Annotated in this window: 46 protein-coding genes; 24 read left to right on the forward strand and 22 right to left on the reverse strand. The window is 65.1% G+C overall.

The window, feature by feature from the left end; translation table 11 throughout:
* Positions 1–190: 190 nt before the first annotated feature.
* Entirely contained in the window at positions 191–1,279 is a 1,089-nt protein-coding gene (locus tag VGL01_RS16815; protein ID WP_331571272.1) for an NAD(P)H-dependent flavin oxidoreductase, read from the reverse strand.
* 324 nt (positions 1,280–1,603) lie between these two features.
* Here VGL01_RS16815 and VGL01_RS16820 point away from each other — a divergent pair, with 324 nt between their 5' ends.
* Entirely contained in the window at positions 1,604–2,299 is a 696-nt protein-coding gene (locus tag VGL01_RS16820) for a dienelactone hydrolase family protein (RefSeq protein WP_331571339.1), read from the forward strand.
* Between the two features lie 118 nt (positions 2,300–2,417).
* Here VGL01_RS16820 and VGL01_RS16825 read toward each other — a convergent pair whose 3' ends face one another.
* The 3 genes from VGL01_RS16825 to VGL01_RS16835 all read right to left on the reverse strand — a co-directional run bounded on the left by VGL01_RS16825 (position 2,418) and on the right by VGL01_RS16835 (position 5,120).
* Positions 2,418–2,729 carry a high-potential iron-sulfur protein gene (locus VGL01_RS16825; protein WP_331571274.1) on the reverse strand — a complete coding sequence of 104 codons (312 nt, stop codon included), beginning with the start codon at positions 2,727–2,729 and terminating at the stop codon, positions 2,418–2,420.
* Positions 2,730–2,865: 136 nt separating this feature from the next.
* Positions 2,866–3,972 carry an NAD(P)/FAD-dependent oxidoreductase gene (locus tag VGL01_RS16830; RefSeq protein ID WP_331571276.1) on the reverse strand — a complete coding sequence of 369 codons (1,107 nt, stop codon included), beginning with the start codon at positions 3,970–3,972 and terminating at the stop codon, positions 2,866–2,868.
* Positions 3,973–4,142: 170 nt separating this feature from the next.
* Positions 4,143–5,120, reverse strand: coding sequence for an AAA family ATPase (locus tag VGL01_RS16835; protein WP_331571278.1), 978 nt, complete (start codon positions 5,118–5,120; stop codon positions 4,143–4,145).
* Between the two features lie 254 nt (positions 5,121–5,374).
* On the opposite strand from VGL01_RS16835, the gene VGL01_RS16840 reads away from it, so the two are divergent.
* From VGL01_RS16840 to VGL01_RS16870, 7 genes are all read left to right on the forward strand, one after another.
* Positions 5,375–5,995: a hypothetical protein gene (locus tag VGL01_RS16840; protein ID WP_331571280.1), complete on the forward strand. Its 621-nt coding sequence runs from the start codon at positions 5,375–5,377 to the stop codon at positions 5,993–5,995.
* Positions 5,996–6,024: 29 nt separating this feature from the next.
* Positions 6,025–6,831: an endonuclease/exonuclease/phosphatase family protein gene (locus VGL01_RS16845; protein ID WP_331571282.1), complete on the forward strand. Its 807-nt coding sequence runs from the start codon at positions 6,025–6,027 to the stop codon at positions 6,829–6,831.
* A gap of 120 nt (positions 6,832–6,951) precedes the next feature.
* The gene (locus VGL01_RS16850; protein WP_331571284.1) at positions 6,952–7,722 is read left to right on the forward strand and encodes a ferredoxin--NADP reductase; all 771 of its coding nucleotides are present in this window, start codon (positions 6,952–6,954) and stop codon (positions 7,720–7,722) included.
* 469 nt (positions 7,723–8,191) lie between these two features.
* On the forward strand, positions 8,192–9,070 hold the full coding sequence (locus VGL01_RS16855) for a sensor histidine kinase (protein WP_414720285.1): 879 nt from the start codon (positions 8,192–8,194) through the stop codon (positions 9,068–9,070).
* Positions 9,067–9,726 (forward strand): response regulator transcription factor RqpR, encoded by a 660-nt coding sequence (gene rqpR / locus VGL01_RS16860; RefSeq protein ID WP_331571288.1) that lies wholly within the window; start codon positions 9,067–9,069, stop codon positions 9,724–9,726. Before VGL01_RS16855 ends, rqpR begins: the two co-directional genes overlap by 4 nt.
* Before the next feature lie 178 nt (positions 9,727–9,904).
* Positions 9,905–11,302 (forward strand): amino acid permease, encoded by a 1,398-nt coding sequence (locus VGL01_RS16865; protein ID WP_331571289.1) that lies wholly within the window; start codon positions 9,905–9,907, stop codon positions 11,300–11,302.
* 153 nt (positions 11,303–11,455) lie between these two features.
* Positions 11,456–11,992 carry a CoxG family protein gene (locus VGL01_RS16870; RefSeq protein WP_331571290.1) on the forward strand — a complete coding sequence of 179 codons (537 nt, stop codon included), beginning with the start codon at positions 11,456–11,458 and terminating at the stop codon, positions 11,990–11,992.
* A gap of 26 nt (positions 11,993–12,018) precedes the next feature.
* Here the strand turns inward: VGL01_RS16870 and VGL01_RS16875 are convergent, their stop codons facing one another.
* From VGL01_RS16875 to fliE, 5 genes are all read right to left on the reverse strand, one after another.
* Positions 12,019–12,393, reverse strand: a complete 375-nt coding sequence (locus VGL01_RS16875; RefSeq protein ID WP_331571292.1) for an EscU/YscU/HrcU family type III secretion system export apparatus switch protein — start codon at positions 12,391–12,393, stop codon at positions 12,019–12,021.
* The gene (locus VGL01_RS16880; protein WP_331571294.1) at positions 12,390–13,952 is read right to left on the reverse strand and encodes a flagellar hook-length control protein FliK; all 1,563 of its coding nucleotides are present in this window, start codon (positions 13,950–13,952) and stop codon (positions 12,390–12,392) included. The genes VGL01_RS16875 and VGL01_RS16880 overlap by 4 nt, the downstream gene beginning before the upstream one ends.
* A gap of 72 nt (positions 13,953–14,024) precedes the next feature.
* Positions 14,025–14,354, reverse strand: a complete 330-nt coding sequence (locus tag VGL01_RS16885) for a flagellar protein FliT (protein WP_331571296.1) — start codon at positions 14,352–14,354, stop codon at positions 14,025–14,027.
* Positions 14,351–14,785: a flagellar export chaperone FliS gene (gene fliS, locus VGL01_RS16890; protein ID WP_331571297.1), complete on the reverse strand. Its 435-nt coding sequence runs from the start codon at positions 14,783–14,785 to the stop codon at positions 14,351–14,353. Before fliS ends, VGL01_RS16885 begins: the two co-directional genes overlap by 4 nt.
* Before the next feature lie 201 nt (positions 14,786–14,986).
* Positions 14,987–15,328 (reverse strand): flagellar hook-basal body complex protein FliE, encoded by a 342-nt coding sequence (gene fliE / locus VGL01_RS16895; RefSeq protein WP_331571298.1) that lies wholly within the window; start codon positions 15,326–15,328, stop codon positions 14,987–14,989.
* A 258-nt stretch (positions 15,329–15,586) separates the two neighbouring features.
* Here fliE and fliF point away from each other — a divergent pair, with 258 nt between their 5' ends.
* From fliF to fliR, 13 genes are all read left to right on the forward strand, one after another.
* Complete coding sequence (fliF, locus tag VGL01_RS16900) at positions 15,587–17,410, forward strand: flagellar basal-body MS-ring/collar protein FliF (RefSeq protein ID WP_331571299.1); 1,824 nt, start codon at positions 15,587–15,589, stop codon at positions 17,408–17,410.
* Complete coding sequence (gene fliG / locus VGL01_RS16905; RefSeq protein ID WP_331571301.1) at positions 17,400–18,395, forward strand: flagellar motor switch protein FliG; 996 nt, start codon at positions 17,400–17,402, stop codon at positions 18,393–18,395. Before fliF ends, fliG begins: the two co-directional genes overlap by 11 nt.
* On the forward strand, positions 18,382–19,056 hold the full coding sequence (fliH, locus tag VGL01_RS16910) for a flagellar assembly protein FliH (protein ID WP_331571303.1): 675 nt from the start codon (positions 18,382–18,384) through the stop codon (positions 19,054–19,056). Before fliG ends, fliH begins: the two co-directional genes overlap by 14 nt.
* Positions 19,050–20,621, forward strand: a complete 1,572-nt coding sequence (fliI, locus tag VGL01_RS16915) for a flagellar protein export ATPase FliI (RefSeq protein WP_331571305.1) — start codon at positions 19,050–19,052, stop codon at positions 20,619–20,621. Before fliH ends, fliI begins: the two co-directional genes overlap by 7 nt.
* A 26-nt stretch (positions 20,622–20,647) precedes the next feature.
* Entirely contained in the window at positions 20,648–21,100 is a 453-nt protein-coding gene (fliJ, locus tag VGL01_RS16920; RefSeq protein WP_331571307.1) for a flagellar export protein FliJ, read from the forward strand.
* 103 nt (positions 21,101–21,203) lie between these two features.
* A complete protein-coding gene (locus VGL01_RS16925; RefSeq protein ID WP_331571309.1) occupies positions 21,204–22,778 on the forward strand; it encodes a flagellar hook-length control protein FliK in 1,575 nt (524 codons plus the stop codon).
* A gap of 412 nt (positions 22,779–23,190) precedes the next feature.
* Positions 23,191–23,685: a flagellar basal body-associated protein FliL gene (fliL, locus tag VGL01_RS16930; protein ID WP_331571311.1), complete on the forward strand. Its 495-nt coding sequence runs from the start codon at positions 23,191–23,193 to the stop codon at positions 23,683–23,685.
* Between the two features lie 63 nt (positions 23,686–23,748).
* Positions 23,749–24,747, forward strand: a complete 999-nt coding sequence (gene fliM / locus VGL01_RS16935; protein WP_331571313.1) for a flagellar motor switch protein FliM — start codon at positions 23,749–23,751, stop codon at positions 24,745–24,747.
* Positions 24,740–25,222 (forward strand): flagellar motor switch protein FliN, encoded by a 483-nt coding sequence (gene fliN, locus VGL01_RS16940; protein ID WP_331571315.1) that lies wholly within the window; start codon positions 24,740–24,742, stop codon positions 25,220–25,222. Before fliM ends, fliN begins: the two co-directional genes overlap by 8 nt.
* On the forward strand, positions 25,219–25,812 hold the full coding sequence (gene fliO, locus VGL01_RS16945) for a flagellar biosynthetic protein FliO (RefSeq protein WP_414720282.1): 594 nt from the start codon (positions 25,219–25,221) through the stop codon (positions 25,810–25,812). The genes fliN and fliO overlap by 4 nt, the downstream gene beginning before the upstream one ends.
* Complete coding sequence (gene fliP / locus VGL01_RS16950; protein WP_331571317.1) at positions 25,813–26,592, forward strand: flagellar type III secretion system pore protein FliP; 780 nt, start codon at positions 25,813–25,815, stop codon at positions 26,590–26,592. It abuts the gene before it with no gap.
* Between the two features lie 26 nt (positions 26,593–26,618).
* Complete coding sequence (fliQ, locus tag VGL01_RS16955) at positions 26,619–26,888, forward strand: flagellar biosynthesis protein FliQ (protein WP_331571319.1); 270 nt, start codon at positions 26,619–26,621, stop codon at positions 26,886–26,888.
* Positions 26,889–26,928: 40 nt separating this feature from the next.
* Positions 26,929–27,720 carry a flagellar biosynthetic protein FliR gene (gene fliR / locus VGL01_RS16960; RefSeq protein WP_331571321.1) on the forward strand — a complete coding sequence of 264 codons (792 nt, stop codon included), beginning with the start codon at positions 26,929–26,931 and terminating at the stop codon, positions 27,718–27,720.
* A gap of 63 nt (positions 27,721–27,783) precedes the next feature.
* Here fliR and flgL read toward each other — a convergent pair whose 3' ends face one another.
* The 12 genes from flgL to VGL01_RS17020 all read right to left on the reverse strand — a co-directional run bounded on the left by flgL (position 27,784) and on the right by VGL01_RS17020 (position 39,918).
* Positions 27,784–29,010 (reverse strand): flagellar hook-associated protein FlgL, encoded by a 1,227-nt coding sequence (flgL, locus tag VGL01_RS16965; protein ID WP_331571322.1) that lies wholly within the window; start codon positions 29,008–29,010, stop codon positions 27,784–27,786.
* Positions 29,011–29,021: 11 nt separating this feature from the next.
* A complete protein-coding gene (flgK, locus tag VGL01_RS16970) occupies positions 29,022–30,959 on the reverse strand; it encodes a flagellar hook-associated protein FlgK (protein WP_331571323.1) in 1,938 nt (645 codons plus the stop codon).
* A gap of 188 nt (positions 30,960–31,147) precedes the next feature.
* Positions 31,148–31,903: a flagellar brake protein gene (locus tag VGL01_RS16975; RefSeq protein WP_331571324.1), complete on the reverse strand. Its 756-nt coding sequence runs from the start codon at positions 31,901–31,903 to the stop codon at positions 31,148–31,150.
* A 357-nt stretch (positions 31,904–32,260) separates the two neighbouring features.
* Complete coding sequence (gene flgJ / locus VGL01_RS16980) at positions 32,261–33,262, reverse strand: flagellar assembly peptidoglycan hydrolase FlgJ (RefSeq protein WP_331571325.1); 1,002 nt, start codon at positions 33,260–33,262, stop codon at positions 32,261–32,263.
* A 42-nt stretch (positions 33,263–33,304) separates the two neighbouring features.
* A complete protein-coding gene (locus VGL01_RS16985) occupies positions 33,305–34,468 on the reverse strand; it encodes a flagellar basal body P-ring protein FlgI (RefSeq protein WP_414720283.1) in 1,164 nt (387 codons plus the stop codon).
* Positions 34,469–34,470: 2 nt separating this feature from the next.
* On the reverse strand, positions 34,471–35,166 hold the full coding sequence (locus VGL01_RS16990) for a flagellar basal body L-ring protein FlgH (RefSeq protein WP_331571341.1): 696 nt from the start codon (positions 35,164–35,166) through the stop codon (positions 34,471–34,473).
* Between the two features lie 72 nt (positions 35,167–35,238).
* Complete coding sequence (gene flgG / locus VGL01_RS16995) at positions 35,239–36,027, reverse strand: flagellar basal-body rod protein FlgG (protein WP_173255969.1); 789 nt, start codon at positions 36,025–36,027, stop codon at positions 35,239–35,241.
* Positions 36,028–36,076: 49 nt separating this feature from the next.
* Positions 36,077–36,835, reverse strand: coding sequence for a flagellar basal-body rod protein FlgF (gene flgF / locus VGL01_RS17000; RefSeq protein ID WP_331571328.1), 759 nt, complete (start codon positions 36,833–36,835; stop codon positions 36,077–36,079).
* A gap of 56 nt (positions 36,836–36,891) precedes the next feature.
* Positions 36,892–38,130: a flagellar hook protein FlgE gene (gene flgE / locus VGL01_RS17005; RefSeq protein WP_331571330.1), complete on the reverse strand. Its 1,239-nt coding sequence runs from the start codon at positions 38,128–38,130 to the stop codon at positions 36,892–36,894.
* 36 nt (positions 38,131–38,166) lie between these two features.
* The gene (locus VGL01_RS17010) at positions 38,167–38,889 is read right to left on the reverse strand and encodes a flagellar hook assembly protein FlgD (RefSeq protein WP_331571331.1); all 723 of its coding nucleotides are present in this window, start codon (positions 38,887–38,889) and stop codon (positions 38,167–38,169) included.
* Between the two features lie 11 nt (positions 38,890–38,900).
* Positions 38,901–39,323: a flagellar basal body rod protein FlgC gene (flgC, locus tag VGL01_RS17015; RefSeq protein ID WP_414720284.1), complete on the reverse strand. Its 423-nt coding sequence runs from the start codon at positions 39,321–39,323 to the stop codon at positions 38,901–38,903.
* Between the two features lie 82 nt (positions 39,324–39,405).
* Positions 39,406–39,918 carry a flagellar basal body rod protein FlgB gene (locus VGL01_RS17020; protein ID WP_331571332.1) on the reverse strand — a complete coding sequence of 171 codons (513 nt, stop codon included), beginning with the start codon at positions 39,916–39,918 and terminating at the stop codon, positions 39,406–39,408.
* A gap of 248 nt (positions 39,919–40,166) precedes the next feature.
* Between VGL01_RS17020 and flgA the strand changes: the two genes are divergently transcribed.
* The 3 genes from flgA to VGL01_RS17035 all read left to right on the forward strand — a co-directional run bounded on the left by flgA (position 40,167) and on the right by VGL01_RS17035 (position 42,490).
* Positions 40,167–41,483 (forward strand): flagellar basal body P-ring formation chaperone FlgA, encoded by a 1,317-nt coding sequence (flgA, locus tag VGL01_RS17025; protein WP_331571333.1) that lies wholly within the window; start codon positions 40,167–40,169, stop codon positions 41,481–41,483.
* Between the two features lie 144 nt (positions 41,484–41,627).
* The gene (flgM, locus tag VGL01_RS17030; protein WP_331571335.1) at positions 41,628–41,975 is read left to right on the forward strand and encodes a flagellar biosynthesis anti-sigma factor FlgM; all 348 of its coding nucleotides are present in this window, start codon (positions 41,628–41,630) and stop codon (positions 41,973–41,975) included.
* 74 nt (positions 41,976–42,049) lie between these two features.
* Positions 42,050–42,490, forward strand: coding sequence for a flagellar protein FlgN (locus tag VGL01_RS17035; protein WP_331571337.1), 441 nt, complete (start codon positions 42,050–42,052; stop codon positions 42,488–42,490).
* 6 nt (positions 42,491–42,496) lie between these two features.
* On the opposite strand, the gene VGL01_RS17040 is transcribed toward VGL01_RS17035, so the two are convergent.
* On the reverse strand, positions 42,497–42,877 hold the full coding sequence (locus VGL01_RS17040) for a VOC family protein (RefSeq protein ID WP_331571345.1): 381 nt from the start codon (positions 42,875–42,877) through the stop codon (positions 42,497–42,499).
* Between the last annotated feature and the right edge of the window lie 7 nt (positions 42,878–42,884).

Here is a 42,884-nt window from a genome sequence, read left to right on the forward strand (position 1 = left end):
GCGGGTTTTACGCGTATAGACTCTCGATGGCAATCGTTTTCTTTCAAAGCCAATATGCCGTATGTGCGATGCGGATAACCCGAATGCGGCAATCCGATGACATCCGCCGATGCGATGCTCAACGCATCCTTTCACTATCGGTTTGCCATCGGTAAGCCGCTTTTACGCGGGCGTTGCCCCGTTGCGCCGCTCAATGCCGGCGGCTGGCGGCAAGCCATTCGGCTTCGAGCGCATCGATGAGCTCGCCCACCGTAAGTCCGGCGCGGCGTCTGCGCGCAAGCGCCGCACCCTGGCCGGACCACAGGGACAAATAATCGCTTTGCCCGGCGCGGCCGGCTGTCTGACGCAGCTCTTGCGTCAACGCGTTCTGCACGGGATACGGAGCGATGCGTTCCGCCACCGCGCCGAGCCGGCTCATCAAACCGTTCCGTATACCGCGCGCATGGCGGCCGGAGATGGCGCGCGTCACCGTGCTCGAGGTGTCTTCGCTTTCGAGGATGCGTGCCTTCCATGCCTGCGGAATCGGACATTCGGCGCAGGTCAGAAAGGCGGTTCCGATCTGCGCGGCCTGGGCGCCGAGCGCAAGCGCGGCCTCGATGCCGCGCCCGTCCATGATGCCGCCGGCCGCCAATACGGGCACGTCGCCGAGCGCATCGACGAGCTGCGGCACGAGCGCCATCGTGCCGACGAGCGCATCCTCGAAGGCACCGATGAACGTGCCGCGATGGCCGCCGGCTTCGCCGCCTTGCGCGGCCACCGCGTCGGCCCCGGCATCGCGCCAGGCAACGCCTTCCGCGACGTGCGTCGCGGTGCCGATCACATAGCTGCCCGCTGCCCTCAGCCGCGCGACGTCGGCCGCGCTCAGCACATCGAACGTGAAGCTCGCGACGGGCACGCGCAATTCGATCAATGTCTCTAATTGCGCGCGAAAATCGGGCGCATAACGATCGAGCGCATGCCCGGGTGGCAGTCCGAGCTCCGCACGCAACGGATCGATGGCTTCGAGCGCGCGCCGCACCGTGGCTTCGTCGGGCGAGGCGGGCTGCAGCACGAACAGGTTCACGGCGAAGGGCCGCGAAGTCGCCGCGCGAATCTCGGCGACGGCCGCCGCGAGTTTGTCGGGCGACATGCCCGATGCGCCGAGACTGCCGAGCGCCCCCGCATTGCAGGCCGCCGCGACGAACGCGGGATTCGAGGCACCCGCCATCGGCGCCTGGACCACAGGCAAGCGCAAATCGAAACGCTCGGCAAGCGCGGACGGATAACGCGGCGTACTCATGGTCGATTCCCCTTTCGTTTCATGGCCGTCATGACCTCTGGCGGACGCTACGCGCTTACTCTACGCGCGCACGGCCCTCCCGAAAAATGAATAATCGAGATCGATTCGATCCAAAGGCAAGAACGATCGGCGGCCTATGATGAACACTGCGGTGAACACTGCGGCGAACAGTGACTGCGGCGACCGGTGGCTGCGCGGCACGGCTTTCGGCAAGCCGCCGCGAATAGTGACAAACTCTGGCGGCGCAGCGTCTCCGGTTGGGTGAAGCCGGACGAGCAACGAAACGATGAACGATGAATGACGAATGAGGAAACGACGATGACAGTGACTTCTCAATGGATCGAAATCGAGAGCGACGACGGCCAGCGCTTCGACGGCTACCTGGCTTTGCCGAGAGCGGGCCGCGGGCCCGGCGTGCTCATCGTGCAAGAGATTTTCGGCGTGAACGGACATATCCGCTCGGTCGCCGAGCAATATGCGCTCGCGGGTTATGTCGCGCTCGTACCCGACATGTTCTGGCGCACCCAGCGACGCATCGAACTAGGCTATGACGGGCCCGATCGGGACAAGGCGCTGTCGCTGCTGAAGTCGCTCGATATCGATCGCACGGTGGCCGATCTCGGCGCCGGCGTACGCGCCTTGAAAGCGCGCCCTGAACTGGCCGGCCCGGTCGCTGCGGTCGGCTACTGCATCGGTGGCCAGCTTGCGTATCGCATGGCAGCCCAAAGCATGACCGACGCGGCCGTCGCTTACTACGGCGGTGGAATCCAGAATCTGCTCGATCAGGCCGACAGCATCGACGTGCCGATTCTCTTTCATTTCGGCGATCGGGACACTTCGATTCCGATCGATGCCGTCAGAACGATCGAAGCGCGCTTCGCCGGCAAGGCGAATGCGGAGCTTCACGTCTATCCGGGCGCGGGCCACGGCTTCAATTGCACCGATCGCGCCTCGTACGATCAGCGCGCCTCCGCACTCGCGCTGGGACGCACGATGACGTTCCTGGCTACGCGTATCTGATCGACCGCACGTTGCCGGCGCGGCCCGCGAGAAAGGCTGCGCCGGCAACGGCGATAAGCCGGATGGAGCGCGCGCCGCCCGGCCGCAGGCCGCCCGCCCGGCTGCTGACGCCTGCTTCTCAGGCCTTCTTGTTATAAGCGCTGCACCACCCCTTGGCGTTGACCTGCTTGCCGCCGAACATCGGACAGGGCCCGTAGGCATCCGTCGCCTTGCCCTGGTAGAACGAGCAGTTGTTGCACTGCTCGCCGGCCTTGTATTTGGCGTACTTGGCCTTGTCCACCTTCGTTGCATCTTCCTTGTAGCCAAGCGCCTGAGCGGTGGGATCGCTCTCGGTGACTTTCGGCGCATCCGCCAATGCCTGACGCGACAGCGCGAGCGCCGAAGCGGCGCCGAGACTCGTGATCAAAAACGTACGACGAGATGATTTCATCAGGGGACTCTCCATAGTTGTAATGAACCACTTCGGGCGGCTGCTCTTGTGACAGCAGTGGCAGCATACAACGAAGCGAGCCATCTCCCGCGCAGTGCGGGCCATACTGGAGATCAGGGTTTGTGCCGAGCGGCGCTCAGGTGCGCGCGACGATCTCGCACACGCGCGCGGCGATGGCCAGACAAGCGGTGAGGCCCGGCGACTCGATGCCGAACAGATTGACGAGTCCGCGCACGCCATGCGCCGAGGGCCCCTGAATGACGAAATCCGCAGCCGGTTCGCCCGGACCGGACAGCTTCGGCCGGATACCGGCGTAAGCGGGCTGCAGCGCGTCATCGGGCAGCGCGGGCCAGTACTCGCGAATCGCCGAATAAAAGCTCTCGGCGCGGCGCGGATCGACGTCGTAGTTGATCGATTGAACCCACTCCACGTCGGGACCGAAGCGCGCTTGTCCGCCCAGATCGAGCGTCAAATGCACACCGAGCCCGGCTTCGTTGGGCATCGGATAAATGAGCCGCGAGAACGGCGCGCGCCCCGAGATGCTGAAGTAACAGCCGCGCGCAAAGTAAAGCGGCGGTACGTGGCGCGCATCGAGGCCGCGAATCTTTCGCGCGAGCGCATTGGCGTGGAGCCCCGCGCTATTGACGAGCGTTGCGGCAGACAGCACGCTCGGCGACGAACCGCCGACTTGCACGACGAAGCGCCCGCCGCTTGCGTCGATGGATTCCACCGGCGCATGAAACGCGCAGACGGCCCCGTTGCGCTCCGCGTCGCCCTGCAGCGCGAGCAGCAGTTGATGGCTATCGACGATACCCGTTTGCGGCGAAAACACCGCTTCGACGCATTCGAGCGCCGGCTCGAGCGCTTGTGCCTCTTCGCCCGTGAGCCGCATGAGATCGAGCACCCCGTTTTCCTTGCCGCGTGCGGCAAGCGCCGTGAGCTGGGGCAACTGATTGCGCGCGGTCGCCACGAGCAATTTGCCGCAACGCCGATGCGGCACGCCGCGCTCCGCGCAGTATTCGTACAGCATTTCGCGCCCGCGCACGCACAGCGTTGCTTTCAGGGAGCCGCGCGGATAGTAGAGCCCCGCATGGATGACCTCGCTGTTACGCGAGCTCGTGCCGGTACCGATGGCTTGCGTCGCCTCGAGCACGAGCACCTCGCGCCCGCGCTCGGCAAGCGCACGCGCCACCGCCAAACCAACGACGCCGGCGCCGATCACTACACATTCGATCTGGTCCATGTCTTCCGCCGCAGCCTGCCCCGATGCCCGTTCGCGTCAACTACCCGCTCGCGTATGTGCCCCGATAGGCAGGCGCTTTCGTGTGACCGCACATCGCCGCCGATGCGCCTCGTCCCGGCGATTGTACGACGCGCGCCCTGCGCGCGAGCGCATGCGGCGCATCGTCGGCCTCAAAAGCCGATCGGACGGCGGCGCGTGCTGCGATCGAGCCGGATGTCGTCGGCGCGGATCGCATCGCGCCCATCGACGCGCGCCGCGCCGAACCCTTGCAGAATCGCGCGGCGCATGTCGCGCGGCGAGCTCCGCTCCAACGCATCGAGCGCATCGTCGCCGAGCTCGGCCGGAAAACGCTGTCCCCAGGCATGCGTGCAGCGGATCTCGTCGTAGATGGCCTGCGCGATGCGCCGCGCGCCCGCCGAATCGGGCGGCGTGATCTCGTAGACACTCATGCGGCTCAGGATCGGCTCGGGAATACTGCGATCGTCGTTGGCCGTGGCGACCCAGATCACCTGCGCGGCGTTGATCGGAATTTCGGCGAATTCGTCGATGAACGACTGCGCCGTTTCGTGTTCGAGCAGCGCATACAGCGCGCCGAGCGGGTCGTATTGCGAGTCGCCGTTGGCCTTGTCGAGTTCGTCGACGACGATGACGGGATTCGCATAACTGCCGTTCACGAGTGTCTCGAAGACCTTGCCGGGCTTGGCGTTCTTCCATTGCGAAGAAGCCCCGGACAGAATCCAGCCCGCGGTGAGGGAGCTCATCGCCACGTATTGATAAGCGGTGCCGAAAAGACGCGCGAGCGCCTTGGCGAAATGCGTCTTGCCGATGCCTGGATCGCCGAGCAGCAGGATCGGCATCAGTTCGAGCCGGTCCTCGGTCTCGATGCAAAGCGCGATTTGCCGCCGCACGTCTTCGAGCGGTTCGGCGAAATTCGGCAAGATGTCGAGCAGCGCATCGATCGATGGCATCCGGTTCGGCTTCACACAAAAGCGCATATTGCCGACCTTCAGCATCTTTTCGTATGTCGTGCGCAATGCCTCGTTCGCGCTCTCTCCCAATTCGTTCAGCGCCGTCTCGACCTGATCCAGATCGTAGACTTTGCTGAACGAGGCGACCGCAAGTTCGTGCTTGACCATGGCTGTCGTCATCGCTCACCTCACTGTTGCGAATCTGCCCGCCGTCGGTCTTGGGTCGTCCCCCGGAACATCGGCGCCCTGAAGGCGGCGCGCATTTCGCTTGCTAGTTTCACAACGAGTCCAGTGTAGCGACGCAAGTTCCGTGCGCAAAGCAAGCAGCGGGCGCCCGTTGCTGCTAATAGCGCTGAAATGCCGTCCGATGCCTTAGGCGTAAGATGAGCGCTTGCGCCCGCGGCGACAAAAGGGGCGCGAAGGAGAGCTTTCGAATGGGATGCAAAATCGGTATCGCGGCTGGGTCGAGGCGGGCTTTGCGGTTCATCGTGTCGTGCGCCGTATGCTGTACCGCGCTCGCGGCGGCGGCGCAAACTGCCCCTGCCCCTCCGACGCAAACAGTACCGCCCGCACCCACGGTAGCCCCGGCACCGCTGCCCGCACCGGCGCCAGCCGTACAAGCACCGGCGCCGGCCGAGCCCACCCTCGTACAGTGGCGACTCGAGGTGTTGCGCGACGGCCGCGACGTGGACACGTTCGAAGGCACGACAGCCGTCGGCCAGGCCGTCACGGCCACGCATCATCACGAGGTCGTGCATGCCGTCGGTTGCAAAAATCAGCCCGATGCTCGCATCGATCTCGCGCGGACACTGACGGTTTCGCCTATCTCCGCCGAACCGTCCGGCATCACGCTTGCAATCGACGCTCAAGAGACGATCGAGGACGAGACGGCGCAACGCACGCCCGAAGGCTGCACGCTGCCGCCGCAGCCGCGGCGCCTGGCGGCCAATCATCCCGGCCTCGTCGTGGTGCCCGGCCAACCGGCAAGCTGGACCATCGTCGAGGCGCATCCGACGCTCGTCTATCGCGTGAGCGCGAGCGTGGCCTCCCATTGAGGACAATCGAGAAGCAGGAACAGCGTGCAATGCGAAATCCCGAAGAACTGCTACGCGAGGCGGCGGCGAGCGCCAACAAGGACTTCGTCGCGGTCAGCTGGAACCTGCACAAAGGGCGCTCGCCGCTCGGGTTCACGGCTTGGAAGGCCATGCAGCGCTGGGTCGAATCGACGCACGCCGACGCCTATTTTCTGCAAGAAGCGATGGCGCGCCGCATGCCGGGGCCGGTCCTCGCGACGAGCTTCGGCGCGCCCGTGCACGAACCGCTTTCCGACGTCTGGGAATGCCAGGCCACGGAACTCGCTCACGCGCTCGAGCTCGACATCGCGCTCGGCCCGAACGTGTTCAAGCCGTCCTGGCGCCACGGCAATGCGATTCTTTCACCGCATCCGCTCGATCTCGGCGGACGCTGGGACATTTCGGCGCATCGCTTCGAAAAACGCGGCCTGCTCGTCGCGCGCGCGGCGTTCGCGGGCCGCTCGGTGACGCTGCTGTGCGCGCATCTGGCGCTCACGCGCTCGGCGCGGTTGCGCCAGATGCACTGGATTGCGCATTGGATCGCGCGCGAGGCGCCGGACGGTCCGCTCGTGCTGGCCGGCGATTTCAACGATTGGCGCAGCGATTCGATTCCGCTGTTCCGCGAGCACGGACTGACCGAAGTCGCAACGGAACTCGGCGAGCCCGCGCGGACCTTCCCGGCATTTTCGCCCGCGCTCGCGCTCGACAAGATGTTCGTGCGCGGGCTGACACCGGTCGAATGGCTCGCTCCGACGCAGGAAACGGCGTGGCTCTCGGATCACCTCCCCTACGTTGCGCGGCTGCGGCTCGCCGAGTGAACCGGACGGCAACGGCACGCCAGTCGCCATGCGTCGCAACGACGCATTGAGCGCCGGCGCGCCAAGCGCGGTAAAATAGCGGATTCTGCGTCCGGCGACGCCGTTCTTGTCCAAGTAGCCATGAGCAATCTCAACTCGCAAACCGTCCTTTCCGTCCACCACTGGACCGACACGCTTTTCAGCTTCACCTGCACGCGCGACACCGCGTTTCGCTTCGAGAACGGCCAGTTCACGATGGTGGGGCTCGAAGTCGAAGGCAAGCCGTTGATCCGCGCCTACAGCATGGCCAGCGCGAACTACGAGGAAAACCTCGAGTTCCTGAGCATCAAGGTGCAGGACGGCCCGCTGACATCGCGCCTCCAACATCTGAAGGTGGGCGACCAGGTGCTGATCGGCAAGAAGCCCACGGGCACGCTCGTGACGGACAACCTGCTGCCCGGCAAGACGCTCTGGCTGCTTTCGACGGGTACGGGCCTCGCGCCGTTCATGTCGCTGATCAAGGATCCGGACGTCTACGAACGCTACGAGAAGGTCGTGCTGACGCATACCTGCCGCTTCGTGGACGAACTCGCGTACAAGGAATACATCACCGATCACCTGCCCGCGCACGAGCACATCGGCGATCTGGTCCGCGACAAGCTCATCTATTACCCGACGGTCACGCGCGAATCGTTCCATAACCGCGGCCGCATCACCGAGCTCATCGATACGCAAAAGCTCTTCGCCGATCTGAACATGCCGCCGTTCTCGGTCGAAAACGACCGCGTCATGCTCTGCGGCAGCCCGCATATGCTGCGCGACACGCGCGAACTGCTCGACAGTTTGGGGTTCAAGGAGGGCAGCAACAACGAGCCCGGCCACTACGTCGTGGAAAAGGCGTTCGTCGGCTGACGCCGGAGCAAGCTACCCGCTGAGCGCAAACCGGAGCCGAGGCTCCGGTTTTTTTTCGCCTTTCGTACCTCGTATCGGGCCGCCGAGGGGCCGGCGAGGGGGCGCCGTTGTTACTTTTGTTACATCCCGACACACGGCTCGGCGAGGTTTGTTCGTAGGAATTAGTCTTACATCTCAACGCGCGAAAAATGTCAATCGGTACATTAAGAACGTCGCCTAAGTCTTGTCAGGTCTGATCTTTTCCTAATTTTTGAGATATGATCGACCCGACCGGTGCCGGTAGGATGTAAACGATTTCTACTAGGAATTGTCTTGCTACAAGTTGTAAGTACCGTTACGGGCGGCGTCGGGATTTTCCGCGGCGCATGTGACGAGCAGTAGTTCGCCGTTTTCCAGCCGCTTAGCTTAGAAGAAGCCGTTTTCCGCGATGAGTGAACGTCCGATCGATTTCCCGCGCGACGACGAGAGCATGGCCACCTCGATGGCCTGCTCTTTCGAGGCGCCCCTCCCGCCCGATCCGGCCGGCCCCGCAGCCGTGGGGGAAGATGTCGCTGCTCTGAAAAAACGCCTGCGCGAGCTTGCCGGCGAACTCGTGCTGGCCTGTGAAGCGGCCCGCGAGCATCTCGCACGCGAGCTGCATGACGGCGTCGGCCCCGAGCTGACCGCCGCGCGCTTTGCGCTTGCGGGTGTGCAGCCGAGCGTGACGGCCAAGCGCGACGTCTGCGCAACCGAGGCGTTCGCCATTGCGCAACGCTCGCTCGAAGCCGCCTGCGAAGCCAGTCATCGTATCGTCTCCGATCTGCACGCACCGCACTTCGAGGGCGGCATCGTGGGCGCACTCGCTCACTGGACGCATGCGTTCACCGAACGCACGGGCTTGCGCACGAGCGTCGTGTGCGCCGCCGATGTTCGCCTCACTCAACTGCCGCAAGGCGCGGCGCTCGCCGTCTTTCGCGTGGCGCAAGAAGCGTTGAGCAACGTCGCGAAGCACGCTCTGGCCTCGTGCGCGGACGTGCGCATCGAAACGGATGCGCGCTACCTCACGCTGATCGTCAGCGACGACGGGCGCGGCATCCGGCGCCGCCGACGCTCCGATCGGGTACGGACGGTGGGCTTCGGGCTCGCAGGCATGCGCGCACGCTGCGAGGCCTTCGACGGTTCGCTGCGCGTCGTCACGCGCGGTGCGCCCGCAAGCGGTTCCTCCAGGGCCTTCGCCGATGGCTTGCCGCAAGGCATCGGCGAAGGTCCCGGTACGACGGTACGCGCGCGTTTTGGCTGGGACGCGATCCTGGAAGCACGCGACGCCCGCGCCGATGCGGGCGGCTTGGCGACGAGGCAGGCCACATGACACTACGCATCATGCTCGCCGACGACCATGCGATCGTGCGCCAGGGCGTCCGGCAGCTTCTGCTCAATCACAGTGTGGCGCGTGAAGTCGTCGAAGCCGACAACGGCGCGCAGGCGCTGATGGGCGTGGATGCCGGAGAGCCATTCGATCTCGTACTGCTCGACATTTCGCTGCCGGACATGAACGGTGTCGAGGTGCTCAAAAGAATGAAACGGCGCGCGCCGCGCACGCCCGTCATGATGTTCTCGATGTTTCGCGAGGATCAGTACGCCGTGCGCTCGCTGAAGGCCGGCGCGTCGGGGTACCTCTCGAAGACGGTGACGGCGGCGCAGATGATCGAGGCGATCCGGCAAGTCGCCGCCGGGCGCAAGTACGTGAGCCCGGCGCTCGCCGAAGCGCTCGCCGAATACGTATCGTTCGACGGCGACCAGCTCCCGCACGAAAAGCTCTCCGACCGCGAATATCAGACGCTTTGCATGCTGGCTTCGGGCAAGCGGCTGACCGACATTGCCCATACGCTCTCGCTCTCGGTCAAGACGGTCAGCGTCTACCGTACCCGGCTGCTCGAAAAAATGAAGCTGCGCAACAATGCCGAGCTGACCTACTACGTGATGAGCAACCGCCTCGTCGACTTCAATCCGGTCATGAACAGCTGAATCGGCATCTGTCGCGCCAGCGCGCACCATTTCAGTGCGTTCGCACTTCCTCGGTCCTAGCGATTATTCTAGTTTTCTGACGAGTCTCCAATCCAGCCAAGGCCGATCCGCTAGAATTGCGGGTTTTCACGGTGGCCGGCACACGCACCTTGCCGGTGCATTTCGGAGATTCGCCTTCATGTCCCTCTTCCGCAAAAAGAACGTCGAGCAGATGATTGCCGGCGCTGAGCGCACCGGCCTCAAAAAGGCGCTCGGCGCGCTCGACCTGACGTTTCTCGGCATCGGCGCCATCATCGGCACCGGCATCTTCGTGCTGACCGGCACGGGCGCCGTGCAAGCCGGCCCCGCGCTGATGATCGCGTTTTTGATCGCCGCCGTCGCCTGTGCGCTCGCGGGTCTCGCGTACGCCGAATTCGCTTCGACGATTCCGGTGGCGGGCTCGATCTATACGTACTCCTACGCCACGCTAGGCGAGCTCGCGGCCTGGATCATCGGCTGGGACCTGATGCTCGAGTATGGTCTCGCCACCTCCGCGGTATCCGTCGGCTGGTCGGGCTACCTGCAGTCGCTGCTCGCCGGCTTCGGACTCAAGCTGCCGCTGGCCCTGAGCGCCGCACCCGGTACGGTGCCGGGCGCGGTGACGCTGTTCAATCTGCCCGCGTTTCTCGTGATGATGGTGATCACGACGCTGCTGTCCGTGGGCGTGCGCGAATCGACGCGCGTGAACAACGCCATGGTCGCGATCAAGGTGGCCGTCGTGCTGGCCGTCATCGCGGTGGGCGCATTCCATGTGCAGCCTGCCAACTGGCATCCGTTCATGGCAAATGGGTGGCACGGCGTATTCGGGGCCGCGGCGGTGATGTTCTTCGCCTTCATCGGCTTCGATTCGGTCTCCTCGGCGGCCGAAGAGGTCAAGAATCCGAAGCGCGACTTGCCGATCGGCATCATTGCCTCGTTGGCCGTATGTGCCGTGCTCTATGTCGCCGTGGCAGCCGTCGTGACGGGGATCGTGCCGTCGGCGCAATTCGCGGGCATCTCGCATCCGGTCTCCTACGCGCTGCAAGTGGCCGGCGAGCGATGGGTGGCCGGCTTCATCGATCTCGGTGCGGTGCTCGGCATGCTCACCGTCATTCTCGTCATGAGCTACGGGCAAACGCGCATCATCTTCGCGATGTCGCGCGACGGCCTGTTGCCGAAGTCGCTCTCGAGCGTTCATCCGCGCTTCGCGACGCCGTTCAAGACGACCTGGCTCGTGGGCCTGTTCTTTGGCCTGATCGGCGCGCTCGTGCCGCTCGATGTGCTCGCCGAGCTCATCAACATCGGCACGCTCGCGGCTTTCTCGATGGTGTCGATCGCCGTGCTGATCCTGCGGCGCACCCACCCGGACCTGCCGCGCGCATTTCGCTGCCCCGGCGTGCCGGTGCTGCCGCTGCTGGCCGTCGCAGCGTGCGTGTTTCTGATGGTGAACCTGCAGTGGATCACCTGGGCCGCGTTCCTGATCTGGCTCGCTCTGGGTCTGTTCGTCTATTTCGGCTATTCGCGCCGCCGTTCGCATCTGGCCCCGGTACCGCGCTGATACGCGCGTTCTTGCGTTGCGCCCCGCCCCGAGCGGGGCGGCGTCGCGCCGCAGCCAATTCGCGGAACCGCCCTGCCTCACAAGGTACATAATGGAAGCGGCCGGCCGGTGGCTCGGCCGCCCTTTGGACTTTCACGAGAGGGAGGCAATGCAATGGAATCGACGCACAGCTATACGCTGCCCGTACCGCCACAACGCGCCTGGGATGCACTGAACGATGCGCAAGTCCTGCGCGCATCGATCCCGGGATGCGACCATCTCGTTGCGGATGGCGAAGAAGCGTTCGCCTTCGCCGTCAATACGTCGCTGGATGGGGTCAAAGCGCGGTTCACTGGTCATATGCGAATGATCCGTGGCGAGGCCCCGCGCGCCTGCACGCTGCGTTTCGAAAGCGAGGCCGGCAGCGAGGCTGGCGCAGTAGGCAGCGCCCACCTGGAGCTCGAAGCCGATGGCGAAGCGTCCACTACGTTGTCGTGCGTCTCGCGCGGCTCGACGAACGGCACGAGCGGCACGGTAATGAAAGTGGCCGACGAATTCGTCAAGCGCTTTGCGGCCCATGTGACGAGCGACGGTGCCGGCGCCGAAAGCGATGCACCCCAGCCCGGCGACCCTTCGGTCCAGCATGCGGCAGTGGCGGAATCGGCGCCTACCGGTAAAGGCGCCAAATCATGGAAGGCCTGGAAGGCCTGAATCACCCGGCGTTGAATGCTTAAAAATCAATTGGCCGGAAGCAGCGGGTAAGGCGGATGCCCCGCCTCACCCGACCCCGTTTGCCGTTGCGTGGAATCGGGCGCGTCAGCAGGCGAAGCTTCGTCCGCATCGCTCGCGCCGCTTTCGAGCCGATAGAGCCAGGCGAGCAGCTCCGCCACGGCTTGATAGAGTTGCGGCGGGATGCGTGAGTCGAGGTCGACCTGCATCAGCAACGACACCATCTCGGGCGAGCGGTGAACGTAAAGCCCGGCTTCCTCGGCGCGCTGCACGATCATGTCGGCAAAGAGCCCGTAGCCCTTTGCGATGACGCGCGGCGCGCTATCTCCCGACTTCGCGTCATAGGCGAGCGCCGCCGCGCTCTTGCGCGTCGTGCGGCTCATTCCCCGCTCCAATCGAACGGATCGCCGAACAGACGATCGAGCGGCGAATGAGGCGCGCGCGCCGCCGAAGACGGTGCCGCCGTTCCCGCGGGCGCACGTTCCCATTGATCGCCGGCCGAAGCCGTGTCGTGTACCTGCGCCTCGGCCGCCGTCGCCGCAGCACGGGCGTACGCCGAAGTGGCGGCCTGCCCGGCGCCGCTCGCGGCACCCGCCGCCGGTCCGCCGATCTCCCTCACCGTGAGGCCCGCGAGCTCGATACCCGCCGCCTCGAGCCTGCGCCCGAAGGCCGCGCCGCCCGTCGCGAGCCGGGCCGCACCCGCTGCGCTTGCCTGAACCCGGACGATCAGTTGGGAACCGCGCAGCATGAGATCCGCGTCCACCGTACCGAGCGTGGGCAACGTCAGCGTGAGCCGCGTGCGCCACGCCTGCTCGCTATCCGCATCGGCCTCGCCCGGTCGCCCGCGGCGCGGGTCGTCGGGCTCGATCGTCCAGTCGAGCTTCGCACCGGGCCACACCTCGCCGCTCCAGCGAAATTGCTCCGTCGCGAGCAAATCGAGCTGCTGCCGCACGAGCGGGATCGTGGCGGGATGAATCGACGCCGCAATCGAGCCCGGCGCGCCATCGCCCGCTTGCAATGCGCGCGCGGCCGAGCCGGTTTGCGCCTGCGCCGCCTTGTCCGAATCCGAACCGACCTGTGTCGAGATGCCAGGCACTTGCCGCGCACCTGCGTAGGCGGCCGCATCCGAGCGCGCCTGCGAGGCGAGCGCCGACGCCAGCAATTGCGCGGCAGCCGCGTGCCCGGGCATGGGCATGCCGGACAAGCCCCCGTCCGGCGCCGCGCCGCCCCATCCGGAAAGTTGCGGACCGGCCGAGACGAAGCCGGCGTCGTCGGCATCGCTCCAGTCGAGCGAAAGCTGGGAGGTCTCGGCGGCAAGCCGCGCTTGCGGCTCCTTGAGCAGTGCCTCGGCGGGATAGCCGCCGCTCAGCCACTGCGCCAGATGGGATTCGTAGAAGAGACCCGTTTCGGCGACGGTGCTCGCCAACGCACTGGCGAGCGCGGCGACGGGCAAGTTCGCCGCCGATGCAACGAGAGCAACCGAACCGGACGATGCGGGGGCATCGGCGGTGAACGCCCCGCTCGCGCCTGTCTGAGCAGCCGAGCCGCTTCGAGTATCGGCCGCGGCGGCTGGCTCGCCCGCTGTCGCCATCGCCGTCGCCGTCGCGGCGAAGAGTCCTTCGGGCAGACCCGCTTGCGCATCGATGGCCGGCGGCGCCGGCCAGATCGGCGTCTCGCCGAGCACGGCCGGCGTAGCCTCGCCGCCGATTCGCGAAATGGCGTCGAGCGTCAGCGCGACTTCGGACAACGTGGCTTGAGCCGAGGCCGGCAGCGGCGTATCGACGAGCGGCGCACCCAGCGTGGGGGCCGCGCTCATATCGCTCGCCTGCGTGGACGCGCCTGTCTGGGCGGCGGCCGTGCGCGAGCCCGCAGCGACACTGTCGATGAGGCTGTCGATGCGGCTCGCCAGCACCGTGGCCAGCCTCGAGTCGATTCCTGTCATGCAGGGTCCTGAGCTGCCCCGTCGCCGCACGAGGCGGTACGAAGACCTTGGATAAAATGAGCGCCGCGCCGCCTAGCGCGCGCCGAACAATTCCTTGAGCACGTGCGCGGGGCGCCGCGCCGAGAAAAACATCGATAGCCGCGCGACGCCGGGATTGGCGAGATCGCGGATCGCGGCATCGTCGGCCAGTATCTGGCGGATCAGATCGAATTTGCGCCCGCGCTCGTTTTCGCTGAGCGGCGCGCCGGCATCCATCTCCCGCAGCATATCGACGAGCACGCGATACTCTTGCTGCAATTCGATCAGGTCGTTCCAGAGCGCCTTGCGGGCTGCGGCCAACATGCGGGCCGAGACGGCGGCGATTGCTTCGTAATGCGCAAGATATTCTGCTGTCGCGTTCATCGTTGAACTTCCGGGGAGCCTTGGGCCGCGACACGCGCAATTTCGCCGCCGATGCCGATCCAGGCTTCCTCCAGCGTCGCCAGCAGGCCGTCCACCTCGAGCAGCATCGCATCGCTTTGCTCGAGATTGGCCTCCAGGAGACGCCGGGTCATATAGCTGTAGAGAGCGTCGAGGCGCGCCGCAACCTCGCCGCCCACTTCCATGTTGAGCGATGCCTGAAGGCCGCTGCCGATAATCGCAAGCGCCTTGCCGATGGCTTCGCCGCGTGGGCCGATGTTGCCTTGCTGCAAATGCATGCGTGCCTGCGCAATGGCTCGCCGGGCGCCCTGGTAGAGCATCAGGATCAGCTGATGCGGATTCGCGCCCATCACCCCTGTCTCGACGCCGACACGCGCGTACGCGTTCGCTCCAGCGTGGCCTTGGGAAAACATCGGCGCCTCTCCTATTTTGTTCAATGGTTGCGGAAATTCGTGAAAAGCGACGCTTCTTGCGAAACGTACGGCACAGCGCTCGTGCCAGCACCCCGTAGCCAGCGCACCGTGCTCATATCGCGGTTATCGGATCAACCGGACCAAAGCTTTAGACGAAATTACGAACCTTTCTACCAGGCACGCGCGGCCCGCGTGTGCCTGTCACACCGACATCTGCATGATCTCGTTATAGGCGGTCACGAGCTTGTTGCGCACCTGCAGGCCGAATTGGAAGCCGATGTTCGCCTTCTGCATATCGACCATGACGTCGTTGAGCGACACATTCGATGCGCCGAGCTCGAACGCCTGCGATTCGCCGACCGCCTTTTGCTGATCGCCGCTGATCTTGTCGAGCGAGCTCTTGAGCGCCGCGGCAAAGCTGCCGGCGCCGCTCGCTTCCGTCTTCTCGCCAAGCGTGACCGAGCGGGCACCGCCGGCCGCCTCGGCCGCCATCGACCGCATCTGCGCGAGAGCCGATTCGAGCGGATTGACTGGCACAGTCATAGTTTCTCCGGGAGGGAAAAGGGCTGAAACGATGATCGGAGGCAGGCCAGCGCTTGCCTGACCCATTCATCGATCAGGAATGGAGCATAGCAGCGGCCCCTTTGCCAAACCCGCGAAACTAGGGGGAAAACCCGGCTCTATTCGACTGATAGCGCCGCGGGCCGTCTGGTGATAATCCTTCTCGTGAAAGTGTCCACCCGCGCCCGCTCCAGGGCCGGCGCCGGTTGGTCACCCCCGCATCCCGGAGAACCCCGACGCATGGATTCGCAGGCCAATTCCTTGATCAACCCCGACGCTCGCATGAGCCTGGCGGGCGCGCAGCCCGGCGCGGCGGCGGCAGGCGCCTTGCCTGGCGCCGGCGGCGTCGGTGCGGGCGGCGCCGAACTCGGCGGCCTCGCTCAGCGCTTCTCGTCGCTTTCGCAAATGCGCGGCAACCCGCGCGCACCGTTGATCTTCGCGGTGGCCGTCCTCATCGCCGCCATCTCCGCCCTCATTCTCTGGACCCGTTCGCCCGACTACCGGATTCTCTACAGCAACCTCTCCGATCAGGACGGCGGCGCCATTGTCGCTGCATTGCAGCAGGCCAACGTCCCCTACAAGCTCTCGGAAAGCGGCGGCGCGATTCTCGTGCCGTCCGATCAAGTCGCCGAAATGCGGCTGCGGCTCGCTTCGCAAGGCCTGCCCAAGAGCGGCTCCGTCGGCATGGAGCTGATGGACCGCGAAAAATTCGGCATCAGCCAGTTTGCCGAGCAGGTCAACTATCAGCGCGCCCTGGAAGGCGAGCTCGAGCGCACGATCCAGTCGATCTCCGTCGTGCGTGCCGCGCGCGTGCATCTGGCGATTCCGAAGCCGACCGTATTCGTGCGCGAGCGCGAAGCGCCGTCCGCCTCGGTGCTCGTCAACCTCTACCCGGGCCGCACGCTCGATGAAGGCCAGGTATCGGCGATCCAGCATATGGTCGCGTCCAGCGTGCCCCAATTGCCGTTCAAGAACGTGACCGTCGTCGACCAGGACGGCAATCTGCTCACGCAACCGGCCTCGGGTAACGGCCTCGACGCGACCCAGCTCAAGTACGTTCAGCAGATCGAGCACAACACGCAACGGCGAATCGACGCCATCCTCGCGCCGCTGTTCGGTGCGGGCAACGCGCACTCGCAAGTGAGTGCTGACATCGATTTCTCCCAAAGCGAGCAGACGGCCGAGTCCTACGGCCCGAACGGCACCCCGCAGCAGGCCGCGATCCGCAGCCAGCAGACGAGCTCGGCGACGGAAGTCGGCCAGAGCGCCGCGGGCGGCGTACCGGGCGCGCTCTCGAATACGCCGCCGCAGCCGGCTTCGGCACCGATCGTTGCAGCCAGCGGTGCGACGGCTTCGGCAAACTCCACGCCGATCAGCGAGCAGAAGAACGCGACCACCAATTACGAGCTCGACAAGCGCGTCTCCCATATGGAGCAACCGATGGGCGGCATCAAGCGGCTCTCGGCGGCGGTCGTGATCAACTACAAGCGGGTGGTCGACGCGAAGGGCCATGCCACGATGCAGCCCCTCACGACCGACGAGCTCGCCAAGGTCAACCAGCTCGTCAAGGACGCGATGGGCTTCGACGCGAAGCGCGGCGACTCCGTGAACATCGTGAACAGCACGTTCTCGACCGAAGAGGATCCGCTCGCCAACGTGCCGTGGTGGCGCCAGCCGAACATGATCGAGCTCGCTGTCCAGGCGGCGAAGTGGATCGGTATCGGCATCGCGGCACTGATCCTCTATCTGGTCATGGTCAAGCCGGTGCTCAAGCGCGCGTTCCCGCCGCTGCCCGCGCCGGGAAGCCAGGCAGCAGCGCTGGCCGGCAACGGTATCGGCACACCCGACGAGCCGGTGCTGCTCGACGGCATCCCGGCGAACGGCGGCGCATCGCCGGTCACGAACGCCATCGAGCAAAACAGCGAAATGGAAATCAACCTGCTCGCGTTCGAGAACGAGAAGCAGAAATTCGAGCGGAACCTCGATTACGCGCGGACGATCGCGCGCAAGGATCCAAAGATCGTAGCAACCGTCGTCAAGAATTGGGTGTCCGATGAGCGCTGAAGGCGTAACCAAAAGCGCGCTGCTTCTGATGTCGCTCGGCGAAGAAGAGGCCGCACAGGTATTCAAATTCCTCGGGCCGCGCGAGGTGCAGAAGATCGGCGCGACGATGGCGTCGCTCAAGAACGTGACGCGCGAGGAAGTGGAAACGGTGCTGCAGGATTTCGTCAAGGCGGCCGAGCAGCACACGGCGATGTCGCTCGATTCGGGCGATTACATCCGCTCGGTGCTGACCAAAGCGCTCGGCGAAGACAAGGCCGGCGTGCTCATCGACAGAATCTTGCAAGGCAGCGATACGAGCGGCATTGAAGGACTCAAGTGGATGGACTCGCCGGCCGTGGCCGAGCTCATCAAGAACGAGCACCCGCAGATCATCGCGACGATCCTCGTGCACCTGGACCGCGATCAGGCCTCGGAAATCCTCTCGTGCTTCACCGATCGCCTGCGCAACGACGTGCTGCTGCGCATCGCGACGCTCGACGGTATTCAGCCGCAGGCGCTGCGCGAACTCGACGACGTGCTGACGGGCCTGCTTTCCGGCAGCGACAACCTGAAGCGCAGCCCGATGGGCGGCATCCGCACGGCGGCCGAGATCCTGAACTTCATGACGAGCGTGCACGAGGAATCGGTGCTCGAAAACGTCAAGCAGTACGACGCGGACCTCGCGCAGAAAATCGTCGACCAGATGTTCGTTTTCGAGAACCTGCTCGATCTGGAAGACCGCGCGATCCAGCTCCTGCTCAAGGAAGTGGAGTCCGAAGCGCTCATCATCTCGCTCAAGGGCGCGCAGCCCGCGCTGCGTCAGAAGTTCCTCTCGAACATGTCGCAGCGTGCGGCCGAGCTGCTCGCGGAAGACCTCGATTCGCGCGGTCCCGTGCGCGTCTCCGAAGTCGAAACGCAGCAACGGCGTATCCTGCAGATCGTGCGCAATCTGGCGGAAAGCGGCCAGATCGTGATTGGCGGAAAGGCGGAAGATGCATATGTCTGATTCCGGGCGTCAGAGCGACGGTCAGATCTCGGCGTACCAGCGCTGGGAGATGGCTTCGTTCGATCCGCCTCCGCCCCCCGATCCCGTCGCCGATCGCGCTCACGAGCGCGAGCTGCTGCGCCTGCGCGACGAAGCGCACGCGCAGGGCCTCGCCTCGGGGCACGTGGCCGGCCAGGCATTGGGCTATCAGGCAGGCTTCGATCAAGGCCTCGCTCAAGGTTTCGAAAAAGGCCGTCAGGAAGCGCTGGCCGAAGCGGCGCGGCTGGCCAGTCTCGCCGAATCGTTCAAGGCCGCCCTCGACGGCGTGCAAAGCGAGCTCTCCGAAACGCTCGTCGCCCTGGCGCTCGATATCGCCCAGCAGGTCGTGCGGCAGCACATCGCGCACGATCCCGTCGCGCTCGTCGCCTGCGCGCGCGAGGTGCTGGCCGCCGAGCCCGCGCTCACGGGCGCACCGCAACTCGTCGTCAATCCGGCCGATCTGCCGGTTGTCGAAGCCTATTTGAAGGAAGAACTGGAAGCGCTGGGCTGGAGCGTGCGCACCGACGCCACGATCGAGCGCGGCGGCTGCCGCGCGCATGCCGCGAGCGGCGAGATCGACGCGTCCATCGGATCGCGCTGGGAGCGCGTGGCGGCGGCACTCGGCAAGGTGACCCAATGGTGACCGAGCGCGCCGTCGACGCACTGCGCGCGAGCGGCATGTCGCCGCTCGAAGTCGAGCTCGCCCTCGCTTCGTTCGGCCCCGAAGGCGCGCCCGAGACGGCGCCCGTCGATGCCGGCGTGCTCTCGCGCCCACGACGCGCGATTACCGCGCCCACGTTGCGCATGCCGCTCGCGACGCCCGACCCCGCGCTGGCCGCCAATCCGCATCTCGCCGCCTGGCGCGCGCGGCTGAACGGCCTGGGCCAGCGCAATGCGCTCGCCCGGCCGCTGTCCGCCTGCGGGCGGCTCACGCGCGCGGCCGGCCTCGTGCTGGAGGCGGTGGGCCTGCGGCTCGGCGTCGGAGCCGAATGCATGATCGAGCTGCCGCCCGGCAGCCCATACGCGATGGCCGAAGCCGAAGTCGTCGGTTTCGCCGCGGAGCGACTGTTCCTCATGCCGACGACCGAAGTCGCCGGCCTGTTGCCGGGCGCACGCGTCTTTCCGCGCGAAAGCGCGCCGGTGGCCGATCCGCTCGCCGGCGCCAAGCGCCTGCCGGTGGGCTGGGGCATGCTCGGGCGCGTCGTGGACGCTTCGGGGCGCCCGCTCGACGGCCTCGGCGAACTCGACACAGGCGCCGACGCCCCGCTCTCGGCCCCGTCGATCAACCCGCTGCAGCGCGAACCGATCCACAGGGTGCTCGACGTGGGCGTGCGTGCGATCAACGGCCTGCTCACCGTCGGACGCGGCCAGCGCATGGGTCTGTTCGCCGGTTCGGGCGTCGGTAAATCGGTGCTGCTCGGCCAAATGGCGCGCTACACGAGTGCCGAAGTCATCGTGATCGGCCTCATCGGCGAGCGGGGCCGCGAAGTGAAGGAATTCATCGAGCAGATCCTCGGCGAAGACGGGCTCGCGCGTTCGGTCGTCGTCGCCGCGCCGGCCGACGTCTCGCCGCTGCTGCGCATGCAGGGCGCCGCTTACGCCACCTCGCTCGCCGAATATTTCCGCGACCAGGGCAAGCATGTGCTGCTGCTGATGGACTCGCTCACGCGTTACGCGATGGCGCAACGCGAGATCGCGCTCGCGATCGGCGAGCCGCCCGCCACGAAAGGCTATCCGCCTTCGGTCTTCGCCAAGCTGCCGGCACTCGTCGAGCGCACGGGCAACGGCCCCGCGGGCGGCGGCTCGATCACCGCGTTCTATACGGTGCTGACCGAGGGTGACGACCAGCAGGACCCCATCGCCGACGCGGCCCGCGCGATTCTCGACGGTCATATCGTGTTGTCCCGCACGCTCGCGGAAGCCGGACATTACCCGGCGATCGACATCGAAGCGTCGATTTCGCGAGCGATGACGGCACTGATCGACGACAAACATCTGGATCGCGTGCGTGTTTTCAAACAGATGCTGTCGCGCTACCAGCGCAATCGCGATCTGATCAACGTCGGGGCCTACGCGAGCGGCCGCGACGCGCTGCTGGACCGGGCGATTGCGCTCTATCCGCGCATCGAGGCTTTCCTGCAGCAGGGTTTTCGCGAATGCGCAGCATTCGATTCAAGCCTCACGATGCTGGGTGCGTTGTTCGAGTAAATGGGTGACAAACAAGGAGTCACAGGATGGCGAAGCATTTCCCGATCAAGACGCTCGTCGATCTCGCTCAGGACGATCTGGACGCTGCCACCAAGCAGCTCGGACGTGTACAGCGCGAGCGTGCCGACATCGAGACGCAGTTGGCCGACTTGATCCGCTATCGCGACGAATATCACGCAAGTTTCTCGAACTCCGCGCAAGCCGGCATGCCGGCCGGAAACTGGCGCAACTTCCAGGCGTTCATCGATACCCTCGATGCCGCCATCGACCAGCAGCGGCGCCTCCTGGCAGCCGCCACCTCGCGCGTGGAGGCCGCCAAGCCCGAGTGGGTGCGGCAAAAGCAGAAGCTCGGCTCCTACGAAGTGCTGCAGGCGCGCGGCGAAGCCGCTGAAGCGCGCGTGGCCGCCAAGCGCGAGCAGCGCGAATCCGACGAACACGCCGCGAAGATCCTGCGCATGCGCGCGGAGAGTTTGAACTGATTGACTGACCGGCCGGATCGGACCGCCGGCCGTCCGATTATTGAATCGATTTATCCGATGCGTCGCCAGACGATGACAGACGCACGGCAGCAAGGGGCATCACATGTCGTTTTTCTCTTTCCTCGACTCGGTTTCGGGCCCGGGCGCCGCCACGGGCAAGGCCGCAGCGGCCCGCCAGTCGGCGAGTTCCGCCGCGCCTGCCGTACCGTTCTCGCAGACGCTGCAGCAAAGCATCGACGCGCAGCAAAGCGCACCGGCACCGGCCAAGGCCGAACCCGCCAACAACGCGAAAAATAGTTCGCCGGCCAGCTCGGGCAATGCCGCGGACGCGGCCAATTCAGCCGCCGCGCAAGCCAACTCGGCAAACGCGGGCGCGGCGAAGCCGGCTGATAGCGGTTCGCAGGCCGACGCAGCGGCGAGTACCAGCGCGAATACGGCCGGAAACTCCGCGGGCACGAGCGACGGGACGAAGGCGAGCGGCAACGAAAAGCGCACGGATGGTGCGAACGGCGACCGACAGGCCAGCGCCTCGCAAAACGCGAATGCCAATGCAGGGAGCGCCGCCGATCAGGCCGCGGCCAGCGCCGCGGCGGCAGCACAGGCCCAGGCGCAAGCTCAAGCTCAAGCGGGCGCACAAAGCGCGCAAAGCGATGCCGCAAGCGCTGCCACCACCGACGGCAATTCCGAGCTGGCGGGCGTGACGGCGACGGGCGGCAAGAAAACCGGCACGGCCGAGCCCAAATCGGTGCGGGCCGCGTTGGAAGCTGCCCTCGCGGCGCAAATGGGCGGCCAAGGCGCCGCGGCGGCTGCGGCAGCAGGCCCGGGCGGAGCCACGGTGCTCGGCAACAGCGGCAATACCGGCGCCGGCGGACTCGGCACGGGTAATCTCGCGAACGGCGTCGGTGCGCCGCCGCTCTCGTCGAAGGGCCTGGCGGCACTGACCGGCGACGGCAAGAACGGCAATGCCGGCGCGGCCAACGCGGCAGCGCTGAACGCCAAGGCGGCGCAAGGCGGCGCCAACGCACAGGACGCGAGCGCGTCGGCTGCCCAGGCGCTGGCGGCAAGCGGTGCCTCGAATCCCGGCGCCGCCGCGGACTTCTCCACACTGAAGGACACGGCCGAAGCGGCACGCGCCGCGCTGGCCGCCGCTCAGGCGGCTCAGCAGGCACAAGGCACGCAGGCGACGAGTGCGACGGCCGCCGCGGCCACGACGAGCGCATCGGCCGCGGCCGCCACGCTCGCGCCGCAGGTCGGCACGCCCGATTGGGAAGATGCGCTGAGCCAGAAAGTCGTCTTCCTCTCCAACGCTCATCAGCAAAGCGCGGAACTCACGCTCAATCCGCGCGATCTGGGTCCGCTGCAAGTCGTGTTGCAAGTCGCGGACAATCACGCCCACGCGCTGTTCGTCTCGCAGCACGCGCAGGTTCGCGAAGCCGTGGAAGCCGCGCTGCCGAAGCTGCGCGACGCGCTCGAAGCCGGCGGCCTCGGGCTCGGCAGCGCAAGCGTCAGCGATGGCTTCGCGCGCCAGAACGGCCAGCAAGACGCCCGCTCGGGCAACGGCGGCAACGGCCGGGGCCGCGGCGGCAGCTTCGGGGGCGGCAGTGCGGACGATGCCGTCGCCTCGACGGCGAGCGTCCCGGTGCGTCGCCAAGTCGGAATCGTCGATACCTTCGCCTGACGGCACCCTGGCGTAGCAGGTTCGGACCGATGGCAACCGGCAGCTCCGGTTGCCGGTCCCGCAGCGCGACTGACGCCTCGCGTGCCCGACTCGCCTGCCCGCCCTCGTCTTCCCTTGCGCCCGCGCCGGCCGAGCAGTTCGACCGGCAGCATCAAGGAATCCCCCCGCGTGCCGATAACGCAGAGACCACCTCGCGCGGCCCAGGCGTCATCGCGGTCCGTTTTTTGCTCTGATCTGAGCAATGAATACGTCCTGTCCCGGCTCACTTTCCGCCGCGACGGGCCCGCGGCGCTGGGTTTGACCGGCCGGGTCAAAGAGACGAGATGGCATCGAATCTCCCTTCTTTTCGGCTTATCGCCGAAAGCGGCTTTGACCAACAATCCTACCTATCGCTCATAAGCAACGCATTGCCATGGCAACCACGACCGCAACGCAGCAGCCAGCCGCCACCTCCGCCAAGCCCGGGAAACTGACACGTCTCGTGCTGATCGTTCTGATCGCCCTCGGGGCCGCCGCGGCAGCCGCGGGCGGTACGTACTTCTTTCTCGCCAAGCATGGTCCGTCGAAGCCCGTGGCGCCTCCGCCACCTCCGCCGCCCGTGTTTTTCGCGCTCGATCCGATGACGGTGAACCTGCTCTCGGACGACGGCCAGCATTACCTGCGCGTGGGCCTCACGCTGAAGATCGCCGACGAGAAGATGCAGGCGCGCCTGACCGAGCACATGCCCGAGCTGCGAAGCCGGATCCTGCTCGATCTGTCGAACAAGCATCCGGAGGAGCTCTCGACGCTCGAAGGCAAGCATGCCCTCGCGAACGAGCTCAGGGCGCTGATCGAGCAGCCGACCGATGCCGGCGCGCCGCCGGCCAAGGTACAGGAAGTGCTGTTCACGGAATTCGTCGTCCAGTAATGGGTCGCCGGTCGAAGGCATTGCGCCGCATCCCACCAATCGCAACGAGGGACGAATAAAGGTATGGGCCACGAAGAGTTCATGTCCCAGGAGGAAGTCGATGCACTCCTCAAGGGCGTAACTGGCGAGTCCGATGCGGATGCGGAGCATGGCGACAAGGCCACTGTTCGCCCGTACAACATCGCCACGCAAGAGCGCATCGTTCGCGGCCGGATGCCCGGTCTCGAAATCATCAACGAGCGGTTCGCGCGCTTGATGCGCATCGGCATCTTCAATTTCATGCGCCGCACGGCAGAGATTTCCGTGGGGCCCGTGAAGGTGCAAAAGTACAGCGAGTTCACGCGCAATCTGCCGATTCCGACGAACCTGAACCTCGTTCATATCAAGCCGCTCAGGGGCACGTCGCTCTTCGTGTTCGATCCGAATCTCGTGTTCTTCGTGGTCGATAACCTCTTCGGCGGCGACGGCCGTTTTCATACGCGGGTCGAAGGACGCGATTTCACGGCAACCGAGCAGCGCATCATCGGCAAGCTGCTGAACCTCGTGTTCGATCACTATTCGACCGCCTGGAAAAGCGTGCGGCCGCTGCAGTTCGAGTTCATGCGCTCGGAAATGCACACGCAGTTCGCCAACGTCGCGACGCCGAACGAAATCGTCATCGTCACGCAGTTTTCGATCGAATTCGGCTCGACCGGCGGCACGCTGCACATCTGCATGCCCTACTCGATGATCGAGCCGATCCGCGACGTGCTGTCTTCGCCGATCCAGGGCGAGGCGCTCGAAGTCGACCGCCGCTGGGTGCGCGTGCTGTCGCAGCAGGTTCAATCGGCCGAGGTGGAACTGACGGCCGACCTCGCCGCGATACCGGTCACGTTCGAGGACATCCTCAATATGCGCGCCGGCGATGTGCTGCCGATCAACATTCCCGAGCAGGTCACCGCGAAAGTCGACGGTGTGCCGGTCATGGAATGCGGCTACGGAATTTTCAATGGTCAATACGCGCTGCGCGTGCAAAAGATGATCAGCGCGGCCGATACGATGAAGGAAGGTGGATATGAGTGATCTGAACGCGACGCCGGGCGACGGCGCCCGGGAGCTCGAGGCCCAGATGGCGGCGGCCATGCAGGCCGAGAAAGCGGCCGCCACGGCTGCCGACGCCGAAACGGGCCTCGATGACTGGGCCAGCGCGCTCGCCGAGCAAAACTCGAACGAGACGCCCACGGCCGCCGCGGGCGTGTTCCAGCCGCTCTCGAAAGTCGCGCCCGCCTCGACGCGCAACGACATCGACATGATCCTCGATATCCCCGTGCAGATGACGGTCGAGCTCGGGCGCACGAAGATCGCGATCCGCAACCTGCTGCAGCTCGCGCAAGGCTCTGTCGTCGAACTCGACGGGCTCGCCGGCGAGCCGATGGACGTACTCGTGAACGGCTGCCTGATCGCGCAGGGCGAAGTCGTCGTCGTCAACGACAAGTTCGGCATCCGGCTCACCGACATCATTACGCCGTCCGAACGGATTCGTAAGCTGAACCGATGAAAGGGCTCATGCGTCGGCAAGGCATCCTGCCGGTACCGCAAGCAGTACGCGCAGCCGGTCTGGCGCTCGCCATGGCGTCGGCGGCCATTGCGCCGAGCGTCGCCGACGCAGCCGATCTGAACGCAGTCAACCACGCGGCGAGCATCGCATCGGGCGTCGGTGCCGGAACGGCCGTGCCGTCGCTCGGCGTCGGCGCCGTGCTGCAAACGCTGGTTGGCCTCGCCGTCGTCATCGGGCTCGTGTTTGCGTGCGCGTGGCTCGCGCGGCGCTTCGGCCTGCAGCCGTCGGCGCGCGGCAATGTCGTACGCACCGTCGGCGGGGTCTCGCTGGGTGGCAAGGAGCGAGTCGCCGTCGTCGAGATCGGCGATACGTGGCTCGTGCTCGGGGCCGCCCCCGGTAACGTGCGGCTCCTGCATACGCTGCCGGCCGGCTCCATCGATCTCACGCGCCGCGGGCCCGGTTCACCGGGGCCCGCCGACTCACCCGACGACGCCGCCACGCAGGCGGGCACGTTCGGCTCGCGATTTCGCGCCGCGCTGGCGGGCGAAGCCAAAAAGCGTTTTACCCGGCCTTCGGGCGGAGGCAAGTAAATGTCGTTGTGCCGTGTCGAGCGGTTTGCGCGAGCCTTCGCGCCCGTGTTGCCGCTTCTCGTTCTGATTCTCGCGCTCGCGCCGTCGGGCGCCTTCGCACAGGCCAACGGTCTGCCGGCGTTCACGACGAGCCCGGGCCCGAACGGCGGTACGACCTATTCGCTGAGCGTGCAGACGATGCTGCTGCTCACGATGCTGTCGTTCCTGCCGGCGATGGTGCTCATGATGACGAGCTTCACGCGCATCATCATCGTGCTCTCGCTGCTGCGCCAGGCGATCGGCACGACGACGACGCCGCCGAACCAGGTGCTCGTCGGTCTCGCGCTGTTTCTGACGCTGTTCGTCATGTCTCCCGTGCTCGACAAGGCTTACCAGGACGGCTACAAGCCGTTCTCCGAGGGCGCGATCCCGATGGAGACGGCCGTGCAGCGCGGCGTGGTGCCGTTCAAGACGTTCATGCTGCGTCAAACGCGCGAATCGGATCTCGCCCTGTTCGCCAAGATTTCGCATGCGCCCGCGATGCAAGGCCCTGAGGATGTGCCGCTTTCGCTGCTCGTGCCGGCCTTCGTCACGAGCGAGCTGAAAACGGGCTTCCAGATCGGCTTCACGATCTTCATTCCGTTTCTCATCATCGATATGGTCGTGGCAAGCGTGCTGATGTCGATGGGGATGATGATGGTGTCGCCCGTCACGATTTCGCTGCCGTTCAAATTGATGCTGTTCGTGCTCGTCGATGGATGGCAGTTGCTGATCGGCTCGCTCGCGCAGAGCTTTTCCTGACCCAGATTGCCTTCGAAGTTGCCGCCATGACGCCGGAATCCGTTCTCACCCTCGCTCACCGCGCGATGTACGTCGCGTTGCTGCTGACCGCGCCGCCGCTCCTCGTCTCGCTCGTCGTGGGCCTGCTCGTCAGTTTTTTTCAGGCAGCCACACAGATCAACGAGGCCACGCTGTCGTTCATTCCGAAGCTCGTCGCCGTGACCGTCACGCTCGTGATCGCAGGACCGTGGATGTTGCAGATCGTGCTCGACTACATGCGCCAGATGCTGACGAGCATTCCCTCGCTGGCCGGCTGAGCGTGCATTAGCGCTCAGCCAGCACCGGCCCGGCACGACGATGCTCACCGTCACCTACGCTCAGCTGAACGCCTGGCTTACCGCGTTTCTTTGGCCATTCGTGCGCATTGCCGCGCTCGTTGCCACCGCGCCCGCGTTCAGCCAGTCGAGCGTGCCCGCCCGTGTGAAGATCGGTTTGGCCGCCTTTATCACGCTCATCGTGGCGCCGACCCTCGGCGCGCTGCCGGCCGTGACCGTGTTCTCGGCGCAGGGCGTCTGGATCATGGTCAATCAGTTCATCGTCGGCGCGGCGCTCGGCCTTACGATGCAGCTCGCGTTCACCGCCATCGATATGGCCGGATCGCTGATCGGGCTGCAAATGGGGCTCGGCTTCGCCACGTTTTTCGATCCGAGCTCGAACGCTTCGTCGGAAGTCGTTTCGCGCTATCTGCATACGATCGCGCTGCTGGCCTTTCTCGCCTTCGATGGGCACTTGCAAGTGATCAACGCGTTGATCGGTTCGTTTCAGTCGGTGCCGATCGACGCCGCGCTACTCGGCGCGCCGGGCTGGCGGACGCTCGTCCAATGGGGTGGCGCGATTTTCTCGGCGGGGCTGCTGCTTGCGCTGCCGGTCGTCGTCGCACTGCTCGTGGCGACGTTATCGCTCGGCATCCTGAACCGGGCCGCGCCGCAAATCGGCGTTTTTCAGGTCGGCTTTCCGGTCACGTTGATGGTCGGGCTGCTGCTCGTGCAGCTCATGCTGCCCAATATGATTCCGTTTTTCGCGCATCTGTTCGATCTTGGCGTCGATGCGATGGGGCGCGTGGCGGGATCGCTCGCACCCCATCCTTGAGCGCGTCGGCGAGCTCGCCTCGTTCCGAGCCGCCTGCGCGCCAACGCTGACGCCAGGCATCGATTACATGTACTGGAACAGCGACAGCCCCTGAATCTTCACGAAGCTTTGCTGCGCCGCCTGCAACGCGTTTTGCGTGAGCTGGTATTGGCTGATCGCCGACACCATGTCGACATCGGTCACGTTCGACAGGTCGTTCGTCGCTTGCAGCGAGTTGTTCTTCGTCGTCGTCTGCAGTGCCGTCAGCTCCTGCTCGCGCCCGCCCACCGACGCCTGCACCACCGTGATCGCCGTCAGCGAGTTTTGAAAGCGCGTCAGGCCCGTCGCCAGATCGTTCGACAGCGTCGCCTTGGCCGCCGGGTTGTTGTCCGCCGGCGTCTGAAGCGAGGCGATCATCGAATCGATCGTCGAGAACACGCTGCTGTTCGCCGAAGTCGTCGCGGGCGTCACCGTGAACGTATCGGCCGGATTCGGCGCACCCGAAATCGACACCGTCATACCGGTGCCGAGCGCGATCGGCGCATTGGCCGTGAACGCGGTGGCAGCCGTCGTCGAGCCGGTCGTATTGTCCGTCACCGTGTAGGTCGGCGCGGCGGCCGTTCCGCCAAACGTGATCGTGAACTTGTCGCCGTTCGTCGCAACCGAAGGATTGTTGTTCGCCACGCGGCCGATGACGCCCGTTCCCGTGTTAGCGGCCGAGCCCGCGGCAACAGGCGAGGTGCCGATCGACGGCACCGACAAAAACACGCTCGCGCCCGTATCGTTCGTCGTGATCTGATGCGAATCGGCCACCTGCACCTGGCGCTGGCCATTGTCGCCCAGATAGTTCACGCCGCCCGCGGCATTGTTCGTGAAGGGTTGCGTCGTGGCCTGGAAACCCGAAAAGAGGTAGTTCCCGGAACTGTCGCTCGTGTTCGCGAGCGTCAGCAACTGGTCGCGATAGCCTTGCATCGTCTTCGCGATGGACACGCGATCGGAGTCCTGCAACGTGCCGTCGCCGGCGCGCACGATCAGCGAATTGATGCTCTGCATGACGTTGGTCACGCTCGAAAGCGTCTTGTCCTCGATTTGCAGCGAGGTCTGCGCCGAGTTCTGATTCGTCGTGTACTGCGTGAGCGTCGCCGTCGTCATCGTCAACTGCACGGCCTGCGCCGCATAGAGCGGATTGTCGGCCGGCGTCTGCAGCAACTGCCCCGTCGAAATCTGCTGATAGAGCTGATTGAGCGACGACTGCTGGTTGTCCATCGTCTGGACACTTTGCGCGAACAACTGTGAGGAAGAAATACGCATCGCTTTGCACCTTAGCCGAAGATACCCATCAGAGTCTGGAACATCGACTCGGCGGACTGAATGACTTTGCTGTTGGCCTGATAGAGCTGCTGATACTTCAACAGGTTGGCCGCTTCCTCATCGAGGTTCACACCCGAGACCGATTGCTGTGCCGCCGTGATCTGCGAAACGAGCGCCGTTTGCGCGGTGTTCGCCGATTTCAGCTGGGTGGCCGCGTTGCCGACGTTGTTGACGTAGTTCGCGTAGGCGCCCGTCAAGGTGGCCGTGCCATTGCCGAGCGTCGTGGTGGAGACGAGCTTCGACATCGCCAGCGCGTTGCGGCCATCGGCCGTGCCGGTGTTCTTCGCAATCGTGAGCGTGTCGCCGTTCGCGGGCGCGCCGCTCATCGTGAAGGTCATGCCGTTGTAGGTGTACGTGTTGCCCGCCGCGTACGGGAACGACGTTCCCGTGGTCGCGGCCGCGCCGTTCACCGAAACGCTCGCGGCGGCAGGCCAGCCGTCGAGCGTATTCGTCGCCGAGTTGTAGGTCAGCGTGAGCGGCGTGGCCGGCAGCGTGTAGCCGGCCGAGACCGTGCCTTGCGTGACGGTCCCCGTGCCCGTATTCGTGGTCGATGTCGACACGAGCACCGGTGACGCCGCCGCAATCGCCGACGTGTTCGACGTCGCGAGCGCGAAGCTGTTCAGTGCGCCGCGCGTCGGCTGGATCGTGAACGAATCGCCCGAGTTCATCGTCCCGGAGAGCGTCAATGCGAGGCCACCTATCGTCACCGAACCGGCACCCAGCGCCGTGCTCGTGCCGATCGTCGAGCCCGACGCGTTGTCCGTCAGGGTATAGGTGGTGCCGTTGTATGACAGCGTGTAGTCGCCGGCAGTCGGCTGCGAGCCGTTGGCGAACGCCACCGACAGCGTGGAGGTGCCGGTGTTTTGCAGATTCGAGTAGACGGTCGGCGCCGCCACGCTGAACAGGTTGCCGCCCACATTGGCCGACAGGTCCAGACCGAGCGTGTTTTGCGAATTGACCTGGTTCACGAAGCTCGTGGCGACGGCGCCAAGCTGCGCTTGCGCCGGATCGAGCGTCTGGCTGCGAAACGTGAGCAAGCCGCCGACGGTTCCGCCCGAGAGCACCGAGCTGGACAGATATTGCGTCGTCGCAGGCGTCGTGCCCGCAAGCCCGTTATAAGTGACATCCAGTTCGCTCGGGTCGCCCGACGACACTTTGGTGCCCAGATCGAAGCTTTGGTTCGAGACCACGAGCGGCTGACCGCTGCTCAGAAAAACGCTGTAGCCGTTCGCGCCCTGTACAACGGAGACACCCACCGCCTTCGAGAGGTCGGCAACAGCCTGATCGCGCTGGTCGAGCAGCTGGTTCGGCGGCTGCCCCTGCCCGCTCGCGTTCGCGATCTGCGCGTTGAGGTCCGCGATCTGCTTCGAATAGCCGTTGATCTGGTTGACGGTCGTCGTCAATTGCTGGTTCACCGTTTGGCGCAGCTGGTCGTATTGCGCGCCGGTCGCGGTGATCTGGCTCGCGAGCGTTTGCGCGGCGCTCATCGCGCCCTGGCGCGTGGCGAGGCTGCTCGGATCGTTCGCGACGTTCTGCAAGCCCGTGAAGTAGGCGGTGATGGCCGTGGAGATCCCGGCCGTCGGGCTGCCGATCAGGTTGTTCAGCTGCGAGGCCATCGAATAGTTCGTGGTCAGCGCACTGCTCGTCGATTGCGCGTTGTTGAGCTCGGTCGAGAGGTACTGGCTGTAGTTGCGCGCCACGGTCACCGACGACACGCCGCCGCCCATGTACCCCGCGCCCGTGTACTGCCCGCTCGCTTCGGCGTAGACGGGATTCTCCACGGTGTAGCCCGTGGTCGACGCGTTGCTGATGTTGTTGCTCGTCGTCGTCAGGCCCCACTGGGCGGCCGCCAGCCCCGAAAGGCCGATGCTGAAGATGTTGTTGGACATGCGTCTTCCTGAAGGACGGCGAGCTTCGTTGCCACCGCCTCGTTGAGGGAACACATGTATATCGGCCGCGCGCCGGAAAATTTAAGGGCACAGATCGACATGACGCGACGCTTTTTCGGCATCGGTGGGCGGGCCGGGGAGACCCGCGTGGGGCGGTCGCGCGCCAGCGCGGCGCGACCGTTTCGTCTTCAGGCGCGCACGAGCGAGCGGCGCTTCATTTCGAGTTGCGTAATCAGCCGCTGCAGGGTGTTTTCGGCGCTGCCGGGTAGCGATACGAACCGCATGCCGAGCTGGTAGCGCCGGCCGCCGTTGGGCAGTTCGGTCGCGCGCAGCGAAACGAGCTCGAGATCGAGCGAGAGCGTACCGTGTCCGTTCAGATTGACCTCGACGTCTTGCAGCGTCGCGCCCATCGGCAATTCGACGACGCGCTCGTCGGCCGTGCGCAGGCCGATGCCGCCGAGTGAAATGTCGTGGATCTCGAAGCGGAACGCCTCGCCCTCGGGCAGTTGGCCGCGGCAGAAGTACGGATCGAGAATGGGCGCATCGACGCGGAAATACTCGCGCCGCTGCACGTAGTAGAGCACTTCGGGAAACGCCGCCTCGAACGCGGGGAGCCCTTCGAAGCGGGTCTCGGCCGGCGTCGGCGTGGAAAACTCGACGCGCACGCCTTCGGGCGAGGCCCGGAACGTACAGCTCGGCGAGGCGAGCATGCCGCGGTTTTGCTCGGCCAGCGCGCCCCAGTCGAAGATGAACGTGCGCTCTCTCACATCGACATCGAGAATACGCGTGACGAGCTGACCGCTCTTGTATTGAACGGTCAAAAAGTCTCCGCGATTGGCGAGGTTGCGCAGTTGCACCCCGATCTCAAGCGGATTGCGCCGCCCGAAGTCGAGAGCGGGTTCTACGTCTTCCTCCATCGAATCGTTCGACTGATTGGTATCCATGGGCTTGCCGTATGCGTGGTCGCGTCGGAGCGCGCAAGGCGCCGACGCACGTGCTTTCGGATACCTTGCGGCGATCCGAAAAGGGACTATCTGATTAGCGGCATCAAACGTGCAAAGTTTAGAGGCAATCCGGAAATAATTTTTCTAATTTTTGTGAACCGCGCGAGCGCCAGTCTGGGCGGGCCGAAGCGGGCAAATCCGGTGAGATTGTCGGGCGGCTCCGATCCCTGAGTGAGTCGATGCCCCGATAGTTGAAAGTTGCGGCTTCGGCCAGCCATCTTTCGATAGCCGGCCGTACCGTCTTCTACTGCCTGGCCCCGTCGCGCCCGAAGGCACCCCCGTGAGCAGATTTCGTCATCACACCATCTGCTGCATGATGGAAATCAGTTTCTTCGCGTAATGCGGGTCCGTTGCGTAACCGGCCCGCTGCATCCCGTGTGCAAAGCTTGCGGCATCGTGCGCGTTGTTGACGACCGATGCGTAGCGCGGATTGTTGCGCAGCATGTTCGCGTAATCCGTCATCGCGTCCTGATACGAATCGTAGGCGCGGAACTTCTCGACCACCTTGCGGGGCCGGCCGTTCACGTACTCGGTCGTGACCGTCGACACCGTCTTGCCCGTCCAGTCCTTGGTAGCCTTGATGCCGAACACGTTGTGGCTCGGCGAGCCGTTCGCATTCCTGATCTCGCCCTTGCCCCAGCCCGATTCGAGCGCCGCCTGGCCGATGATGAACCGCGCGGGAATACCCGTTGCCGCCGCCGCGGCCTGGGCCGGCGCAGCCATCTTGTCGACGAACGCATCGACTTTCGACGAATTGCCGTTGCCGTGCAACGGCGGCGTGAGCGAGCTCGCGGCCGAATAGCCGGCGCCCTTCGACAGCGAGCCGTTGGCCGCCGCGTTCGAATAGGCGCGCGCCAGCGCGTTCATCATTGCCGCATTGCCTTCGGCACCGATGCCGCCCCCGCTACCGGCAGCACCGAGCGCGCCCATCGCGCCCGAAGCCCCTGACGCACCCGCCGCGCCGTTCGCGCCGGCACCCGGGACGCTGCGCGAGAGCTGCTTGATCAGCGCATCGGCCACGCCGACACCCTTGGACGACATCTGCTGGGCGAGCTGCTCGTCGAGCATCGACGTGAACTGCGCGCCGTCGCGCGAATCCAGCGGGCTGTCTTGCGGCGTCGCCTCGCGCATGCTCTTGAGCATCATTTGCAGGAACACGGCATCGAACTGCTTGGCCACCCCCTTGAGGCTTTGTTGCGGAGACGCGGCGGCTTGAGCGCGCAAGGCGTCGAAACCTTGCACGTCGAGCGCGAAGCGCTGCGACAAATCCGTTGCGGTGTTGGGTACGTTCGATTCCATCTGTGCCTCCTGGGAGCCCGTCGAATACGCGCTGACGAGCCCTTATATGATCTCGAGGTCCGCGCGCAATGCGCCTGCGGCCTTCATTGCCTGCAGGATCGACATGAGATCCGCGGGCGTGGCGCCAAGCGTGTTGAGCGCCTTGACGACTTCGGCGAGATTCGCGCCGGCCGTCACGAACTTCAATGCTCCGTTGTCCTGCTTGAGCTGAATCTGCGACTGCGGCACCGCCACCGTCGAACCGTTCGAGAATGCGTTGGGCTGGCTGACTGCCGTCGTCGTATTGACGATGACCGACAGATTGCCGTGCGCCACGGCGCAGTTTTGCAGCGTCACCATCTGGTTCATCACGATCGAGCCCGTGCGCGCGTTGAGAATCACCTTGGCCGCGGCCTGGGCCGGTTTGACTTCGATGTTCTGAAGCTGCGCCATGAAGGCGACCTGCTGCGCCGGGTCGGTGGGCGCCCGCAACTGGATCGTGCGGCCGTCGAGCGGCATCGCCGTCCCGCTGCCGAACATGTTGTTGACAGCCGCCACGACACGCTGCGTCGTGTCGTAGTCCATATCGTTGAGTTCCATTTGCAGCGTCCCGGCCTGCGAGACCTGCGTCGGCACCGAGCGCTCGACGATCGCGCCGCCCGTGATCCGGCCGGCCGCGAGTTGGTTGATCTGCACCTTGCTGCCGTTCGCGCTGGCGCCGGCGCCGCCGATGGCGACGTTGCCCTGAGCGAGCGCATAGACCTGGCCGTCTGCACCCTTGAGCGGCGTGAGCAGCAGCGTGCCGCCCCGCAGGCTCTTCGCATTGCCGAGCGACGAGACTGTCACGTCGATCGCCTCGCCCGGACGCGCAAACGGCGGCAGGGTTGCGGTGACCATCACCGCGGCGACGTTCTTCAGTTGCATGTTCGACGATGCCGACGAACCGCTCGAGCCGTTGCTGTTCAGCGAAATGCCGAGGTTGGCGAGCATGTTCGTGAGCGTTTGCGTCGTGAACGGCGTTTGCGTCGTCTGATCGCCCGTGCCGTCGAGACCGACGATCAAGCCGTAGCCGATGAGCGGATTGTCCCGCACGCCCTGGAATTGCACGAGATCCTTCAACCGCTCGGCATGTGCGTTGCCCGCGAATACCAGCATGGCGGGAAGGACGATGAGCGTGAGCAAGCCGCGTAATGCCGCGCCGACACGCCGAGTGGAAACGGTATCCATGATCACCACGGCAAGACGTTCAGGAAAAATCGTTGCAGCCAGCCCATCGTCTCTGCCTCGTTGATGTAGCCCTTGGCCGAGTATTCGATGCGCGCGTCGGCCACGCGCGTCGAGAGCACACTGTTGTCGCCCGCGACGGTGTTCGGATTGACGACCCCGGAAAAACGCACGAACTCGTTGCCCTGGTTGATGAGCATCTGCTTCTGACCGCTCACGACGAGGTTTCCGTTGGGCAGCACGTTCGTGACCGTGACGGTGATCGTGCCGTCGAACGTATTCGACGCGTTCGCACCGCCCGTACCCTGGAACGTATTGTTGCCTGACGCGCTCAGGTTGACCTTGTTGAACAAACCGCCGAGAAAGCCCGCGGTCGGGACCGACGTCGCCGTCGAGCCCGCGCGGCCGGCGCCCGCTGCGGAGGACTTCGTCGCGTTGATCTTTTCCTGAATCACGATCGTCAGGATGTCGCCGATATTGCGCGGCCGCTGGTCTTCGAAAAGGGGCCTGCCCGCAAACCCGGGGTTGTAGATCGATCCGGTGGGCTGCGGCGCCGGAGGCAACGGCGGCGTGGCCGTCATCGGCTGCTGCGTGATCGGCTCCCGGTGCTCGACATACGCACAGCCGGCGAACGTGCTCGTCAGCAGGCCTGCGAGCGCGCCTGCGTGGATCAGCGAGAGCGTTGCACGCAGCGTGCGCATGCGAAACGGAATGGGGCTCGTGTGCGACATCTTCCTTTACCGCCTGTTTCTTCGAGAATGCTGCCGATCGCCTTAAACCGACATCTGGCTCAAGGTCTGCAGCATCTGGTCCGAAGTCTGGACCGCCTTGCTGTTGATTTCGTACGCGCGCTGCGTCTGGATCATGTTCACGAGCTCTTGCACGACGTTCACGTTCGACGCTTCGACGTAGCCCTGATTGAGCGTGCCGGCGCCGTTCAGGCCCGGCGTCGAGACGTTCGGCGCGCCCGACGAAGCGGTTTCCATCAACAGGTTCTGACCTTTCGATTCGAGACCGGCCGGATTGATGAAGGTGGCCAGTTGCACCGTGCCGATGGTCTGATTCGTCGTCGAGCCGGCCACGGTGATGCTGACCGCGCCGTCGGTGCCGATCGTCATCGAGGTCGCGTTTTGCGGAATCGTGATGGCCGGAATCACCTGGTAGCCGCTCGACGTGACGAGCTGGCCCTGCGCGTTGGTCTGGAACGAGCCGTCGCGCGTGTAAGCCGTCGTGCCGTCGGGCATCTGCACCTGGAAGAAGCCGTTGCCGTTGATGGCGATGTCCTTCGAGTTGCCCGTTTGCTGCAGATTGCCCTGCGTGTAGAGGCGCTCCGTGGCGACTTGCTCCACACCGGTGCCGATCTGGCTGCCGGAGGGCAGCTCCGTTTGCTGAGTCGAGTTCGCACCGGGCTGGCGCAGCGTTTGATAGATGAGATCCTGGAACACGGCGCGCGAACCCTTGAACCCGTTCGTGCTGACGTTGGACAGGTTGTTCGAGATCACGTCCATCTGGGCCTGCTGGGCGTTCATGCCCGTGGCGGCGATATAGAGCGAGCGGTTCACGGTAAAACTTCTCCTGAAATGAGGGGGCCGGTTTCGTCGAGCGAACCGGTCAGCTGAACTGCAGCAGCTGGTTTGCCGTCTGCTCGTTCTGATCGGCCGTCTGGAGCAGCTTGGTCTGCATCTGGAACTGCCGTGCGTTGGTAATCATCGAGACCATCGCCGCCACGGGATTGACGTTGCTGCCCTCGAGCGCGCCCGAGGCCACCGTGACAGTGGGATCCGCATCGGCCGGCTGGCCGTCGGCCGCGCGGAAGAGTCCGTCGTCGCCGCGCTGCAACGAACCCGGGCTCGGGTTGACGAGCTTCAATTGGTCGATGACGGCAAGCGCCGCGGGCGGATCGCCCGGCATCAACGCCGTGATCGTGCCGTCCTTGCCTATCGTGACCTCGGCGCCGGGCGGAATCGAAATGGGCCCGCCGCTGCCGACCACCGGCAGGTTGCTGGCCGTCACGAGCTGCCCGTTCTGGTCCACGTGAAGATTGCCGGCACGCGTATAGGCTTCGTTGCCGTCCGCCGTTTGCACGGACAGCCAGCCCTGGCCTTGTATCGCGACGTCGAGCGGGTTGCCCGTCTGCGAGATCGCACCCGGCGCGAAATCGGCCCCCGGCGTCGACGAGAGCACGAACGTGCGCGTCGTGTCGGGGTTGATCGTCGAGCCATCGCCGAAATTCATCGGCGCCGACCGGTAGGTCGAGAGTTGCGCGCGAAAGCCCGTCGTCGAGACGTTCGCCAGGTTGTTGGCGACGGTGGCCTGCTGCTCGAGCGTCTGGCTCGCGCCCGTCATCGCCGTATAGATCAGTCGGTCCATGACTCGCCTTTTCCGATGAAGTCGTGAGTGCCCGGTCCTGAGAAGCGCAAAGCCGCTTACAGGTTGATGACGGCCTGGTCGACCGCCTGCTGCGTCTTGATCGTCTGCGCGTTCGCCTGGTAGTTGCGCTGCGCCGTGATCAGGTTGACGAGCTGCTTCGTCAGATCGACGTTCGACTCTTCGACCGCGCCGCCTTGCAGCGTGCCGTGGTTCGTCGAGCCCGGCGCCGAGATCTGCGGTACGCCGGAAGCCGCTGTTTCGGCGAACTGATTGCCGCCGAGATCCTGCAGCCCGTTCGGGTCCGAGAAATTCGCGAGCACGATCTGGCCGAGCGGCTGCGACTTGCCGTTCGAATAGTTGCCGGTGATCGTGCCGTCGTCGGCGATCGAGAAGTTCGTCAACTGGCCGCTGGCGTAACCGTCCTGCGCGAGGCTGTTCACGCCGTCCTTGCTGCCGTACTGCGTCGTGCCGCTCAGATTCAGCGTCAGCGCCTGCGGCGACGTGCTGCCGTCGGAGTTCGTAATGTTGAAGGTCAGCATGCCGGTGCCCGAGCTCGTTGCGGGTGCCGTGGCGGTCGTGGTCGAAAGCGCGCCCGCCGTGTCGAAGCCGACCGCACCGACCTTGCTGACCGTGCCGGTCGCCGTGCCGGAGTACACGTCCCACGCACCCGATCCGGTCTTGACGAAGTACATGTTGACCTGCTGCGAACCGCCGAGCGAGTCGTAGCTCTGGATCGACGTCGAATAGTTGTAGGTCAGCGAGTTCGTTGCCGAAAAAGGCGTGACGGTCGGTACCGTGTCCTGCGAATTCAGGTTCAGTTGCGCCGTGATGTTCGTCGTCGCGAGCGGAGCGATATTCGTCGTCGGCACCTGGATCGGCACCGTCGAAGCGGTGTTGATGACGCCGTTCGCACCGGCCGCATAGCCCATCAGCTTGAGGCCCTGTGCGTCGGTGATATAGCCGCTCTTGTCCATCTGGAAGACGCCGTCACGCGAGTAGGTCAGCGTGCCGTTGTTCGACATCTGGTAAAAGCCCGTGCCGTTGATGGCCACGTTGAGCGCCTGGCCCGTGGTGTTGATCGTGCCTTGCGAAAAATCCTGCTGGACGCTGGCGAGCCGCGTGCCGAGACCGATCTGGTTGCTCACGGTCGTGGCGATCGTATTGGCGTAGACGTCGGCGAACTGCGCCGTGCTTTCCTTGAAGCCCGTCGTGTTCGCATTCGCGATGTTGTTGCCGATGACATCGAGGTCGTTCGCCGATGCGGACAAGCCGCTCAAACCTTGTTGGTAGCCCATTGTCGGGTCTCCTGCGCGAGTGTTCTGGAAGAAGGGTTAGAGGATCGCTGCGACGCTCGTCGAATCGACCGTGGTGCCGTTTCTGAGCAGCAGGCCCTGCTTGCCCGAGCTCTGCTGCACGACGCTCACCACCTGCTGGCCCGTCAGGGTCGTAATGCCCGTGGCCGAGGTGCCGGCGCTCGTCGTGCCCTGCGCCGAAATCGTGTAGGTGCCATCGGGCAGCGTGTTGCCCGATGCGTCGGTCGGCGTCCAGCCCACCGGCACCGTGCCGGCTGCCTGCGCGCCGAGGTCGACGCTATTGACTACGTTGCCCGACGAATCCTTGATCGTGACCTTCAGATCCGTGACCGCTTGCGAAAGCGTGAAGCCGAAGCCCGACGAGCTGCCGCTCGACACCGTCGCGGTGTTGCCCGGCACGAGCACGTTCTGGCCGATGAGCAGCGAGGTCTGCGCGTTCTGGCCGGCGGCGAGCTGCGAGGCGAGCGAGGTGAGCGATGTATTGAGCTGGCTGATCCCCGTTACCGTATTGATCTGGGCCAGCTGCGAAGTCATCTGCGAGCTGTCCATCGGATTGGTCGGGTCCTGGTTCTTCAACTGCGTGACGAGCAGCTGCAGAAAGGTGTTCTGCAGATCGGTCGTCGCGTTGCCGGTGGACGACGTGCTCGACGAACCGGACGACGAAGACGCTCCGTTCATCGTGTCGAGCAGCGACTGCGAGACCGTGCCGCCGGAGGCGATGGTCGTACTGGATGAAGTCACGAAGTTTCTCCTCAGGTGCCGATCGTGAGTGTTTTCAGCATCAGGTTCTTGGCCGTGTTCAACGTCTCGACGTTGGCCTGATACGAGCGCGATGCCGAGATCATGTTGACCATTTCCTGGACCGGATCGACGTTCGGACGCGTGACGTAGCCGTTCTCGTCCGCCGAGGGGTTGCTCGGGTCGTAGGTGGTCTTCATCGGCGTGGGATCGTCGATGACGTTGCTCACCTGGACGCCGCCGATCTGCTGGCCCGACGCCGTGTGCGCGCCGCCCACCGGCTTGACCTCGAAAACGACCTGTTTCGCGCGGTACGGCTGGCCGTCCGGGCCCGTCGTGCTATCCGCGTTGGCGAGGTTCGACGCGGTTACGTTGAGCCGCTCGGACTGTGCCGAGAGCGCCGAACCGGCAACCGTGAAGATGTTCATCAATGACATGACGGCGTGGCCTCCTTGCTTTCCTGTTAATGCCCCGTAGCGATTTATTCGTTGGCTGCGGCGAAGTGTCGGGCGTGCGGCATCAGCCGCCCGACGTAATCGCCGCGAGCATCGTCTTGATCTGCTGCGTCAGAACCGTCATGCCCGATTCGTAATGCAGCGAGTTGTCCGCGAACTGCACGCGCTCCGCGTCGAGATCGACGGTGTTGCCGTCGAGCGCGGGCTGCGTCGGATTGCGGTATTTCAGTTGACCGTAGTCCTGGCTCGAGCCGCCCGTGGCCACGAGCCGCGCCTCGCCGGCCATATGGCCGGGCGCCGTCGCGTTCATCGCCATGCCGCTCGTCACACCGGCCGGTTGCGCCATGGCCAGCGGCGCGGCATTCGAAGTGCCGGCCACCGTCGCCGTGGCGCTCGTGCCGGGCGCACCCGCTTTTTTCAGGGCGCCGGCCAGCGACGAGGCGAAATCGACGTCGCGCGCCCGGTAGCCGGGCGTATCGGCGTTCGCGATGTTCGACGAGAGCAGCTCCTGCCGATAAGCGCGCACATCGAGCGCTTCACGGCCGAAGGCGAATTCGGCATCGAGTTTGTCCAGCATCGAATGTTTCTCCGTTGCCAAGCAATGAGTCAGGCGGTTCGCCTTGTCGGAGAGCCCTGTAGCGCCGTCCGGCAAGACCTTTTTGCATGGACTGCATCTTATGGGCGGCGGTCAAGTACCAATCGGACGAATAACCAGGGAAGCAGGCCTCTATTCAACGTTTGCGCGATGGGGCGGGCTTCTAGAATTCGTTGTCATGACGAGCCTGCGCTTCGAGGGCTGTCCGAAGTTCGATGGAGAAACACACGATGTCGCTTTTCGCCGCCACCGCAGTTTCGCGCTCAGCACGGCCCGCCGCCGCGCGGACGGCGCGCGAACGCGCTTCGCGCTCGCTCGCCGGCGCCGTTCTAGGGCTCGCGGCGTCGGTCGTGACGTGCCTGGGCCTGGCAACGGCGGCCCATGCCCAGCCAACGGGCGGCACGCAGATTTACATTCCCGGGCCCGGCGAGCGTTCGGCAGCGCCGGCCGCCCCGGCCGTCGGCACCCTGAGCGCCACCAGCGGCCCTGGCGGTATGGTGGGCAACGGTAGCGAGGCACCGGGGGGCATGATTACGATCCCCGGTCCGGGCGAGCGCCCGGTACAGCCGGGCGCGACGGCCGGCGTGATCACCATTCCAGGACCGGGCGAACAGGCCACGGCGCAACCCGCGTCCCGCAGCGCGCTGCCGCATGTGGCGGCCATGCAGGCCACGTCCCGGGTAATCCCGGTTGTCGTCACGCCTTCGCCGCGCGCGACCAGGGCCGCGCAGCCGATTCCGATCGACCGGCCGGCCAGCGCGGGCGGGCCGAGCGCGGCGGCCACGAACGGCGCTTCGCAGGCCGCAAGGCTCGCCGAAACCGGCACACCCGCCACACCCGCACAAACTGCGGCACGGACTGTCGAAACCACCGCCCCGCCGGCCAACGCGGCACCCACACCGGTCGCGGCCGCCGTGCCGGCCGGCCAGCAGGACGGCGAATCCGTTCGCCGCACCGCGCTGACGTTTTTGCAGCAGCAATCGGCCGGCTTGCCGGGCAAGATCACGATCACCGTCGCGCCCGCCTTCCCGCGCGGCCTCGCCTCGTGCACGACGCTGGTGCCGTTCATGCCACCGGGCGCGCGCCTGTGGGGCCGCACCACGGTGGGCGTGCGCTGCGCCGGCGAACGGCCGTGGACGCTTTATTTGCAAGCGCGCGTTTCGCTCGAAGCCACCTACTATCTCGCCGCGCGGCAGATCGAACCGGGTGCGGTGGTTTCTCCGGCCGATCTGATGACACGTGAAGGCGACCTCGCCAACCTGCCGCGCACCATCGTGACCGATCCCTCGCAAGCCGTCGGCGCCGTCGCGCTCGCGCGGATCGGCGCGGGCTCGCCGCTGCGCGAGGACATGCTGCGCAGCGCCAGTTCCGTGACGATCGGTCAGACGGTCAGGGTCATCGCGGTGGGCACCGGGTTCTCGATTTCGTCCGAAGGCGCCGTCATGAACAACGCGTCGCCGGGACAACAGGTGCGGGTCAAGACCGCGGGGGGCCAGATCATTTCGGGGATCGTCAAGAACGGTTCCACCGTGGAAATTCAGATGTAACGGGGACAGACCGGAGCGCCTACGGCCTCGGGACTGAAGGGAAAGGAGACCAGTTGAGGGGGGAGGCGACGGACTCGATTGCGCTAAAGTTCGACTTGGGTGTGCCGATATCACATTCAAATCGAGAACCTTGGGAAGCCAATCGTGAAAATCGACTCCTCCACCAACTCCAGCGTGTCGTCGCCCAAGGGCGGCGTCCAAAACGCGCGCCAGGGAGATTCGGCCCCGGCGGTCAATACTGCCGGCACGGCGGGCGCGGGTGCGGCCGGCGCATCGGCCGGCGGCGATGCGAGCGTCAGCTTGTCGGGCCTTTCGTCCCAGCTGCGTTCGCTCGCGGCATCGGGCGCAGCCGACATCGATGTTGCGCAAGTCGAATCGATCAAGCAGGCCATCAAGGACGGCACGCTGTCGATCGATACGGGCAAGATCGCGGACGGCATCCTCGAAACCGCGCGCAATTTGTTGCAAAAACCTCAATCGTCCGGCGGCTGAGGCCGTTCAAGCACGGCATTGTTGCGGGGCGATTCTGATGAACGAGCGCTCACGCGCGAATTTTGGCGAATCCGATGAAAGACGCCCTGCTCAATACCGTGACGGAAGAACATGCGACGCTCGAGGCGTTTGCGTCGCTGCTGGTCTATGAGGAAAAAGCGCTCGCTGCTGTGTCACCGCTCGAGACGCTGCCTGCCATCCTCGAAAAGAAAACCGAATTGACCGACAAGCTCGCGTCGCTGGAGAAAGCGCGCGACGCTCAACTGAAGGCGCTCGGCCTGCCTGCCGGTAAGCGCGGCATGGAGCTCGCGAGCGCGGACGAGCCCCGGCTCGCCCAGCAATGGAAGCTGCTTCAGGACGTGGTCGATCGCGCCCGGCGCGCCAATATGACCAACGGGCTCATGATTCGCGTGCGCATGAATTACAACGAGAAGGCGCTGGCGATCTTGCGTGGGTCGGCGTCGAAGGGAACAGCCGGCGTGTATGGGCCGGATGGGCGGGTTTCGACCGTTTAAGGTCCTTTACTCTGCAAAATTCAGCTCGACACCGTTGCCGGCTGGATCGGCAAGAAAGAGCTGGTCCGTTCGGGTCAGCGGCACGTGCGATTGCCGAAACGCGATACCACGTGCGTGCAGGCGCGCTTCGAATTCGTCGAGTCCGGTGCATGAAAAAGCCACATGGTCGAATGTGCCATGCACATGCGTGTCACGCACTTCGCCCGGACGGACTTCACTCAGATGCAGCACGGGTTGTTCGCCAATATAGAGCCAATACCCGAAATGCGCGAACGGCGGCCGCTCGCCGACCCGCAGACCGATGACATCGACATAGAAATCGCGCAGCGCGTCGAGTGTGCGTCGATCGGCTCGCAAGTTGAAGTGGTTGAAACCAGTCAAGGGCATAAAGAAT

It is taken from the genome of Trinickia sp., from assembly GCF_036503415.1.
Taxonomy (GTDB): Bacteria; Pseudomonadota; Gammaproteobacteria; order Burkholderiales; family Burkholderiaceae; genus Trinickia.

What these genes read in the sequence shown, in the direction of transcription:
- VGL01_RS16815 (WP_331571272.1), bottom strand. Translation starts at nt 1,279, where the DNA reads ATGAGTACGCCGCGTTATCCGTCCGCGCTTGCCGAGCGTTTCGATTTG.
- VGL01_RS16825 (WP_331571274.1), bottom strand. Translation starts at nt 2,729, where the DNA reads ATGAAATCATCTCGTCGTACGTTTTTGATCACGAGTCTCGGCGCCGCT.
- VGL01_RS16830 (WP_331571276.1), bottom strand. Translation starts at nt 3,972, where the DNA reads ATGGACCAGATCGAATGTGTAGTGATCGGCGCCGGCGTCGTTGGTTTG.
- VGL01_RS16835 (WP_331571278.1), bottom strand. Translation starts at nt 5,120, where the DNA reads ATGACGACAGCCATGGTCAAGCACGAACTTGCGGTCGCCTCGTTCAGC.
- VGL01_RS16840 (WP_331571280.1), top strand. Translation starts at nt 5,375, where the DNA reads ATGGGATGCAAAATCGGTATCGCGGCTGGGTCGAGGCGGGCTTTGCGG.
- VGL01_RS16845 (WP_331571282.1), top strand. Translation starts at nt 6,025, where the DNA reads ATGCGAAATCCCGAAGAACTGCTACGCGAGGCGGCGGCGAGCGCCAAC.
- VGL01_RS16850 (WP_331571284.1), top strand. Translation starts at nt 6,952, where the DNA reads ATGAGCAATCTCAACTCGCAAACCGTCCTTTCCGTCCACCACTGGACC.
- VGL01_RS16855 (WP_414720285.1), top strand. Translation starts at nt 8,192, where the DNA reads ATGGCCACCTCGATGGCCTGCTCTTTCGAGGCGCCCCTCCCGCCCGAT.
- rqpR (WP_331571288.1), top strand. Translation starts at nt 9,067, where the DNA reads ATGACACTACGCATCATGCTCGCCGACGACCATGCGATCGTGCGCCAG.
- VGL01_RS16865 (WP_331571289.1), top strand. Translation starts at nt 9,905, where the DNA reads ATGTCCCTCTTCCGCAAAAAGAACGTCGAGCAGATGATTGCCGGCGCT.
- VGL01_RS16870 (WP_331571290.1), top strand. Translation starts at nt 11,456, where the DNA reads ATGGAATCGACGCACAGCTATACGCTGCCCGTACCGCCACAACGCGCC.
- VGL01_RS16875 (WP_331571292.1), bottom strand. Translation starts at nt 12,393, where the DNA reads ATGAGCCGCACGACGCGCAAGAGCGCGGCGGCGCTCGCCTATGACGCG.
- VGL01_RS16880 (WP_331571294.1), bottom strand. Translation starts at nt 13,952, where the DNA reads ATGACAGGAATCGACTCGAGGCTGGCCACGGTGCTGGCGAGCCGCATC.
- VGL01_RS16885 (WP_331571296.1), bottom strand. Translation starts at nt 14,354, where the DNA reads ATGAACGCGACAGCAGAATATCTTGCGCATTACGAAGCAATCGCCGCC.
- fliS (WP_331571297.1), bottom strand. Translation starts at nt 14,785, where the DNA reads ATGTTTTCCCAAGGCCACGCTGGAGCGAACGCGTACGCGCGTGTCGGC.
- fliE (WP_331571298.1), bottom strand. Translation starts at nt 15,328, where the DNA reads ATGACTGTGCCAGTCAATCCGCTCGAATCGGCTCTCGCGCAGATGCGG.
- fliF (WP_331571299.1), top strand. Translation starts at nt 15,587, where the DNA reads ATGGATTCGCAGGCCAATTCCTTGATCAACCCCGACGCTCGCATGAGC.
- fliG (WP_331571301.1), top strand. Translation starts at nt 17,400, where the DNA reads ATGAGCGCTGAAGGCGTAACCAAAAGCGCGCTGCTTCTGATGTCGCTC.
- fliH (WP_331571303.1), top strand. Translation starts at nt 18,382, where the DNA reads ATGCATATGTCTGATTCCGGGCGTCAGAGCGACGGTCAGATCTCGGCG.
- fliI (WP_331571305.1), top strand. Translation starts at nt 19,050, where the DNA reads ATGGTGACCGAGCGCGCCGTCGACGCACTGCGCGCGAGCGGCATGTCG.
- fliJ (WP_331571307.1), top strand. Translation starts at nt 20,648, where the DNA reads ATGGCGAAGCATTTCCCGATCAAGACGCTCGTCGATCTCGCTCAGGAC.
- VGL01_RS16925 (WP_331571309.1), top strand. Translation starts at nt 21,204, where the DNA reads ATGTCGTTTTTCTCTTTCCTCGACTCGGTTTCGGGCCCGGGCGCCGCC.
- fliL (WP_331571311.1), top strand. Translation starts at nt 23,191, where the DNA reads ATGGCAACCACGACCGCAACGCAGCAGCCAGCCGCCACCTCCGCCAAG.
- fliM (WP_331571313.1), top strand. Translation starts at nt 23,749, where the DNA reads ATGGGCCACGAAGAGTTCATGTCCCAGGAGGAAGTCGATGCACTCCTC.
- fliN (WP_331571315.1), top strand. Translation starts at nt 24,740, where the DNA reads ATGAGTGATCTGAACGCGACGCCGGGCGACGGCGCCCGGGAGCTCGAG.
- fliO (WP_414720282.1), top strand. Translation starts at nt 25,219, where the DNA reads ATGAAAGGGCTCATGCGTCGGCAAGGCATCCTGCCGGTACCGCAAGCA.
- fliP (WP_331571317.1), top strand. Translation starts at nt 25,813, where the DNA reads ATGTCGTTGTGCCGTGTCGAGCGGTTTGCGCGAGCCTTCGCGCCCGTG.
- fliQ (WP_331571319.1), top strand. Translation starts at nt 26,619, where the DNA reads ATGACGCCGGAATCCGTTCTCACCCTCGCTCACCGCGCGATGTACGTC.
- fliR (WP_331571321.1), top strand. Translation starts at nt 26,929, where the DNA reads ATGCTCACCGTCACCTACGCTCAGCTGAACGCCTGGCTTACCGCGTTT.
- flgL (WP_331571322.1), bottom strand. Translation starts at nt 29,010, where the DNA reads ATGCGTATTTCTTCCTCACAGTTGTTCGCGCAAAGTGTCCAGACGATG.
- flgK (WP_331571323.1), bottom strand. Translation starts at nt 30,959, where the DNA reads ATGTCCAACAACATCTTCAGCATCGGCCTTTCGGGGCTGGCGGCCGCC.
- VGL01_RS16975 (WP_331571324.1), bottom strand. Translation starts at nt 31,903, where the DNA reads ATGGATACCAATCAGTCGAACGATTCGATGGAGGAAGACGTAGAACCC.
- flgJ (WP_331571325.1), bottom strand. Translation starts at nt 33,262, where the DNA reads ATGGAATCGAACGTACCCAACACCGCAACGGATTTGTCGCAGCGCTTC.
- VGL01_RS16985 (WP_414720283.1), bottom strand. Translation starts at nt 34,468, where the DNA reads ATGGATACCGTTTCCACTCGGCGTGTCGGCGCGGCATTACGCGGCTTG.
- VGL01_RS16990 (WP_331571341.1), bottom strand. Translation starts at nt 35,166, where the DNA reads ATGCGCACGCTGCGTGCAACGCTCTCGCTGATCCACGCAGGCGCGCTC.
- flgF (WP_331571328.1), bottom strand. Translation starts at nt 36,835, where the DNA reads ATGGACCGACTGATCTATACGGCGATGACGGGCGCGAGCCAGACGCTC.
- flgE (WP_331571330.1), bottom strand. Translation starts at nt 38,130, where the DNA reads ATGGGCTACCAACAAGGTTTGAGCGGCTTGTCCGCATCGGCGAACGAC.
- flgC (WP_414720284.1), bottom strand. Translation starts at nt 39,323, where the DNA reads ATGTCATTGATGAACATCTTCACGGTTGCCGGTTCGGCGCTCTCGGCA.
- VGL01_RS17020 (WP_331571332.1), bottom strand. Translation starts at nt 39,918, where the DNA reads ATGCTGGACAAACTCGATGCCGAATTCGCCTTCGGCCGTGAAGCGCTC.
- flgA (WP_331571333.1), top strand. Translation starts at nt 40,167, where the DNA reads ATGTCGCTTTTCGCCGCCACCGCAGTTTCGCGCTCAGCACGGCCCGCC.
- VGL01_RS17035 (WP_331571337.1), top strand. Translation starts at nt 42,050, where the DNA reads ATGAAAGACGCCCTGCTCAATACCGTGACGGAAGAACATGCGACGCTC.
- VGL01_RS17040 (WP_331571345.1), bottom strand. Translation starts at nt 42,877, where the DNA reads ATGCCCTTGACTGGTTTCAACCACTTCAACTTGCGAGCCGATCGACGC.